At 65.3% G+C, this 45,172-nt stretch carries 60 protein-coding genes, 1 tRNA gene, 1 pseudogene and 1 riboswitch; of the genes and pseudogenes, 41 read left to right on the top strand and 21 right to left on the bottom strand.

Annotated features, from left to right (window positions below):
- From RT567_RS00620 to rlmN, 3 genes and pseudogenes are all read right to left on the bottom strand, one after another.
- Positions 1-360: pseudogene (locus RT567_RS00620) on the bottom strand (serine protease); the annotation flags it as partial.
- Between the two features lie 9 nt (positions 361-369).
- Positions 370-813 carry a DUF350 domain-containing protein gene (locus tag RT567_RS00615; RefSeq protein WP_003166326.1) on the bottom strand — a complete coding sequence of 148 codons (444 nt, stop codon included), beginning with the start codon at positions 811-813 and terminating at the stop codon, positions 370-372.
- A gap of 131 nt (positions 814-944) precedes the next feature.
- Positions 945-2,120, bottom strand: coding sequence for a 23S rRNA (adenine(2503)-C(2))-methyltransferase RlmN (gene rlmN / locus RT567_RS00610; protein ID WP_313573603.1), 1,176 nt, complete (start codon positions 2,118-2,120; stop codon positions 945-947).
- A 118-nt stretch (positions 2,121-2,238) separates the two neighbouring features.
- Positions 2,239-2,404, top strand: a riboswitch (yybP-ykoY riboswitch).
- Positions 2,405-2,416: 12 nt separating this feature from the next.
- Between rlmN and RT567_RS00605 the strand changes: the two genes are divergently transcribed.
- On the top strand, positions 2,417-3,007 hold the full coding sequence (locus RT567_RS00605; protein WP_313573601.1) for a manganese efflux pump MntP family protein: 591 nt from the start codon (positions 2,417-2,419) through the stop codon (positions 3,005-3,007).
- A 129-nt stretch (positions 3,008-3,136) separates the two neighbouring features.
- Positions 3,137-3,349, top strand: coding sequence for a hypothetical protein (locus RT567_RS00600; RefSeq protein WP_313573599.1), 213 nt, complete (start codon positions 3,137-3,139; stop codon positions 3,347-3,349).
- A 44-nt stretch (positions 3,350-3,393) separates the two neighbouring features.
- Here RT567_RS00600 and RT567_RS00595 read toward each other — a convergent pair whose 3' ends face one another.
- Positions 3,394-3,546 carry a hypothetical protein gene (locus tag RT567_RS00595; protein WP_313573597.1) on the bottom strand — a complete coding sequence of 51 codons (153 nt, stop codon included), beginning with the start codon at positions 3,544-3,546 and terminating at the stop codon, positions 3,394-3,396.
- Between the two features lie 203 nt (positions 3,547-3,749).
- Here RT567_RS00595 and RT567_RS00590 point away from each other — a divergent pair, with 203 nt between their 5' ends.
- Positions 3,750-3,989 carry a hypothetical protein gene (locus tag RT567_RS00590; RefSeq protein WP_313573595.1) on the top strand — a complete coding sequence of 80 codons (240 nt, stop codon included), beginning with the start codon at positions 3,750-3,752 and terminating at the stop codon, positions 3,987-3,989.
- Positions 3,990-4,138: 149 nt separating this feature from the next.
- A complete protein-coding gene (locus RT567_RS00585; RefSeq protein WP_313573593.1) occupies positions 4,139-4,312 on the top strand; it encodes a hypothetical protein in 174 nt (57 codons plus the stop codon).
- Here the strand turns inward: RT567_RS00585 and RT567_RS00580 are convergent.
- Entirely contained in the window at positions 4,300-4,944 is a 645-nt protein-coding gene (locus RT567_RS00580; RefSeq protein ID WP_313573591.1) for an IPTL-CTERM sorting domain-containing protein, read from the bottom strand. The two genes, RT567_RS00585 and RT567_RS00580, sit on opposite strands and share 13 nt — an antisense overlap.
- 111 nt (positions 4,945-5,055) lie before the next feature.
- Between RT567_RS00580 and RT567_RS00575 the strand changes: the two genes are divergently transcribed.
- Positions 5,056-5,601 carry a hypothetical protein gene (locus tag RT567_RS00575; RefSeq protein WP_313573590.1) on the top strand — a complete coding sequence of 182 codons (546 nt, stop codon included), beginning with the start codon at positions 5,056-5,058 and terminating at the stop codon, positions 5,599-5,601.
- 50 nt (positions 5,602-5,651) lie between these two features.
- Here RT567_RS00575 and RT567_RS00570 read toward each other — a convergent pair whose 3' ends face one another.
- The 11 genes from RT567_RS00570 to RT567_RS00520 all read right to left on the bottom strand — a co-directional run bounded on the left by RT567_RS00570 (position 5,652) and on the right by RT567_RS00520 (position 12,537).
- The gene (locus tag RT567_RS00570) at positions 5,652-6,830 is read right to left on the bottom strand and encodes a tyrosine-type recombinase/integrase (RefSeq protein ID WP_313573588.1); all 1,179 of its coding nucleotides are present in this window, start codon (positions 6,828-6,830) and stop codon (positions 5,652-5,654) included.
- On the bottom strand, positions 6,827-7,351 hold the full coding sequence (locus RT567_RS00565) for a surface-adhesin E family protein (RefSeq protein ID WP_191001842.1): 525 nt from the start codon (positions 7,349-7,351) through the stop codon (positions 6,827-6,829). Before RT567_RS00565 ends, RT567_RS00570 begins: the two co-directional genes overlap by 4 nt.
- 1 nt (position 7,352) lies before the next feature.
- Positions 7,353-7,679, bottom strand: coding sequence for a helix-turn-helix domain-containing protein (locus tag RT567_RS00560; RefSeq protein ID WP_313573586.1), 327 nt, complete (start codon positions 7,677-7,679; stop codon positions 7,353-7,355).
- Positions 7,676-7,933: a hypothetical protein gene (locus tag RT567_RS00555; protein ID WP_313573584.1), complete on the bottom strand. Its 258-nt coding sequence runs from the start codon at positions 7,931-7,933 to the stop codon at positions 7,676-7,678. The genes RT567_RS00560 and RT567_RS00555 overlap by 4 nt, the downstream gene beginning before the upstream one ends.
- Positions 7,930-8,319, bottom strand: coding sequence for a hypothetical protein (locus tag RT567_RS00550; protein WP_313573582.1), 390 nt, complete (start codon positions 8,317-8,319; stop codon positions 7,930-7,932). The genes RT567_RS00555 and RT567_RS00550 overlap by 4 nt, the downstream gene beginning before the upstream one ends.
- Positions 8,320-8,431: 112 nt before the next feature.
- Positions 8,432-8,620: a hypothetical protein gene (locus tag RT567_RS00545; RefSeq protein ID WP_313573581.1), complete on the bottom strand. Its 189-nt coding sequence runs from the start codon at positions 8,618-8,620 to the stop codon at positions 8,432-8,434.
- A complete protein-coding gene (locus RT567_RS00540) occupies positions 8,620-9,771 on the bottom strand; it encodes a DUF6551 family protein (protein ID WP_313573579.1) in 1,152 nt (383 codons plus the stop codon). Before RT567_RS00540 ends, RT567_RS00545 begins: the two co-directional genes overlap by 1 nt.
- Positions 9,768-9,896, bottom strand: coding sequence for a hypothetical protein (locus RT567_RS00535; RefSeq protein WP_313573577.1), 129 nt, complete (start codon positions 9,894-9,896; stop codon positions 9,768-9,770). The genes RT567_RS00540 and RT567_RS00535 overlap by 4 nt, the downstream gene beginning before the upstream one ends.
- Positions 9,893-10,948 carry a hypothetical protein gene (locus RT567_RS00530; RefSeq protein ID WP_313573575.1) on the bottom strand — a complete coding sequence of 352 codons (1,056 nt, stop codon included), beginning with the start codon at positions 10,946-10,948 and terminating at the stop codon, positions 9,893-9,895. The genes RT567_RS00535 and RT567_RS00530 overlap by 4 nt, the downstream gene beginning before the upstream one ends.
- Positions 10,949-10,973: 25 nt before the next feature.
- Positions 10,974-11,822 carry an antA/AntB antirepressor family protein gene (locus RT567_RS00525; protein WP_313573574.1) on the bottom strand — a complete coding sequence of 283 codons (849 nt, stop codon included), beginning with the start codon at positions 11,820-11,822 and terminating at the stop codon, positions 10,974-10,976.
- A 73-nt stretch (positions 11,823-11,895) separates the two neighbouring features.
- Positions 11,896-12,537, bottom strand: coding sequence for a helix-turn-helix transcriptional regulator (locus RT567_RS00520; RefSeq protein WP_313573572.1), 642 nt, complete (start codon positions 12,535-12,537; stop codon positions 11,896-11,898).
- A gap of 114 nt (positions 12,538-12,651) precedes the next feature.
- On the opposite strand from RT567_RS00520, the gene RT567_RS17215 reads away from it, so the two are divergent.
- The 7 genes from RT567_RS17215 to RT567_RS00490 all read left to right on the top strand — a co-directional run bounded on the left by RT567_RS17215 (position 12,652) and on the right by RT567_RS00490 (position 17,696).
- On the top strand, positions 12,652-12,903 hold the full coding sequence (locus RT567_RS17215; protein ID WP_409516130.1) for a transcriptional regulator: 252 nt from the start codon (positions 12,652-12,654) through the stop codon (positions 12,901-12,903).
- Positions 12,904-13,147: 244 nt separating this feature from the next.
- Positions 13,148-13,591, top strand: coding sequence for a hypothetical protein (locus RT567_RS00515; RefSeq protein WP_313573570.1), 444 nt, complete (start codon positions 13,148-13,150; stop codon positions 13,589-13,591).
- The gene (locus RT567_RS00510; protein WP_313573568.1) at positions 13,588-14,595 is read left to right on the top strand and encodes a ParB N-terminal domain-containing protein; all 1,008 of its coding nucleotides are present in this window, start codon (positions 13,588-13,590) and stop codon (positions 14,593-14,595) included. Before RT567_RS00515 ends, RT567_RS00510 begins: the two co-directional genes overlap by 4 nt.
- Positions 14,592-14,843, top strand: coding sequence for a hypothetical protein (locus RT567_RS00505; RefSeq protein WP_313573566.1), 252 nt, complete (start codon positions 14,592-14,594; stop codon positions 14,841-14,843). Before RT567_RS00510 ends, RT567_RS00505 begins: the two co-directional genes overlap by 4 nt.
- Positions 14,837-16,405, top strand: coding sequence for a DEAD/DEAH box helicase (locus RT567_RS00500; protein ID WP_313573564.1), 1,569 nt, complete (start codon positions 14,837-14,839; stop codon positions 16,403-16,405). Before RT567_RS00505 ends, RT567_RS00500 begins: the two co-directional genes overlap by 7 nt.
- Positions 16,402-17,322, top strand: a complete 921-nt coding sequence (locus RT567_RS00495) for a toprim domain-containing protein (protein WP_313573562.1) — start codon at positions 16,402-16,404, stop codon at positions 17,320-17,322. The genes RT567_RS00500 and RT567_RS00495 overlap by 4 nt, the downstream gene beginning before the upstream one ends.
- Positions 17,319-17,696, top strand: a complete 378-nt coding sequence (locus tag RT567_RS00490) for an HNH endonuclease (RefSeq protein ID WP_112999583.1) — start codon at positions 17,319-17,321, stop codon at positions 17,694-17,696. Before RT567_RS00495 ends, RT567_RS00490 begins: the two co-directional genes overlap by 4 nt.
- 345 nt (positions 17,697-18,041) lie before the next feature.
- On the opposite strand, the gene RT567_RS00485 is transcribed toward RT567_RS00490, so the two are convergent.
- Positions 18,042-18,482 (bottom strand): hypothetical protein, encoded by a 441-nt coding sequence (locus tag RT567_RS00485; protein WP_313573560.1) that lies wholly within the window; start codon positions 18,480-18,482, stop codon positions 18,042-18,044.
- Between RT567_RS00485 and RT567_RS00480 the strand changes: the two genes are divergently transcribed.
- Both RT567_RS00480 and RT567_RS00475 read left to right on the top strand, forming a co-directional pair.
- Complete coding sequence (locus tag RT567_RS00480) at positions 18,456-19,130, top strand: hypothetical protein (protein WP_313573558.1); 675 nt, start codon at positions 18,456-18,458, stop codon at positions 19,128-19,130. The genes RT567_RS00485 and RT567_RS00480 overlap by 27 nt on opposite strands.
- A 130-nt stretch (positions 19,131-19,260) precedes the next feature.
- The gene (locus RT567_RS00475; RefSeq protein ID WP_313044849.1) at positions 19,261-19,482 is read left to right on the top strand and encodes a hypothetical protein; all 222 of its coding nucleotides are present in this window, start codon (positions 19,261-19,263) and stop codon (positions 19,480-19,482) included.
- A gap of 111 nt (positions 19,483-19,593) precedes the next feature.
- Here RT567_RS00475 and RT567_RS00470 read toward each other — a convergent pair whose 3' ends face one another.
- A complete protein-coding gene (locus RT567_RS00470) occupies positions 19,594-20,190 on the bottom strand; it encodes a hypothetical protein (RefSeq protein WP_313518610.1) in 597 nt (198 codons plus the stop codon).
- A gap of 200 nt (positions 20,191-20,390) precedes the next feature.
- On the opposite strand from RT567_RS00470, the gene RT567_RS00465 reads away from it, so the two are divergent.
- The 26 genes from RT567_RS00465 to RT567_RS00340 all read left to right on the top strand — a co-directional run bounded on the left by RT567_RS00465 (position 20,391) and on the right by RT567_RS00340 (position 42,691).
- The gene (locus RT567_RS00465; protein WP_313573557.1) at positions 20,391-20,723 is read left to right on the top strand and encodes an HNH endonuclease signature motif containing protein; all 333 of its coding nucleotides are present in this window, start codon (positions 20,391-20,393) and stop codon (positions 20,721-20,723) included.
- A 137-nt stretch (positions 20,724-20,860) separates the two neighbouring features.
- Positions 20,861-21,292, top strand: coding sequence for a P27 family phage terminase small subunit (locus tag RT567_RS00460; RefSeq protein WP_278070475.1), 432 nt, complete (start codon positions 20,861-20,863; stop codon positions 21,290-21,292).
- Entirely contained in the window at positions 21,258-23,078 is a 1,821-nt protein-coding gene (locus tag RT567_RS00455) for a terminase TerL endonuclease subunit (protein WP_313573555.1), read from the top strand. Before RT567_RS00460 ends, RT567_RS00455 begins: the two co-directional genes overlap by 35 nt.
- The gene (locus tag RT567_RS00450) at positions 23,078-24,310 is read left to right on the top strand and encodes a phage portal protein (protein WP_313573553.1); all 1,233 of its coding nucleotides are present in this window, start codon (positions 23,078-23,080) and stop codon (positions 24,308-24,310) included. Before RT567_RS00455 ends, RT567_RS00450 begins: the two co-directional genes overlap by 1 nt.
- 13 nt (positions 24,311-24,323) lie before the next feature.
- A complete protein-coding gene (locus tag RT567_RS00445) occupies positions 24,324-25,013 on the top strand; it encodes an HK97 family phage prohead protease (protein WP_313045535.1) in 690 nt (229 codons plus the stop codon).
- Positions 25,014-25,024: 11 nt separating this feature from the next.
- The gene (locus RT567_RS00440) at positions 25,025-26,245 is read left to right on the top strand and encodes a phage major capsid protein (RefSeq protein ID WP_313045534.1); all 1,221 of its coding nucleotides are present in this window, start codon (positions 25,025-25,027) and stop codon (positions 26,243-26,245) included.
- A gap of 78 nt (positions 26,246-26,323) precedes the next feature.
- Positions 26,324-26,560, top strand: a complete 237-nt coding sequence (locus RT567_RS00435) for a hypothetical protein (protein WP_313573550.1) — start codon at positions 26,324-26,326, stop codon at positions 26,558-26,560.
- Positions 26,560-26,871: a head-tail connector protein gene (locus tag RT567_RS00430; RefSeq protein ID WP_313573548.1), complete on the top strand. Its 312-nt coding sequence runs from the start codon at positions 26,560-26,562 to the stop codon at positions 26,869-26,871. Before RT567_RS00435 ends, RT567_RS00430 begins: the two co-directional genes overlap by 1 nt.
- 11 nt (positions 26,872-26,882) lie before the next feature.
- Positions 26,883-27,128, top strand: coding sequence for a hypothetical protein (locus RT567_RS00425; RefSeq protein WP_313573546.1), 246 nt, complete (start codon positions 26,883-26,885; stop codon positions 27,126-27,128).
- Positions 27,115-27,474 (top strand): head-tail adaptor protein, encoded by a 360-nt coding sequence (locus RT567_RS00420; RefSeq protein ID WP_313573545.1) that lies wholly within the window; start codon positions 27,115-27,117, stop codon positions 27,472-27,474. Before RT567_RS00425 ends, RT567_RS00420 begins: the two co-directional genes overlap by 14 nt.
- Complete coding sequence (locus RT567_RS00415; RefSeq protein WP_112999599.1) at positions 27,471-27,878, top strand: HK97 gp10 family phage protein; 408 nt, start codon at positions 27,471-27,473, stop codon at positions 27,876-27,878. Before RT567_RS00420 ends, RT567_RS00415 begins: the two co-directional genes overlap by 4 nt.
- Positions 27,875-28,300 (top strand): DUF3168 domain-containing protein, encoded by a 426-nt coding sequence (locus tag RT567_RS00410; RefSeq protein ID WP_313573543.1) that lies wholly within the window; start codon positions 27,875-27,877, stop codon positions 28,298-28,300. Before RT567_RS00415 ends, RT567_RS00410 begins: the two co-directional genes overlap by 4 nt.
- A 66-nt stretch (positions 28,301-28,366) precedes the next feature.
- Complete coding sequence (locus RT567_RS00405) at positions 28,367-28,807, top strand: phage tail tube protein (protein ID WP_278069897.1); 441 nt, start codon at positions 28,367-28,369, stop codon at positions 28,805-28,807.
- Positions 28,807-29,259: a gene transfer agent family protein gene (locus RT567_RS00400; RefSeq protein ID WP_313573541.1), complete on the top strand. Its 453-nt coding sequence runs from the start codon at positions 28,807-28,809 to the stop codon at positions 29,257-29,259. The genes RT567_RS00405 and RT567_RS00400 overlap by 1 nt, the downstream gene beginning before the upstream one ends.
- Positions 29,260-29,418: 159 nt before the next feature.
- Positions 29,419-29,775, top strand: coding sequence for a hypothetical protein (locus tag RT567_RS00395; RefSeq protein ID WP_313573540.1), 357 nt, complete (start codon positions 29,419-29,421; stop codon positions 29,773-29,775).
- 67 nt (positions 29,776-29,842) lie between these two features.
- Positions 29,843-32,803 carry a phage tail length tape measure family protein gene (locus RT567_RS00390; RefSeq protein ID WP_313573538.1) on the top strand — a complete coding sequence of 987 codons (2,961 nt, stop codon included), beginning with the start codon at positions 29,843-29,845 and terminating at the stop codon, positions 32,801-32,803.
- The gene (locus tag RT567_RS00385; RefSeq protein ID WP_313573537.1) at positions 32,803-33,408 is read left to right on the top strand and encodes a hypothetical protein; all 606 of its coding nucleotides are present in this window, start codon (positions 32,803-32,805) and stop codon (positions 33,406-33,408) included. Before RT567_RS00390 ends, RT567_RS00385 begins: the two co-directional genes overlap by 1 nt.
- A 6-nt stretch (positions 33,409-33,414) precedes the next feature.
- Entirely contained in the window at positions 33,415-34,053 is a 639-nt protein-coding gene (locus tag RT567_RS00380; protein WP_313573535.1) for a hypothetical protein, read from the top strand.
- The gene (locus RT567_RS00375) at positions 34,053-34,514 is read left to right on the top strand and encodes a DUF6950 family protein (RefSeq protein WP_313573533.1); all 462 of its coding nucleotides are present in this window, start codon (positions 34,053-34,055) and stop codon (positions 34,512-34,514) included. Before RT567_RS00380 ends, RT567_RS00375 begins: the two co-directional genes overlap by 1 nt.
- Entirely contained in the window at positions 34,507-37,692 is a 3,186-nt protein-coding gene (locus RT567_RS00370) for a hypothetical protein (protein WP_313573531.1), read from the top strand. Before RT567_RS00375 ends, RT567_RS00370 begins: the two co-directional genes overlap by 8 nt.
- Before the next feature lie 180 nt (positions 37,693-37,872).
- Positions 37,873-39,441: a hypothetical protein gene (locus RT567_RS00365; protein WP_313573529.1), complete on the top strand. Its 1,569-nt coding sequence runs from the start codon at positions 37,873-37,875 to the stop codon at positions 39,439-39,441.
- 658 nt (positions 39,442-40,099) lie between these two features.
- Entirely contained in the window at positions 40,100-40,660 is a 561-nt protein-coding gene (locus RT567_RS00360; protein WP_313573527.1) for a hypothetical protein, read from the top strand.
- A gap of 141 nt (positions 40,661-40,801) precedes the next feature.
- The gene (locus RT567_RS00355) at positions 40,802-41,179 is read left to right on the top strand and encodes a hypothetical protein (RefSeq protein ID WP_313573526.1); all 378 of its coding nucleotides are present in this window, start codon (positions 40,802-40,804) and stop codon (positions 41,177-41,179) included.
- Positions 41,176-41,463, top strand: a complete 288-nt coding sequence (locus RT567_RS00350; protein ID WP_313573525.1) for a hypothetical protein — start codon at positions 41,176-41,178, stop codon at positions 41,461-41,463. Before RT567_RS00355 ends, RT567_RS00350 begins: the two co-directional genes overlap by 4 nt.
- Before the next feature lie 323 nt (positions 41,464-41,786).
- Entirely contained in the window at positions 41,787-42,326 is a 540-nt protein-coding gene (locus RT567_RS00345) for a glycoside hydrolase family protein (RefSeq protein WP_313573523.1), read from the top strand.
- Positions 42,323-42,691, top strand: coding sequence for a hypothetical protein (locus RT567_RS00340; protein WP_313573521.1), 369 nt, complete (start codon positions 42,323-42,325; stop codon positions 42,689-42,691). The genes RT567_RS00345 and RT567_RS00340 overlap by 4 nt, the downstream gene beginning before the upstream one ends.
- A 480-nt stretch (positions 42,692-43,171) precedes the next feature.
- On the opposite strand, the gene RT567_RS00335 is transcribed toward RT567_RS00340, so the two are convergent.
- Positions 43,172-43,474 (bottom strand): hypothetical protein, encoded by a 303-nt coding sequence (locus tag RT567_RS00335; RefSeq protein WP_313573520.1) that lies wholly within the window; start codon positions 43,472-43,474, stop codon positions 43,172-43,174.
- A 164-nt stretch (positions 43,475-43,638) separates the two neighbouring features.
- On the bottom strand, positions 43,639-44,058 hold the full coding sequence (locus RT567_RS00330; protein ID WP_313573518.1) for a hypothetical protein: 420 nt from the start codon (positions 44,056-44,058) through the stop codon (positions 43,639-43,641).
- Between RT567_RS00330 and RT567_RS00325 the strand changes: the two genes are divergently transcribed.
- Positions 44,048-44,611, top strand: coding sequence for a hypothetical protein (locus RT567_RS00325; protein ID WP_313573516.1), 564 nt, complete (start codon positions 44,048-44,050; stop codon positions 44,609-44,611). The genes RT567_RS00330 and RT567_RS00325 overlap by 11 nt on opposite strands.
- Positions 44,612-44,741: 130 nt before the next feature.
- Here the strand turns inward: RT567_RS00325 and RT567_RS00320 are convergent.
- A tRNA-Met gene (locus RT567_RS00320) sits at positions 44,742-44,818 on the bottom strand.
- Positions 44,819-45,172: the final 354 nt, after the last annotated feature.

Genomic DNA, 45,172 nt, shown 5'->3' with positions numbered 1-45,172 from the left:
GGTCAGCAGCACGGCCACGTCCGCCCGCGCGGCCAGGCGCACGTCGGCGGCCAGGGCGCGGGTCTTGTCGATCACCAGCGCCGGCTTGCGGCAGCCCTCGACCACATGGCGCGCCGTGATCCAGCGACCGTCCCCGGCGATGGAGAAGGCCGTGCCTGACACCGGCTCATACTCGTCCGAGGTGTCGACCGTGACGGACGGATCAAAAGGAGTGATCGGCCCCAGCAAAGGCCCCGTCGTCTCGTCGTAGTGGAAGTCGTGCGGCGCATCGGCGCGCTCGCCCCGGTTCAGGGACGCAATCAGGATCACGCCGATGACGGCGGCGTAGATGGTCCAGTCAGGAAGGTGGGGAAAGCGCAAGGCCGCCCCTCAACCCGTCAGGGCGGCCGCCAGGATCAAGGCGGTCGACAGCTTGGCCCCGGCCAGGACCACGGCGGCGGAGGTTTCGCCCTTCTCTATCCGTTGCGGCAAACCGTGCAGCAGGAAGTCGACGACGCGGAAGGCCAGCAGTTGCAGCACCACCGTCGCCACGCCCCAGATGGCGATATCGCGGATCGAGGTCGACACCGACAGGGACACCGCCAGCGGAATGGCGAGGCCGACCAGAACTCCGGAAAAGGCCACGGCGGCGGCCGGATTGCCTTGCCGGATCAGGGCGATCTCGCGCCACGGCGTCAACAGGGCATAGACCGCAGCCCCCGCCGCCAGCAGGCCGAACGTCACCGCCAGGTGCAGCATCAGAATCGGAAAGCCCGTCGCGAACGCCTGGAGTTCAGGAGTCGACAGAACGCCCGGCAACGACGAGGTCTCCATGACGACGAACCCTAGCCTCCCAGCCTAAAGGGGAACGAAACCAAAACACCCTTGCCCGAAAGCTTGGCGCTTCCGCTAGGGCGCCCGCGCCACAGTCCGCGCAAAAGCGTCCAGCCGGACGGTCGGCGGCCTCAGGCCGCGTCGGCCTCTTCGCGTTCGGCCTTGATCCGCGCCGAGGCCCTCAGCTTCTCGCTTTCGGACTTCAGCTGGCCGCAGGCGGCCAGGATGTCGCGGCCGCGCGGAGTGCGGATGGGGCTGGCGTAACCGGCCTTGTTCAGAATGGCGGCGAAGGTCTCGATCGTCTTCCAGTCCGAGCACTGATAGTCGGTGCCGGGCCAGGGGTTGAACGGGATCAGGTTGACCTTGGACGGAATGCCCTCGATCAGCTTGATCAGGGCGCGCGCCTCGGCCGGGCTGTCGTTGACGCCCTTCAGCATGACGTATTCGAAGGTCACCCGGCGCGCGTTGGACAGGCCGGGATAGGCGCGGATGGCGGCCATCAGCTGGTCCAGCGGATATTTCTTGTTCAACGGCACCAGTTGGTCGCGCAAGGGGTCGTTGGTGGCGTGCAGGCTGATCGCCAGCATGGCCGCCGTGCGCTCGCCCAGAGCGTTCAACTGCGGCACGACGCCCGAGGTCGACACGGTGATCCGACGCCGCGACAGGGCGATGCCCTCATTGTCGGAGATGATGTCGATGGCGTTGGCGACGTGGTCCAGATTGTAGAGCGGCTCGCCCATGCCCATGAAGACGATGTTCGACAGGCGACGGTCTTCCTTGGGCGAGGGCCACTCGTCCAGATCGTCGCGGGCCACCTGGACCTGGGCCACGATCTCGGCCGTGGTCAGGTTGCGGACCAGCTTCTGCGTGCCGGTGTGGCAGAAGGTGCAGTTCAGGGTGCAGCCGACCTGGGACGAGACGCACAGGGCGCCGGCCCGGCCCACGTCGGGGATGTAGACGGTCTCGATCTCGATGCCCGGCGCCGTGCGGATCAGCCATTTGCGGGTGCCGTCCTTGGACACCTGACGCTCGACGATCTCGGGGCGGGCCAAGGTGAAGGCCTCCGCCAGCTTGGCGCGCGTATCCTTGCCCACGTCGCTCATCAGATCGAAGTCGGTCACGCCGTAATGGTGGATCCACCGCCACGCCTGCGAGGCGCGCATCTTGGCCTTTTCGGGCGGGCAGATTTCAGCGTCGATCAGGGCCTGGCGCAGTTCGTCGCGCGTCAGACCGCTGAGGTTGACGGGCGTCTTGACCATGCCCTGAACGGGGGCGCTGGCGCGCGTGAGATCGAGCGAAATGCTCAAGGGCGGATGTCCTGCGGCGAAGAGTGAAGCGGCGGCGTCTAGCACAGATAGGGCGTCTTGTCGCCTTTGGCCATCTGCGGGTTGATAGACTCGGAACGAGGCGTTAGAGGGGCGGCCGTTGGGGAGTAGCTTCCGGCATATCCCAGCCGGGGTCGCGTCAACACACTTGTTCCTGTCGTCAGGAGCATGGCGCGATCAGCGGATCACCTCCGCCTAGCGAGACCAGCATGCTGCACCTGCGGGGCCGGCCCGCGCGTGGAGCGTGCTGTCATGCGTCCGGCCGAGTGTGTTTCCCCATGATGTCCCCCGTCGCCATCGCCGTCCTGTCCGTCAGCATGTCCGCCGACGCCTTCGCCGCCGCCATCGGGCGCGGCGCCCAGCACCGGCCGACCGTGTCCCAGGCCCTGCGCTCGGGCCTGGTGTTCGGCGTGATCGAGGCGATCACCCCCCTGATCGGCTTCGTCCTGGGCGTAGCGGCTGCCGGCTTCGTCGCCGCCATCGACCACTGGATCGCCTTCGGCCTGCTGGGCGCGGTCGGCGCCAAGATGATCTGGGAAGCGCTGAAGCGCGACGAAGAAGAGGTCGAGGCGGACACGGCGGGCGGGAAGGCCGCGTCACGCGGCATGCTGGCCCTGGTCGCCACCGCCGTGGGCACCTCGATCGACGCCGGCGCGGTGGGGGTCGGCCTGGCGCTGCTGGACGCCAACATCTGGCTGATCGCCGCCTGCATCGGCTTCACCACCTTCGCCTTGGCGACCTTGGGTCTGCTGGTCGGCAAGGCGGCGGGCACGCGCCTGGGCAAGATCGTCGAACTGATCGGCGGCGTCGCCCTGATCGCGCTGGGCCTGAAGATCCTGCTGGAGCATCTGGGCGTTCTGGCGGGTTGAGGTGCCGCGCGCCCTTTCCGCTTGCCCCGCGCGGCCCTCTATCGGAACGTCAGGCGGAATCGGCCGTTTCGCCGTCGCCCGGCAGTCGCCGTCCATCGCCGAAGGAGACCTCTCACGCGCTCGTCCCTCATGCTCGTCGCCGTCATCGCCGCGCCTCTGGCCCTGGCGGCCTGCGCCACCGGCCGTGACATGCCGACCTATCAGGAAGAGCTGTCCAAATTGGACGCCGACTGCGTTGCGCGCGGCGGGATTCTCACCCCCAGCGGAACGCAGACCGGTCGCCCACAGGCCGACTACCTCTGCAAGATCACCGGCGGCGCCTCGCGCATTCCGCAGACCTGACGGCTTTATGCCGCCGGGCTGAATTCAGGCGACCGTCCTCGCCGCTACAGACCTCTCGCCGGGCCATGAGGCTCGTCCGGCTCCCCGTCCTGATCACGATCCGGCGGGCGTCGCCGTTCGCTGGTGATCGCACGATCGACCCCGGTGAGAACCACGGCCAGAATGATGGCGCCAAAGGCGAAAAGAGCGAGAGGCATGCCCAGTACAATGGGTCAAAGCGCCTGAGGTTCAAACGCACATCAACGGCGCTTCTTCGACCCCCCGCCGCCGCCGCCCGCCCCATCTCGTCGGCGAACGCCAAGGACTTGAAACTGACGTCAAATTCTCGCTGGACAGCGTTCAACGATCTGGGCCATAGCACGAGGCAAGGGATGCCGATGGGCAGGTTCGAGGGGCGCAAATGCAGACGGCGGTTATCCTTCGCATATCGCGCGCGGCGTCGATGGGCGAACCTCACGTCTGGTATGAATACGCCCTGCTCGTGAACAATCAGATCGAGCGGCAATCGCCGCACATGATGGCCACCGTCGAAAGCGCTACGCGCTTCGCACGCGAGCAAGGATACGTCCCGACCGGCGACGTCATCGACATGCAGCTGGAGCCAGGCGCCACGCCCCGAACTGCACGAGCCACCGCCTGATCACGCCACTGCACGACCTGCTCAGCCGTGGCTAATCTATGATTGCCGTCCAGGCGGGCAGGCGACGTTGACCGACCGAGCGAGCGAGCGAGCAAGGCGATGAAGCTGCCTGCCGCCCCCTCCCGTCAACGTCGCAGGAGTCCAGGCGCATGAGCCGTAAACCGCCCCGCTGGCGGCCGCAGGTGATCGCCTGGCTGGGCGATATGGTGGCCGAGCCCTATGCCGACGCCGTCATGCTGGTGGCGTCCATGTTCAAGGACGGGATGCTGTTGATCCTCGGCTTTTACTTCGGGCGGAACCAGAGCGGCGATCAGGCCGCCTGACGCCGCCGATGCAACGTCAGGGCCGCGCCGCCAGCCAGCATCACGCCCAGCAGGATCATCGCCCATTCCGAGAGGGTGGGGACAGAGGCAGGGGTCGGCACGAAGGTGGCGGAGAAGGCGAGGTCATTTGGGAGGGCGGCAATCGATAAATCGCTAAGCAAAATAATCGCGTTGCCCGCCGGATAGTTGTCGCTTGCAGTATAAACGTCGCCCATTTCACCACCTATCGCCCGACGCACCGTAATCGCATAGACCTTGGCCGGTTCCAGTGCGATCGGCGTGGGGGGTGTGAAGGTGTAATCACTCGGCAATGCCGAATTGGTGATCGGTGTTGCCGGTCCTGTCCAGATCGGCGCAGGCGAAAGCGTGATGCCGGTAAGACCGTTGGCTCCGCCTGAGGTCACTTCGAATATGGCAGGGATAACGCTGAGGGATGATGTATTGAGTACGACGAAGCGGAATGACTCCAGACTCAGGTTCGCGCCGGGGGCAACTATCCGCTGACCAAAGAGCGGCTGGCTCTCCCGCACAGGGTAGGTGACGCTCGGGTTCGTCGTCGTTCCGATGGTCTGTGCGACGGCTGAGCCCCCGCCCATGATCGCTGCCAGCGCCATTGCGATACAGGCAGTCATGGCCACTGCTGAGCTTCTGAACATCATCCCATCCTTATTTGGCAATGTCGGGTAACGACATTTTGTCAATTTAGCAACCCAACCCCCGCAATCTGAACTGGAGACCCCGCCATGAGCATCATGAGCGACGACGACTTCGTGCGCCTGTTCCAGCGCACCTTTGGCCTCGATGAAGACGGCTGGTCCGGGCGAGATACAGAGGCCAAAGTCCGAGAGCTGGCGGAACTGGCCGGCGTCATCATCCCGACCATCCCTGACGCCGAGATCCCCGACGACTACTGGCCCATGCTGTCGCCATCCAGAGCGCTGATCAACCTATGTGCAGGCAGCTTCGTCCAGCGCATCGAGGCTCTGGAAGCCGAGCAAACGGAAATCGCGGCCGCCCTTGCCGAACTCGACTCAACCACCCCCGCGCCCGTCCAGTTGCACCCCAAGGCGGCCGAGAACTATGCCCGCCGGATTGAACTGCTTCAGCAAAGACTGGCGGATGCCGGCGACAGCTCCGACCCGGCCGAACGAGAAGTGATCGACAGCGTTCGCGATCTGATCCAGCGAGTGGACATCGAGCCGGTGAACAACAAGCGCGGCGCCCCCGCCAGGGTGATCTTGCACGGCGATCTGGCGCGCTTCGTGCGCCCAGAACAACACCCAACCTAAGTGGGTGTAAGGTGGTGGTTGGAGGCGGGATCGAACCGCCGACCTGTGGGTTATGAAGCCGCCGCGCGTGACCCCTTAGGCGATTGTTTCGACTTGCCCTTTTTCCCATCTCCCTTGGGGGCTCCGGGACTATTCCGGGACAGCGCCGCAAGGCCGGCTTTCACGTCGTCCTCGATCGCATGGGCGTAGACCATCGTCGACTTGATGTCGGCATGGCCCAGAAGGCGCTGCGCCAGTCGCAGGTTGCCGGTCTCCCGCAGGATCTGCATGCCGCTGTGGTGGCGCAGGTCGTGGATGCCCCGCAGGCCCTTGGCGTCCTTCAGGCCTGATCGCTTCATCGCACGGCGCATGGCGATGGCGGCGCCCGCGGGCTTGAGCGCCTTCAGTATGACTTTGCCAGCCGGGCCTCGTAGGCGACGTTCGCGATACCAGACCGTCTCCAGCTTTGCGGCCCGTGCCCGGCCGAGGCGAGCCGACAGCATGGCTGCGTCCTCGGGCAGCAGGGGGATGACGTGGTCATCATCGCCCTTCCGGTCCCGGAGACGAAGGCGGGCGCGGTTGACGTCCGCTACGTCCAAGTCGTCGAGCGAGAAGAACAGCTCAGACAGGCGGCAGCCATAGCGCGCTGCAAGCCGGATCAGATCATGCCAGTGCGGCAGCACCTCGGCCTCGATCTTCTCCAGCTCTCCCCCAACAAGCTCCTTGGGTTTCGGCTTCGGCTCCTTGAGCCTGAGTGCCTCCCAGTCGACCTCGGGCAACCGGGCGCCCCATACCTTGCGGGCACGGTTCAGGATCGGCCGAAGCGTGTCGATCATGTCCCGGTTCACCGTCGAGTTCGACGGCAGGTATTCCTTGGCGCCCTTGGCCTTCGACTTCACAATCCCCTGCCCTCGACGCTTCTCGATGGCGATGGCGAGGTGGTTCGTGGTGATGTCGCAGAGGCGCGTTCCCGCCCCGACCACGGCCATCATGCGTTCGATCCGGGCCTCTAGGCGCGCACCTCCCTTCAGCGTCGTGCCGCGCTCGGACCACCAACGGCCGGCGGCCTCGTCCAGCGTCATCTGCGATGCGTCGTCCAGTTCGCCTGTCGCGGCCTTGGTGCGGATACGTCGCTCGACCTCCTCGGCCTTGCGCTTGGTCTCCACGCCCGTCGAGCCGTGGTAGCGCCTGCCCTTGTACTGGAAGTCGTAGGCCCAGTACCGGCTGTTCTTCGGCAGATAGACGCTCACCGCCCTGACATTTCCTTGATCCAGCGGCGGACGTCGGCGTCGTTGAACAGGAACACACCTTCGCAAGCCGCCGCAGTTTGCGCCTCCCCCAACTGGCCTGGTCGATCGTAGATCCACTCAGCATGAGGGTTCTCTGCGCTCTGACTGCTTCCGGTGAGGTTATTGCCCGCGTACACAGTCATTGCCAGCGGGCGGGCCCTCCCCCCTTCGCAGTCCATTTCCCGCAGCACTAGCAGGGAGCGGCCGCTGATTTCCTCGGCTGTTTCAGCGTTGAGGGCATCCCATCTGAACCACGCTCGAACGATATTCCCCGAGCGCTTTAGGGTTTCACGTTCCATCGCCGCGACAATCCGACCGTCCGACCACACGAGCGCCGCTGGAATCGCGTCGATATGCTCGACTTGCCATTCCATGGCGTCGTCCGCAGAGGCCGGCCAAGGTGGCTGATAGCCGTTCTGAGCTGATGCAGCCGTGCCAAAAGCCAACAGTGCTGCGCCCGCAAAACCTCCAACCAACCGCATTCTAACCTCGCGCTTTCGTTCGCCGCTGGGAGAACGGCACGACCTTTGATTGGACGTGGACCGTCGGCCTCGGCTTCTCCTCGCGGACCGGGGCGTCAGCCTGCGTCAGATAACAGCGTATGTCACCCTCGGTGTAGGCGCGACGCGCGCCACGGCGGACAGCACGGATCACGCCTTCCTCGGTCAGCTCTCGCAGCGTTCCCGCGTCCATGCCCAGCAGTTTGGCAGCGGCCTGGGCGGTGATGATGCAGGCGTCGGCGAAGGCCATCTGGATGCGGCGCTCGGTAGCCGGGCCGATGGTGGCGACGGTGTCGTTGGCTACAGTCATGGCGCCCTCCCCGTTGAAAGAAAGAGACGAGCCGACGAGGGGCCGTCCCAGGTGGCGTCCTCAGCTATGCGCGTGATCAGTCTCTCAGCCAGAGAGAGTCGGTTCAGAACAATCGCGATGGCCTCGGCATCCTCAAGGCGGGCGCGGACTTCAGCTTCCGTCCTGGACTTGGTGGAGAGGGCGTCGAACCAGATCTGGATCCGCTCCAGCCGCTGGATCGCCAGGGCGAGCTTGTCGTTTGCGACGGTGGTCATTTCAGCACCTGATCGATCCAGGCGGTGACGTGAGCGGTGACGATCACTGCATCCCCGCCCGCCTCGACGCTGTTGCTGACCAGCAGGGCAATGTCTTCGTCGAAGCTCGGCTCTTCGGGTCGCAGGGCTGCGATGGCCGCGCGCGCCGCATTGATCGTCTGCTGCATCTGCAAGAGCATCCGGGGATTGGTCTCGGCGTTCTCGTAGGCGCCGTCGACGAACTCCTGCCAAGTCGGAAAGCCGGGCGCGTCTTCGGCAGCGACATCATGGATCGCTGCGCAGACCCGGTCGATCACCTCGAAGCTGGCGCGCTCTTCCAGCGTCATGAAGTCTTTGCGGTGCTCAGGCGCTTCGGGCTTTCCGCCCTTGATGACGCGAAAAGTCATGGCTTCCATCCTTGGCGGGTGTTGTGAAACTGGCCGCAGCGGCGGCAGGAGCCCCACAGCGCGCCGGGGGCGAGCGGCGGGTGGCCGAACAAGCGGCAGAGGAGGCGACGGATCATGTCGACCGCTCCACGAAGGCGAGGATCAACCGGTCGGCAAGGTGGCGCTCGCTTGTGGTGTCGTAGCCGCTGCCGACTCTGTCGGCACTGGCAAACCGGTCCAAGTCTGCGGCGAGATCATGCAAGCCATTCTCGCGGTCACCGTCGGCGAGGTCCTGGATGAGAGCTGTGAGGCGACGGCCCATTAAACAGCCCTCCTTTTCTTCCGGCACTTCCTGAACCAGACGATGCCGAGCGCCCTCCAGACCGGGATGCGGTGCGCCAGGGCATGCGTCGCAGCCTCGCGTTCGGCGGCGGACCCGAGCGACCGGATGGTGTCGGCCAGGTTGTCGTGGTCGGCATCGGCATAGTCGGCGTCGAACAGGATCATCTCTGCCGCCCGGATGGCGTTGGCCGTGACCGGTGCGGCCTCGGCCTGGACCAGCACGTCGAGAACCCGGCGCGCGCCTGCGGCGTGGCGGCGACTGATCAGGGCGCCGACGGCTGCGACGGCCATGCTGTCCCCGACCTTCCAGCGATGCGGCCGGCTGGCGTGAAGCGTCACCCCTGCCCTGCCGCAGACCTGTTCGATGGTCAGGGCGTCTTCATCGCCAGCGGCGACGGCAGCCTTGTGCAGCTGCATCTTCGTGACGCCCAGCCGGTCCATGTTCTGACCGATGAAGGCGGCGGCGCGGTCGTGGACCGTCTCTGTCTCCACGATCATGACGGGGATCTTGTCGATGTGCGGGTGCGTGGCCGCAGCGATAGCCGTGTGCTGGCCGTCGATCACCTCCATGCCGTCGTCGCCGAGGCTGCAGACGGGCGGCTTGAACTTGGTCCAGTCCCAGCCCTGCACGATGCGGCGGATGAGCTTGGTGGACCGCTCGGCCAGGTCTCGCTGATAGGCCTCGTTCACCAGTAGGTCAGTCGGGTTCACCCACTCGAAGATCGGGCCTGACGACGACGGCGTCGACGGCGTGAGACCGGCACCGTTGATGGCCGTGATCGGACGAAGGGCGTCCCCTTTCCCCCGATCTGGGGGACAGTCGGCGCCACCCTCAAACCCAGTGGCTTCGGGCTTTTCGGGCTCGAAAGCACCGTTTCCGGTGGACTTGGGCGCCAACGCTGGAGCATCCGGCAAAGGGCCTTCCGGTCCTTTGTCAGGCTCTCCCGGCCTGATCTGATCGACCGATAGGAAATCAGGGCGGTAGTCCTGGGTGGCCGTCACGGCGCTCAGGCCCGTGCGGGGGACTTCGTTCGGATCGTGGGGCGCAGCCCACGGGGTACGGCCCGGCGGCGGATCGCCGAGAAGGGCGCCGGTGGCTATGGCGCGAGCGCGGGGGCCCTGCTGTGTCATGCCGCGACCCTCAGCAGAAGTTCGCAGAAGCCCATGCTGCCGACGCCGAGGGCGCCGCCGAGGACGATAAGCTTCCAGATCGGGGCGTCGTGGTGGGCCGGGTTCGACCAGGAGCGGCGGATCACTGGCCGCCCTCCGGCTGAGTCCCGCCGTCGCCCAGGGCATCGCCCATGAAGAACTTGGCGACCAAAGGCGTGATCGGCAGGTCGAGAACCCGGATGGCGTTAGCGACAGCGGAGACGATCAGGTTCGCCGCGTCGTCGGCATCGTCGGAGGCCGCATGCTGGACGGCATGCAACTGCCCCATCGCCGCGACCAGCTGGAAGGCGACGCCGCCCTTGCTCGCTGGCGTCATGCGCAGGGCGGCGCTGGGGATGGCCAACAGGTCGTTCTCAGCCCGTGAATACGCCAGGATATCCTTGGGAGACAGAGCAGTAGGGCTGGTGTCCTTCGCGTCGAGCTCTTCAAACGTGCAGAGAGCGTCAAACATCTCGCCCGATAGGCTGCTGACCTCGCAGTCGAGGTGCTCGGGCCAGAACCAGACCGTGTTGGTCGCCTCGCCCGAAACAAGGCGGTGGTCCATGTTGAATTTCGACAGCGCGCGGGTGTCCTCGACGATGCTTTCGATCGCACTCGCATGGTCCGCTAAGGCCCGAATGTTACAGCCCCAGGCGCTATATCCACCCGGCTCATTGGCCGCCCGATAAGCCATGCTTTCGGCGTGCCGGCGCGCCTTGAGGACCAGACCCGTTGGCGCATCGCCGGGGGCGCCGTCCCCGATTTCCAGCAGTACACGACGCAGTTCGCGGGCGGATTGGCACCATGGCGCGTCCGATTCATCACCAGACCCGAACCGGGTCAGCGTCGGCCCGATCTTGGCGGCGACGCCAGCCCAGTGAGCGGCCCTGGTATCGAACAGTTCGGCGTGGGCCGCCCTGTATCGCTCGTAGATCTGCTTATTGGCGGCCTGCCGACGTTCGTACTCAGGCTCGTCGCTCTCAGCCTCGTATTCGTACTCGAATGCCCGGTCGCTCGCAGCCTCGGCTTCTTCGAACTCGGCCTGGATTGCAGCCCATGTTCTGTGCGCGACGGCCTCAGCGGCGTCCAAGGCGTTTCGGGCAGCAGTCATCGCTCCGACGGAAGACCCGCCGGTGGTTCTTTCGGTCACGGCCTGCATGGCGCGCTCCTGGATTATCGGTGGATCAGGCGGCGGCGATCAGCGGCCGGAGTTCGTCAATGATGGTGCTGGACCATCGGAGCTGTCGGCTGTTTCCAGTCCCATTGCCCCGAGCCACATCGACCATGACGCCACCGGCGGCGACGCCCTTGTCGGTCGGCTCCCAAGCGCCAGGACTGCCGGACTGGAAGCCGTGTTCGAGAAGTTTGGCGTTGATGAAGCGGGCCGACACCTCGCCCAGCCGTTCGCCGATCTCAGTAGGCGTCAAGAGGACTGTCTGCTGCGGCGCGACCAGATGCTTCAGGCCCATGACGCCCAGCACATCGACGCCGGTGAGGCGTTCGGTCAGGGCGTTGGCGCCCAAGGCCTTCTGATTGGCATCGCGGATGCCCAGCTGATCGCTCAGCGACTCGGCCCATGCCCAGGTTGACGTCAGGGTGCGGCTGCTCGGGGGACGCTTCAGCGCGGCCGCGCGGCGCGGAGCCTTGGCCTTGCGCTCGCAGTCGATGAAGTAGCGGCGGACCATTCGGCCCCGTTCGTTGTTCTCGACCATGCCCAGCTCTTTGGCCATGTCGATGGTCAGGACGTATTCGACCTGGCGCTGAGCCCGAGATTTTGCGCTCCCCGGATTTGGGGAGCTCAAACTTTCGAAGGTCTCGAAGTCAGCGCCCTTTTCGAACCCGTAAGTCCGAATGCGGTCCTTCATCCAGGTGGAGAAGTCGCGGCCGACCTCCAGGAAGGCATGGAGCGCCCGGCCATCCACGGTCTGGATGGCGACGCTGCCGACGGTCCCGGCGGTGACGGCCGGAAAGGCGGGGGTGTCAGCTACGGCAAGGGCGCGGCTGGCGGTTAAAACTGTGTCTGGGTGCGGCACGGCGCGGCTCCATCACGTGGGGTGATGAGCAACACGGTAACTCGACATCGCGTTAAGTCAACACGTATCTGTGTTAAAGTGCATGCACTGCCACAACCCGGTGGATGTCCACGGCATCATTATGGATGTCTACGTAGTGAGGGTCGTCGTGAGCTATGACGCTATTCGTCGGCGTCAGAGCGGGATCAATCGCAATCTTTATGGCCACAACGCCTTCAGCGGCCAAACTTTTCTGCCGAACAAGGCACGCATCGAAATGCCGGAGCGGCGAGTGCGGGCTTAAAAACAAAACATCGCCAAACCGAAATATCACATCCCCCATCGGACCGGTGATGTTTTTGGACAGCACGACGGCGTAGGTATCAGCCAGGGCCGCAACAAACGAGGGTGCCTCCACCATTTCGGTTAGGGCAAGTTCTTGGTTCGCCGCTAGCCGATAGGTGGAAATGAGCCTGCTATGTGTGGACGCGACACTTGCTTGAGCGCTGTGAATCAAAGCCGCCTCTTGCCGTAGGCTTACAGATCTCAGCGAGAGGAGCGATATGATCGGCGTCGTGTAGCGAGAGTGCTTAACCTCCCCCTTCTCGATCCGATCAATGGTTTGCTGGGTCGTCCCGACGGCCTCGGCTAGAGCCGCCTGCGAAAGCCGCGCGCGCTCGCGCATCGTGCGAATTTTCTGACCGATTTCTTCGGCACTTTGTTGCGTCGCATCCATTGCCTGCCTCCGAAGCCGTCCACTGCCGGCCTTAGGTGGACAGGACAAACCTGTCCAACACACCCTTGTGTGAAAGGTGTTGGTATTAACACTTGCGCGTGTTAGCGTAACCGCATGACGGTTCGCCCAAGCCCAGACATCACGAGAGGCCTCCTAAGCGAGGCGATTCAAATTTTCGGCTCTCAGTCGAAGCTGGCGGCGGCCACCGGCCGCTCTCAAAATGCTGTCTGGCATGCGCTGAAAAACGGCAGGGTATCTGCCGAGTTCGCGATGGCGATCGATGCCGCAACAGACGGTCAGGTTTCACGATCTGCGCTTCGTCCAGATGTGTACCGACCTGTTGCGAGAAAAGCGGGCGCCGCCTGATGCAGCGCGCCCCTCGCCTTCTCCCGCTGCTCCTGCGCCAGACGCCACCACTTCGGGTCGCGCGTCTCCCGCGCCGCGACGCTGCAGGCTCCGGCCGCAACTCCATGGCGGATCGCCCGCAAGATTTCTGCGGACGGCTCCGGTCCGCTGTTCGCCCTGTCCAACATTTCAACCTCCAATCCTGTGAGGCGACATTCGGCCAACGCCGGTCGCCCGTCACCTTGCATGCACAAGGCTCTTGGCAATGAACGACTTCTCCCCCGCTCTTCTGAAGGCGCACTTCGGCCAGCTGGTCGACGCTGTCGGCACGCAGGAGGCCGCTGCCGCCTTTCTCGGCGTCAGCCGTCAGCGCGTCGGCCAGTTGATCAGCACGGCGAACAACGACCTGCCGACCTGGGCGCAGGTGTGGAAGCTGGAAAAGGTGACCGGACAATCGCTGGTCTTCGGCGCGTTCGGTCGCATGACGGCGGGCGAAGAGGCCCACACCGGCGCCCTAACCGCTGCAGTCGAAAGCACCGCCACGGCGACCCGCGCCCTTCAGGCCGTCCATGCGGCCAAGGCCGATGGCGTCATCGAGCAACACGAGGTCGAGGCCGTGCGCGACGCGGCGCGAGACAACCTGGTCGCCGCCCAGCGCCAATACGACGAGAGCATGCGCTTGCGCTCGACATCGGGAGCCGATGCATGATCCAGATCGACCGCATCACGACCTTCGACCGCGTCCGTCAGGCGGATCGCAAGCAGGTTGAAGCCCTGGCGGAAAGCATCCGCGAGGTCGGGCTGCTCAACCCCATCGCGGTGGCGCCGGATGGCGAGGGCTATGCCCTGATCGCCGGGATGCACCGGCTGGAAGCTGCGCGCCTGCTCGGCTGGACCGAAATCCCGGCCACCGTGCTGGCGCTGGATCAGCATCGCAGGATCATCGCCGAGTGCGACGAAAACCTGTGCGCGCCGTCCCTGACGCCCGCCGAGCGCGCCGAGTTCACCCGTCGTCGGAAGGCGGCGTATGAGGCGCTGCACCCGGAGACGCGGGCTGATGCGCCAAAGGGCAATCAATATGCTTCTCGCCAAGTTGGCGACAAGCAACCGGCGCCCCGCTTCACCGCCGATACCGCCGCCGCCACGGGCCAATCTGAGCGGGCCGTTCAGCGCGACGCCGAGCGCGGCGAGAAGGTGTCTGACGAAGCGCTGGCGCTGATCAAGGGCACCCGCCTCGACACCGGCCGCTACCTCGACAGCATCAAGAACCTGTCGGCAGAGGATCAGGTGGCGAAGGTGGAAGCGGACCTGGCGCCGCCCTCTGAAACCGTTGAGAAACGGGGCACGACACCCCCGGCTGAGCCTGCAGAGCCCATCGACCCCGCCGAGGCCAAGGCCCGTCGAGAGATCGCCCAAATGACGGACGAGGCCAAGGCCGACGAGATCATCGCCCTACGCGCTGAAGTCGTGGACCTGCGCAAAGCGGTCAAGGAACATAAAGCCAACACCGCCAAGCTGAAGGCGCAGCTGAAGGGCCACCAGGGCGACAAGGACGACACGATCCGGTCGCAGGCGAAAGAGCTCAAGCACGCCAGCAGCGAGATGTTCCGCGCCAAGGAGGAGGCTGCGCGCGTCCTTCGCCACAACCACGTCCTGAAGAAGGAAAACGAGAAGCTCAAGGCTGAGATCGAGAACCAGGTGTTCCAGCTTTGAGCATCGTCGAACGCATCAGAGCCCTTGGCGGCGAGGTCGGAAGGGACCGCTGGAACATCAGCCTCCGCAAGGGACGGCTGGATGCGACGGCGCTCGCCTGGATCGCGAAGCACCGGGGCCAGCTGATGCGCGAGATCTGGCCTGAATACGACGCCTTCGAAGAGCGCGCCGCCATCATCGAGTACGACGGCGGGCTGCCCCGACAGGAGGCTGAGCGCGCCGCATACCGGGAGGTGTGCGGATGCTGACGTTCGTCGACGCCAGGGAGATTGCCCTGCGGCCCTATCAGGGGGCGGTGGTTGAGCGGCTGCGCGAGAAAATCCGGCAGCGCATCAAGCGTCTGATCCTGTGCGCCACGACGGGCGCGGGGAAGACGCTGATCTCGGCTTACCTGATCAAGGAGGCGGCGAAGAAGGGCAGCTATGTGCTGTTCATCGTCGACCGCGTCGCCCTGGTGGAGCAGACCAGCGCCGTCTTCGACGAATACGGCATCCCTCACGGCATCGTGCAGGGCATCCACCAACGGTGGGCGCCGCGCGAAAACGTGCAGGTCTGTTCGGCTCAGACGCTCGCCCGACGCAGCCTGCCGCGCGACCCTGACCTGATCATCGTCGATGAGGCGCACTGTCAGTTCAAGGCCACCATCGAGTTCATGAACCGCTATCCGAACGCGGTGAAGATCGGCCTGACGGCCACCCCGTTCACCAAGGGCATGGGCCAGCACTGGGACGGCATGGTCAACGCGGTTTCGACCCGTCAGTTGATCAACGACGGCTTCCTGGTCGAGCCCAAGATTTTCGTCGCCAAGAGCCCTGACGACAGCGAGCTGGGCCGCAACAGCTTCGGCGAGTTCAGTGACCAGAGCGCCGCCGACGCCGGGATCAAGATCGTCGGAGACGTGGTTCAGGAATGGATCGCCAAGACGCGCGAGCACTTCGGCGGGCCGGTGAAGACCATCGTATTTAGCCCGACAGTCGAGCATGGGCGCGAGCTGTGCGCCGCCTTCGCCGCCGCCGGGTTCAATTTCCAGCAGATCAGCTATCTCGACGACGAGGACGAGCGCATGGCGCGGATCGCCGAGTTCCGCCGCCCCGACAGCCTGATCCACGGCCTGATTTCCTGCGGCGTCCTGACCAAGGGTTTCGACGTGCCCGACGTGCGCGTCGGCATCTCGTGCAAGCCTTATCGCAAGAGCCTGTCCAGCCACATGCAGGAGATCGGCCGGGTCATGCGCTCGCATCCCGGCAAGGATGTGGCGCTCTGGCTCGATCACTCCGGCAACTTCGAGCGATTCCACCTGGACATGTACGACGTCTGGGAGAACGGCGCCGGCGAACTGGACAAGGCCGAGAAGCGGGACAGCGTCGCTCGCGAGCGCAATGAGAAGGCCCGCGAGAAGGTTGTCTGTCCGGAATGCTCGGGCGCTCTTCGCGGCACGACCTGCACGGCTTGCGGCTGGGAGAAGCCCGCGCGCTCAGGCATCCAGGCTGTCGAGGGCGAACTGCGCGAGTTCGATGCGGGCGCAATGGGCATGGAAGCACGCCCCGGCCTACGCGCCGAGTGCCTGAAGAACCCCAAGGCGGTCTACAATGCCGCCATCTGCTACAGCATCGACCAGAGCCGCCATGGCGACTGTGAGGCCGCCCGGAAGCGCGCCTGGGCGATTTGGAAGGGGATCTATCCCGGCAGCAAGCCGCCCTATCATTGGTTCAGCATGGCGCCAGTCGCGCCCGACGCTGGGGCGTATGCGCTGGCGGACCGCGAAGTTCTGCGCTTCCGCAAGCTGAACAAAACGCGGAGGGTGAAATGACCCTGTCGCTGACTGAAGCCCTACATCAGGCCTGTGCGGTGGTGGGCATCGAGCCCCCCAAACGCCGCCTCTCCCCCGGCCAGTGGGTGCGCACGGATACCAAGGGCAAGAACGGCCGGGACGACGCCGCCGTCCTGATCTTCGACGATGAGAATGGCGGCATGGTGTGGAATCACCAGACCGGCGCCAATCACCGCTTCAGCCTGGCCGGCTCTGGCCAGGTACGCCGCGATCCCGAAGCTGAACGCCGCGCGCGCCGTCGCGAGGCTGCCCGGCTGGCTGAGCAGAAGGAGGTCGAGCAGATCTGCGCGGCCATCGTGCATAGCTGCCGCCAAGACAAGCATCCGTATCTGGAGAAGAAGGGCTTCCCTGACGAATTGGGTCTGGTCTGCGACGTGCCCAGCAAGTTCTTCCCGGAGACGCCCTTCGGCGAAGCGCTGGCCAAGGCCCTCCCCGGCATCGGCCCCTTCCTGATCGTGCCTGGTCGCATCGGCGGCAAAGTGACGACCGTGCAGTTCATCACCGCCGATGGGGCGAAGAAGAACATCCTGAGGGGCGCGCAGGGCGGCGCCAGCCACCGGATAGCCTCTGGGCGCGATACGTGGGTTTGCGAGGGCATCGCCACAGCGTTGAGCGTCAGAGCGGCCCTGCGGCTCCTGGGCGTCTCAGCGACCGTTCTGAGCGCCTTCTCGGCATCCAACGTCGAGAAGGTGGCTGCGGCCATCCCTGGCGCTCGCATCGCGGCCGATCACGACGCCCCGAACGCGCATCTGGAAGGCAAGGGCGCCGGAGAGTTCTACGCACGACGCTCGGGCTGCGCCTGGGTGATGCCGCCTGCCATCGGTGACTGGAATGATCACCACCAAGAGCATGGCTTGCGGTCGGTGGCGATCCTGTTGCGGGAGGCGATAGGATGAAGAGACTGTCGTCCCGGGCCGAGCGCATTCGCATCTTCCACGAGCGCCTTAGGTCTCTCGGGTTTGCCAGCTATCGCGAATACCTCTCCAGCCCCCACTGGCAGGATGTTCGACGCCGCTTCTGGGCCAGCAAACTGGCCAAGAACAAGTGCTGCGCTGGATGCGGAGCGGGGGACGCACTGTCGCTTCACCATCGGACCTACAAGCGTATCGGTCAGGAGCGCCTGATGGATCTCGTTCTGGTCTGTCGGGACTGTCATTCGGGCATTCACGACTTTGAGGATCGCGTTGGAGCTCACCCTTGGCGCGCGACCAACAAAACGCTGCGCAAGAAGCGCAAGGCGCTCGGACTTCGTGGGAGGGACGTCATCTGATGATGCGAGCATCCCTCTCACGCTCAAAGAGAGAGGGGCCATTCCGACCGGTCGGTTTCGATGAGAGACGGCGGCGGCGGACATGGGAAGGCCCACCGTGGGGCAGGAACCTGGGCAAGCGCAGTCCTAAAGAGAGAAGCGCGGTTCCCGGCGCGTCGCAATGGCGCCGACATAGTAGCTCTCAACGAGGCGGGGGATGCGACCCCACCGCTTCGGCCCAAGGCGGCGGCCCGGCTCCGGCCAGCAAGACCACCACGGGCATGGGGACTAGCCGTCGGGGAGTAAAATCCTCGGGGGCTAGTCGTCCCATGCCCGGACAACAACCCTCTCCATCCAGCAACTACCTTACAGAAAGAGGAACAGTAGGGATGACGAACAACGCAAAAGACGATCCGCCAAATCGGAGCTTGTGACCTGATGGTCGAACGCATCTCCCTCGCTCAACAGCACGCCGTCAACGAGCAGCGGCGCATGGGGCGGACCGACCGTCAGGCTGAGAAGATCGTCGGTCTGCCGAGCGGCATCCTCTCCCGCCCTTTCATCGTAGTCGATGACCGCGACCCGCGCCCGCAGCGGGGCCCAGGCATCAGCCCCCGCACCCTTTACCGATACACCCTGTTCTGAAAGGCCCCTCCCCTCATGGGCAAAGCCACCAAACCCCGCCTGAACCCCCGTTCCAAGGGTGGCCGTCCCCGTCAGCAGGGCGAGCGCACCAAGGGCGGACGCCTGAAGCACGCTCCGAACGAACGCGTCCTGCAGATGCGGGCGATCTTCGGCGTCGACCATATCGGCCAGGCCTTCTCCCCCATCCAGATCGCGCTGAGGAACGGCTGGCTGAGCGAAGCCGACTGCCGGACCGCCGCCGAGTTCGCATCGCTTCACGCCGCCGCCGGCATGGGTCGCAGCAGCATCAGCCTGTCGGCTGGCATGGAGGTGAAGCCGGGAGCCGACACGTCGGGCGATGTGACTGCCGCGTCGTTCTTCGCCACCCTGCCGGATCGTGAGGTCGCGCAGATCTGGGACGCGGTGTTCACCGACGACGGCGGCCCCGCTCTAGGCCGAGAGGAGGCCGCAGCGCGCGCCATGAAGCGCTGGAAGGCAGCCTGCGCCGCCATGACGCCCGATCAGCGCGAGGAGGTGCACAACGTCTGCATCCTCGACAGCTTCCCGCAGTGGGTCATCCAGCGGGCGCACGGGCACATGGAGACGAGCTGGGAGCGGAAGCGTGACCTGCTGATCGCCGGTCTCCGCGCCATCCGGGCAGAGCTTCATCCGCCCAAGGCCAGGGAGCCGATCAACACCGGGGCGCGCGGCGCGCCATCCAGCGCCCCATCCCCTGTTCCGCCCCGCGTCATCGAGCACACGGTTTATGTCGATGAAGACGGCGAACCGCTTCTGGAGGTCGAGCGCGTTGTCCGTCGCCCTGCGGCTTGACAGGCGGATCAAATAGGAAGATAAGCCTAGATGCAGTTATGTCAGGGTGGCACGAAATCCTGACCGAGAGACCCCGGAGCATCAAGCGGCCGGGGTTTTTTGTATCGCGGCAATCTCGACAAAATCCGGTTTGCTGGTAGCTTTCTTTTCGATGAAAGAGGCAGTGCTGCTGCAAAGAGAGATTGACGCTCTCCGGGAAACGATCCAGCGCGACTGGGAACAGGTCGCGGAATCTGGCACGCCCGAGCAGCGTGACAACCTGCGCCGCCACCTGCGTGTCTGTATTGACGACCTCTCAGGCCTGCTGGTTCGTATGGAGAGGGAACCTGGCGCCAAGATGCGTCAGACATAGAAGAATAAGTCTTCAGCAGTTAGGCCCACCTCAGGGCTCCAATCTCCCTTTAGGGCGAGAGGACGACAGGCTTAGGGTTGGGAGTTCCCGGCCGGGCCTGCCGTCTGCTTCCTAAAACCGGGCAGCGAACGAGGAGAACGGCTCGCACAGCATTCGGAGTTCGGCTGTCGAATACAGGCCGGGAGCCGCGCGCTCGATCAGGTCAGGTGTCCACAGCCTGAAGCTTGGCTCCGTCGCCCGGATGCTCATCACCGCATCGGCCCGGAACGCCAGCAGCCTGACAGCGAGCTTTTTGGCGGCGAGGTAGTGGGGTGAGCCGCTGAACCAGTTGAGCCCTTGCGCCTCGGCTTGCTCGTCCGCGAATGCGGTAGCGAGGCCCTCTTCAAAAACTGGGGCATGCATACCGCCTGACGGAGCGAGTAGGTGGATGACCTCGTGAGCTAACTGGAAGAAGGCCTGTGATGGGTCGTCAGCTGCTGAGCGGCCAAGACGGATCGACACATTGCCCCTATTTCCCGGATACCAGAGGCTGGGCCCATCGCCGCCGAACTCGACCCCGAGAGGCGTATACGACTTGTCACGCGGGCCGTACCGCTCTTCAGCGATCGCCAACAAGTGGCCAAGCCGACTTGTCAGAGTCCAGGTCCAACCGTCCGGTAGTTCGGAGCATACGAAACCAATGGCTGAATCGTTGACCGTGACCGGCATGGGTGCCTCTTTGGGAGAGAGTGGCGCGAATGGAGGCATCGGACCACGCGGTGCCCGCAAGCCGTTGTGGCCTACCTCCGAGAACGTGATGGACGTTGTTCGCCATGCCCTCGAGAACGGTCAAGCCGTTTCGCTTGAGCAGAGTGTGAGCGGCATGGGCGACGCCGATCTCAACATCAAGATTACGGTTCGGCATCACCGTGGCCCGTCGTCCTGACCACATCGCCGCCCAGGGCACCCAACGCCTAAGGGGCCGCAGAGGCGTAGAGCAACGCAAGCGCCGCCTCGCCGCCGAGCCCCTGTGCAGGGACTGCATGGCCAAGGGGATCATCACCGCCTCGACGGTGCCCGACCACATCGAGCCCCTGAGCCAAGGCGGCCCAGACACCGACGACAACATCCGCTGCCTCTGCGCGGACTGTCACACCATCAGGACCAGAGAGCAGTTCGGCCAGCGCCAGGTCAGCCCTGTGGGCATGGACGGCCGACCCCTCGACCCGAACCACCCGTGGAACCGGCCCGATCGCGCCTGATGCGACCCGCTCGCAGGAGGGGGGGGGCACCAGAAACTCTGGAACCCGACGCTCGGACACCGGCGGCCAAGGTCCGTTCGCACCGAAATGGATTTTCAAACATAAAAGTTGGAGGCACCCCGTAGGGGTGATGCTGCATGAACGTAGTGCCGGGGACGGGCGACATCGTGCCGGAGCCGCACTGGCGCATGCTCCTGACGGATGACCTGGAGGTCGAGGCCGCTGGTGAACACTGGCGCCGGATCACCGCGGAGATGCGCGAGAGGGGCATCCTGTCGCCGTCGAACGGCCACGCGATCCAGCGGCTGGTTCTGGCCTACGTGATCTTCGATCGTTGCTCGCGTGAAGTCGCCGAGCATGGGGCTGTGTCGAAGCCGAAGCGGGGCAACCCCAAGGCCATCGCGCGGATCAGCCCACACTTCACAGCCATGCGGGAGGCCGGGTCGGACGCCGAGCGTCTGGAAGCAGAGCTGGGCCTGTCGCCGCGCCGCCGGGCCGCTGCCGCGAAGGTCGAGAAGAAGGCGAGGACCGCTCGTGCCTCCGACGCGTATCTCACAGTCGCCAAGTGACCCGACGAGCCGGTGGGCTGCTGATGTCGTCGCCGGCCGGATCGTTTCAGGGGAACTGGCCCAACAAGCCGCCGAGCGTCACCTTCGCGACCTGAAGGACGGGGCGAAGCGCGGTCTCTACTTCGACGAGGCCGCAGCGGCCCGAGCCCTGGGCTTCTTCCCGGCGGTGCTGTCGATCACAGCGGGCGCGATGGAGGGCAAGCCCTTCACGCTGCTGCCTTGGCACCAGTTCACGGTCGGGTCGCTGTTCGGCTGGAAGATGCAGAGCGGCCGGCTTCGGTTCCGGCAAGCTTGGCTGGAGACGGGAAAGGGTCAGGCCAAGTCGCCACTGATGGCCGGCATCGGCCTCTACCTGATGGGCTGGCACGGGGTGAAGCGCTCCGAGGTCTATGCGATCGGGCAGGATCGGGCGACGGCCAACGTGCTGTTCAAGGACGGCGTGGCCATGTGCCGGGCCAACATCCCGGACACGCCGGAGGATGAAACCGACAGTCTCGTCAGCCGGGGCGAGGCGATCATCCGAGGCGAAGGCGACAACGCCTGGAAGATCGAGCACCCGGATACCGGATCAAAGTTTCAGTCGCTGGCGAACGGCGAGGCGATCTCGGGCCCCAGGCCGACGGCGGTGCTGGCCGACGAGATCCACGAGTTCAAGTCGGGCGCTTCGATCGAGACCTGGCAGCGCGCCATCGCGAAAATGCCGGGCGACGCCATGATGCTGTTGGGGACCAACACCCCGGCGACGACGCAGATTGTGGGCACGGCCTACAGCGACTTCTTCCAGAAGGTGCTCAAGGGCGACGTGAAGGATGACGAGGCATTCGCCTTCATCGCTCGCGTCGACAAGGCGGATCGGGAGACGATCTTCGACAACGAGGCGGCGTGGGTGAAGTCGCTGCCCGCTCTCGGCATCACCTTCCCGGTCGAGAACATCCGCGGCGAGGTGAACACGGCGAAGGTGCGGCTTTCGACGGCTATGTCGGTGCGGCGCCTCTACTTCGGCATCCCGACCGGCGCCGTCGACTTCTGGATCGATGAGGCGGCCTGGGCGGCGGTCCAGGGCGAGGTGAACCCGGACGACTTCAGGGGCTGCCCCTGCTGGCTATCGCTGGACCTGTCGAAGAAGAACGACCTGACCGCCCTGACGGCGATCTGGCTGAAGGACGGGAAGCTCTACGCCAAGACCTGGTACTGGACGACACGGGACGGACTGGCGGATCGGGCCAAGGAAGACGGCGCGCCCTACGAAGAGTGGGTTGAGGCTGGCCATCTGACAGCCGTGCCGGGCGCGGTGATCGACAAGACCTTCGCGGCCGCCGAAGTCGCCCAGCTCGTCGCCGAGCACGACGTACAGTTCCTGGCCTTCGACCCGGCCGGCATCGCGGACTTCATCGACGCCTGCGACGACATCGGCTTGCCGGTGTGGCGCTGGAAGGGGCCGGACGAGCCGGAGGGCGAGGGCCTGAAACTGATCGCGCACGGCCAGGGCAAGAGGGTCGTGTTTGAGGATCGACAGCTCTGCATGCCTCGGTCGGTCGAGCGTCTTGAGGACGCGATCCTGACCAAGGCCATCACGGTGGACGCGTCCCCTGTGACCTACATGTGCGCGGCGAACGCGGCGCTGGACCACGACGGACAGAACAACCGGGCCTTCGACAAGAAGCGCTCACGCGGCCGGATCGACGGCCTTGTCACCTTGGCGATGGCGACCGGCGCCGCGCTCTATGCCGAGAAGAAGGAGGCGGGATGGAACGACTACCTCGCCAGCCTGGGGGTGCCGGCTTGATGCTTCGGGCGCTCTGGCCGTTCAGCGCCAAGGGCGACACGCGTGAAAGGTTGTCGCTGACTGAGCAACGCAGCCGCGTCGGCGACATCGACGCGGGCGTGCCGGTCAACGAGACGACGGTGCTGAACCTCTCGGCGGCGTGGGCCTGCGTCAACCTGCTGGCAGGTACGATCGCCTCGCTGCCGTTGATGGTCTACCGCACCGACGCCAAGGGCGACCGGACCGTGGCCAAGGACCATCCGCTGTATCGGGTTCTTCACGACAGTCCGAACCTGGATCAGACCGCCATGGACTTCTTCGAGGGCGGGGTGGCCGCTCTCGAACTGCGGGGCAACATGCATGCCCGGATCGGCAGGCTGGGCGACCGGATCGTCAGCCTGTCACCCATCGCTAGGCCGTCGGTCCGTCGGACATCATCTGGCACGCTGCGTTACACCTGGAGCGAGGACGGCAAGCATTACGACGAGCCCGCCGAGAATATCCTGCACGTGCGGGGCTTCGGCGGATCTCCGCTCGGTGGGCTGTCGACCATCGCCTTTGGCCGGCAGGTCTTCGGGGTCTCTTCAGCTGCGAACCTGAGCGCGGCCCGGACCTTCAGAAACGGAGCCCGCCCCGGCATCATCCTATCCTTCAAGGAGTGGCTGAAGAAGGAACAGCGCGACCCGCTCGAGCAGGCGCTGGAGGACAAGTTCACCGGCGCCATCAACGACGGGCGGCCCTTCATCGCGGAAGGCGGCACGACGGTTCAGACGCTCGGCTTCTCGCCGGAAGACACACAGCTGCTGGCGTCGCGAGGCTTCGGCGTTGAAGAGGTCTGCCGCTTCTTTGGCGTGCCGCCGCACATGGTCGGCCACACCGAGAAATCCACCTCCTGGGGGACGGGCCTGAAGGATCAGACCGAAGGCTTCGTGAAGTTCGCCCTGCGCAAGCGCCTGAAGCGCATCGAGCAGGCCATTATGAAGCAGCTGCTCACCCCGGCGGACCGCGCGGCGGGTATCGTGGTCGAGTTCAACCTAGAGGGTCTTCTCCGGGGCGACAGCGAGGGTCGCGCGGCCTTCTATGAGTCTGGCTTGCGCAACGGCTGGACCACCATCAACGAGGTGCGCCGTCGCGAGGGGCTGCCGCCGGTGGAAGGCGGCGATGTCCCGCGCATGCAGATGCAGAACGTCCCCATCACCATGCAGATGCCCGGCAAGCCGATTGGCGACATGCCGGCGCTGACGGCCGAGTAGGAGGCCTCCCTAGATGCAGACCAAGGACTTCGAGCTCGACCTCAAGGAGGTCGGGGATGACGGCACGTTCGCCGGATACGGCTCGATCTTCGGCAACGCCGACAGCTACGGCGAGATCGTCGAGCCCGGCGCGTTCGCCGCCAGCCTGCGCGCGCACGCCAAGGCCAAGACCATGCCGATGATGCTGTGGCAGCACGACACCTGGCAGCCCATTGGCGTCTGGACGCTGATGGAAGAAGACCAGCGCGGCCTCCGTTGCGAAGGGCGTCTGCTCCTTGGCGTGAAGCAAGCCGACGAAGCCCACATCATGCTGAAGGCGGGCGCCATTCGCGGCCTGTCGATCGGTTACCGCGAACTGGCCGCCGAGCCTGACGGCAACAACCGGCGCCTGAAAAAGCTGGACCTGCGCGAGGTCAGCATCGTGTCGTTCCCGGCGAACGACAAGGCGACGGTCACGTCTGTGAAGGCAGAGCGCGCCGCCGATTTCGTGCGGCGACTGCGCGACGGCGAGCCGCCCAGCACCAAAGAGTTCGAGGACATCCTGGGTGATCTAGGGGTCCCGAAAGCCCTGCGGGCAGGCATCGCCTCCCACGGGTACGCCAAGGCCATCCGGAGTGAGTCCGGGGGCATCGATCCAGCCGTCAAATCAGCCATGACCGACCTGCGGGCGGCGCTGGACGGCTTCCTCAACCCCCGGACCTGATGGAGACCCCAATGTCCGAAGCTCAAGAAATGGAAACCCTCGTCAAGGACCTGAAGCAGGCCGCCGACGACGTGAAGAAGGTCGCGGAGACCACCCAAACCGAGGTCAAGAACCTGGGCAAGGTGACCGACGAGACCAAGCAGAAGGCCGACGAGGCGCTGGTCAAGCACAACGAGATCAGCGAGCGCCTGTCGGTCATCGAACAGAAGATGACCCAGCCGGACGGCCGCGACGACGAACGCCAGAAGTCGGCCGGTCAGATGGTCGCCGAGAGTGACGAGCTGAAGAGCTTCATCGCCGGCGGCGGCAAGGGCCGGGTCAGCATCGCGGTCAAGGCGATCATCTCGTCCCTGACGACCGACGCCAACGGTTCGGCCGGCGACCTGATCGTGCCCCAGCGCGTGGACGGCATCATCACGCCCGCCCAGCGCCGCATGACCATCCGCGACCTGCTGACGCCGGGTAACACCGCGTCGAACGCCATCCAGTACGTGAAGGAAACCGGCTTCACGAACAACGCGGCGACCGTCTCGGAAACCTCGGGCGCGACCAAGCCTCAGTCCGAGATCAAGTTCGACATCGTCACCACGCCGGTCACGACCATCGCCCACTGGGTGCTGGCGACAAAGCAGATCCTCGACGACGTGCCGCAGCTGCGCTCCTACATCGATGGGCGCCTGCGCTACGGCCTGGAGTACGTCGAGGAAGGCCAGATGCTGAACGGCGGCGGCACCGGCACCGATCTGAACGGCATCTACACCCAGGCGACGGCGTACTCCGCTCCGACGACCCTCCCCGGCCCGGTGACCAGCATCGACGTGCTGCGCCTGGCGATGCTGCAGGCCTTCCTGGCCGAGTTGCCCCCGACCGGTCACGTCCTGCACCCGACCAACTGGGCCGAGATCGAGTTGGTCAAGGACACGACCGGCCGGCACATCATCGGCAATCCGGTCAACGGCGGTCCGTCCACCCTGTGGCGCCTGCCTGTGGTCGAGACCCCGGCCATGACCGTCGGCAAGTTCCTGACCGGCGCCTTCAAGCTGGGCGCGCAGATCTTCGACCGCGAAGAAGCCAACGTCGAAATCTCGACCGAGGACAGCGACAACTTCCGCAAGAACCTGGTCACGATCCGCGCCGAGGAACGTCTGGCCATGGCCGTCTACCGCCCGGAAGCCTTCATCAAGGGCGACCTGGCTGCAGCCATCACCGCTTCGACCGCCACCGGCGGCTGATGCTGAGCGCCCCGGCTCCGGCCGGGGCCTCTTTTCCCGAGCGGCCGATCAGCGACCGTTCCGGCAAGGAGAACACCGATGAAACTCTATGCTCTCGATACCGTGCAGATCACGTCCGTGAAGACGCCCGATCCCCTGTTGGCCGGCGAGGCGTTCGAAGTCGACGACGAGGCCCTGGCCGAACAGTTGATCGACCGCGGCCTGGCCAGCAAGAAAGCGCCCGGCGAGAAAGCCGCGCCGTCGCCGAAAAACAAGGCTGAGCCGGCGCCCTCCAACAAGGCCGAACCGAAGCCGGCCAACAAGGCGGGCGCCTGATGCTGAATGTCGTCGTCCTGACGGCCGGCCCTCTCTTCAGCATTGACGAGGCCAAGCAGCACCTAGGCGTCGAGCACAACGACCACAACAGCCTCATCGAGAGCTACGCCGACGCTGCCGTTCTGTCCTGCCTCGACTTCTGCGACCACAAGCTGGTGCCGCAGGGTGCGGAGCCCGCGTTCAAGGCGGCGGCGCTGCTGACGCTGGGCGGGCTCTACAACTCGCGGGAGTCGGTCATTACCGGGACCATCGTGGCGCTGAACCCGGCGGTCGAGAACCTGCTGCGCCCCTACCGCATCATTCGCGTCTGAGGAGACCCGCCATGCGCGTTCGCTTCACCGAACCCTACGACTACACGCCGAGCGAAGAGCCCCGCGTGCTGATCGCTTTCTCCCCGAATGGCGGGGCCGAGAAGGACGGCGCCTATACCGTCCGCCGGGAATGCGGCGAGGCGGCCGTGAAAGCGGGCAAGGCGGTCGATATCGCCCCGGACCCGCTCGACCACGACGGCGGCGCCCGCAAGGGCGGATCGCTGCCGAAGGTGAAGAACACCAGTGCCGAAGCCTAAGGGCGCGGGCGACCTTCGCCATCGGGTGAAGTTCCAGCGCCGGCCGATCGACGGCGACGACGGCTACGGCAACCCCGAAGGCGACTTCGCTGACCTCGGTATCGAGCGCTCGGCCAGCCTGACCCCGACGCGCGGCGGCGAGGATGTTCAGGCCGGCCGCGTGGCAGGCAAGGCCATTTGGGACTGCTGGGTCAGGAACGACAGCGGGACGCGTCAGATCACGACCGGCGACCGTGTGGTGGACGCCAGAGATCCAAGCTGCGTCTTCAACATCCGCTTCATCGGCGACATGGACGGCGACCGGACGTGGCTGCTGATGCAGCTGGAGAGCGGGGTCGCGACGTGAGCGAGGACATCGAGGGCCTCAACCGTCTGATGGCGCGGTTCGCCGCGATGCCCGCCAATGTGCGCAAGCGCGCTGGCCAGCAGGCGTTCATGGGCGCGGAGGACATGGTGGCGACGATGAAATCCATCGCCCCGCGTGATGACGGGGAAGACGGCGACCAGAAGCTGGTGGATCACATCTACCAGGAGGAAGGGCGGCTGGGGGATATCTCCTACGTCGTCATCAGCGACGCCAAGGACAGCAAGGGGCGGCCGAAAGCTCCGCGTGTCGAGCTGGGGCACGTCGCGGAGGATGGAACGCAGGTGCCGGCCGTGCCCCACTTCTACCCGGTCGTCCGGACCTTGGGCCCGAAGATCAAGCGGCGGATCGCCAGCGCCGTGACGCGGGAGCTTCGCAAGAAATGATCGACGGACAACTGGAGCTGCAGGGCGCCATCAACTCCACGGTGCGCGGATCGGCAGTCATGGACGGCCTGATCGGCAAGCGCATCTATGACCAGGTCCCGGCGGACGAGACCGGGCGGGTTTCGGACGACCTCTTCCCATATGTGTCGTTCGGCCCGATGACGTCTGGCGACGACGGCGACCAATGCCACGACCTGGTGGCGATCTCCGTCCAGTTGGACTGCTGGTCGCGCGCTGTGGGCTGGCCCGAAGTAAAGCGGATCGCAGCGGCCTTGGTGAAGCTGCTGAACGACAAGATCGCGGTGCCCGGCTTCACCGTCGTCATTCACGAAGTGGAGCGGGTGCTTTCGACCCGCGAGGCAGACCGGCGGACCAGCCGCGTCGCCATCCACTTTCGCTACCGGCTGGCGCCTCGCGCCTGATCCCCGAGCAACCGCTCAACCCTGAACCGCCCCTGACCGGGCGGCGCTTTCACATGGAGAACCGCTATGGCGGAACCTGAATACGTTGAGGTCGTCTCGGGCGAGTCGATCCTTGTCCAAATCGGCGATGGCGCTGACCCCGAGGTCTTCGCGCACGACTGCATGATCAACGGCTCGCGCTCCTTCGAGCGCACTGCGTCGGTGACCGAGCAGAGCATTCCCCGCTGCGACGACCCTTCCCAGCCCGACAAGATCGTGCGGCGTGTCGACAGCACCGACAGCAGCATTGGCGGTGGCTTTAAGGTCCACGCCTCTTCGATGCTGCCGTGGATGCAGCGTGTCGGTCAGACGGTGAACGTGCGCGTGCGTCAGGCTGGCATGTGGCGCGTGGCCGGGGCCTACATCCTGCAATCGTTCAGCGTCGAGGCTGAAGCTCGCGGCTACGCCACCGGCTCGATGAACATGGTGCAGGCCGACGAGCCGACCATCGGCGCGGACGCTCCTTAATGAGCCGTTCGGCCAAGGCCCGCGCCCCGTTCGGCGACAGCGTCTATGACTTCCAGCTGACCATCGGTCAGTTGGAGGAGCTTCAGGAACTGACCGATGCAGGGCCGGAGGAGATCTATCAACGGATCTCGGAAGGTCGCTGGCGGCTGGCGGACCTGCGGCAGACGCTGCGCCTGGCGCTCATCGGCGGCGGCGTCGATCAGTTCAAGGCGCTGGGCCTGGTCGAGCGATACGCTGGGCCGGGCGACTTCTTGGCCCTGAAGCCGTTGTGTCTGTCCATCATCGCCGCCGCGCTGGTCGGCGCTCCTGACGAGGACAAGCCGAAGGGGGAGATGGAGGGGGAGACGAACCGCTCCCCCGACGAAAGCTCCGGTTCGGCAACTTTTACGCCATTGGCGGCGCCATCGGCCTCTCGCCCGAAGCGGTCGCGCAAACCTCGATCTGGCGACTGATGCGAGCCTATGACGGCTGGCTGAAGGCCCAGGGCGCGGAGAGTAAGGAAGGCCCGCCGTCCGATGCCGAGTTTGAGGCGGCGGTGAAGGCGGCGCGGAGTTAGGCCTTCCCCGAGGGCTGCCGCCAAAATATGCTCCTGCGAATGAGCGGAGGGTTCTTTGAAAAAGATCGCGATCTTGTCGTTGGCTTTTCTCGCAGGTTGCGGCTCGGCGCTGGACATCCGGGACGCGAAAGAGGCCGTGAAAGACACGCTTCGAAACCCGGGTTCTGCAGAGTTTAGACACGTAAGAGTGGTTCGGCAGGACGGGCAGCCACGAGTGGTGTGCGGAGAGTTCAACGGCAAGAACGCTTTCGGCGGGTACGTTGGCTTTCGCGACTTCTATTATCGAGACGGTTATCTGCGCGTGGGTAGTGAGGTCGGCGACGCCTCGCGCTCACTAGCGGAGATCGAGGACAGCACGAGATTCATTCGTGAGCACGCGCGGCTGTGTTTGGGGCTGGATGTGCAGCCGTAACCGGCAGGCAGTCTGAAGGTGTAACGGGCGGTTCTTTCAGAGCCGCCCTTTTTCATGGGCGGTGTGCATGGCCGAAGAGATTGATCGGCTGCTGGTTCGCATTGAGGCGAACGCGACGCAGTTCGAAGCGACCATCAAGAAGATGAACCGCTCGCTGCATGGCGCCCAGGCGGAGACCCGGCGGTCCATGGCGGAAATCCAGAAGAGCGTCGATGGCGCATCGATGGGCATCCGTCGCTCGGCGCTGATGGCCACTTCAGCCTTGGCTGCCCTCGGCGTCAGCTTTGGCGCCGCCCAGCTGGTGAAGGATTTCCGGGAGGGCGAAGAGGCCGCCAAGCGGCTGGAAGCCGTTTTGAAGACGACCGGCCACGCGGCGGGCTTGTCGTACGGGCAGATCGCTTCCTGGGCGCGAGAGCTGGAAGAAGAGACAGGACGAAGCGCCACCGAAATTCAGAACGCAGCGGCGCAGCTGGCGACCTTCACGTCGATCGGTCGGCGCGAGTTCACCGAGGCCATTGAGGTCGCCACCGACATGGCGGCGGTGTTCGGCGGGGACCTGAAGTCCAATCTGGACGCTGTGGCGCGGGCGCTGGACGATCCGATTGAGGGCTTTGCCAATCTTCGCAAGCGGGGCTTCGCGCTGACCGAGGCCGAGCTGAAGCGGGCCGAGGCTCACATGAAGGCGGGCCGGTTCGCCGAGGCGCAGCAGGTCGTTCTCAAAAACCTCTCTTCCCAGGTCGATGGCGCGGCCAAGGCCGTGAACACGGGCCTGACCAAATCACTGAACGATCTGCAGCGGCAGGCGGGCGACACCTTTAAGCAGCTGGCCGATCAGGGCGGGACAGCTGCGGCTATCGCTGCGCTGGAGTTGGCGACCAAGGGCGTCGCTTTCCTCGGCGACAACATGGGCGTCCTGTTGGATGCCGCGCAGGCGTTGGCGATATTCATCGGGACCAACTACGTCGCGTCGTGGCTGGCAGCGGAAAAGGGCATGGTTCGCACCGCGATCTCTGCCGCGCGCGCGGAGGGGGCCGTCAAGGCTCTTCAGGCCGCGCTAAGCGCCAACGCTGTCGGCCTCGCGACGCTAGCCGTTGCTGGGTTGGTGACTGGCCTGGTCATGTTGGCCAAAGCCCAGACTACCGCAGAAATCACCGCCAAGGCCCACGCCAAGGCGCAGGCTGAAATCGCGCCTGCAACTAGCGAGTTGGAGAAGCTGGTCAGGAAGCTGGCTGCCGCCAATGATGAAGAGACGGCGAGCATTCGCCGGAAGATAGACGCCCTGCTGGCTGAGGAGCGCCTCAAGGCGCAGATGAAGCGGAACGCTTATCTGGACGCGAAGGCTGAGGTCGCGTCGAAACCAGTCACAACCTATTCCCAATCGCTTTCGATGGGCGGCATTCCGGCGGGCTTCTCACTCCTGCCCCAAGAACAGCGGCCCACCCAGATCGGCCCGAACGGCAACCCGATTGATACCGTCCAGGAGACGACGGACCTCAAACGCCTGCGCATCGAGGCAGAGGAAGCCGAGAAGGCCTATCGGGCGCTGGCCGAAACTGCGCAGGAGACGGTCGTTCAGGCGACAACGCCGCTCGAATACACCGACAAGGACGCGGGCAAGAACGCCAAAGCGGCCGAACAGCGGCGGCGCTTGCTGGAAGACCTGAAGGCGCAGACGGCGCTGGAAGTCGCGCAACTGGATGAGCATATCGCCAAGGTCCGCGAGCTGGAGCGTCAGGCCGAGATCACGGCCCGCATCCGTCAGCTGGAAGACGCCGGGTTCAAGGCTGCGCAGGCCCGCGCCATCTCGGGCGAAGTCCAGACGAAACTGGACGAAGCCCGCGCCCGCGCCATGGAGCGCGAAGAAGGGCTGCTGAAGCGCAGCTGGGACCTCGACATCGCCCGCCTGGACGAGAACTGGGCGACGGTCCGCGCGATTGAGGAAGAGGTCGAGAAGCGGGAGCTGGTGGCAGCGCTGGCCAAGGTGACGGCCGACGAGACGAGCGCCATCGCCAAGGCCGAAAGCATGCTGGCCGCCATTCAGTCCGCCCGCGTGGATGCCGCCATGCGCGGCCTCGACCTGGCCCGCGAGGAGCATCGCCTCGCGGTTGCGCAACTCAGCGGCAACCGCCAGCTGACCAAGGAGCTGCAGGACCAGGCGGCGATCCGTGAACGCACCAAGGCCTATCAGGCCGAGGGCTACGGACTGAAACCTGCCGATGCGGAGCGGCGTGCGACCGAGGAAGTCACGCGCGAGCGGGCTGCGGCGACCTATGGCGAGCATCGTGAACTGTTCGCCACGGCGTTCAGCGACGGCATCCGCGCGGCGATGGCAGGCGACCTTCAGGGCTTCCTGTCCAATCAGTTCGGCAACTTCGCCGATACGATGATGCAGAAGGCCGGGGAGCAGATCTTCGACGCCGTGTTCGGCGGCGTCGACGCTATGGCTACGGGGACTGCAGAGGGCGCCGCCCATGCGGCCGTCGTAGCACCAGCCATCGTCACAGCAGGCGCGGCTGCCGGAACGACGATGGCGGCCTCGATCGTGACCGCTGGTGCGGCGGCGGGTGCCGCCATGGCCGCGCAGATCATGGCCGCATCCGCCGCAACCTCGTTCCTGCCCGGCTTCTCATCCGGCGGCTATACCGGCCCCGGCGGCGTGAATGATCCGGCGGGCGTCGTCCACAGGGGCGAGGTGGTTTGGTCGCAGCGGGACGTCGCGCGCGCCGGCGGCGTGGCTGCTGTCGAGGCCATGCGCCGGGGCTTGCCGGGATACGCCAAGGGCGGCTCTGTGGCGTCCACGCTCCTGCCCCAGGTCGCCCGTGCCATGGAGCGCGGCGACGGCGCTGGGCGCCAGCCCATCATCGTCGAACAGCATCTGCACAACAACTTCGAGGGCGCGGTGATGACCGAAGAGCTGTTGCGGGACATGGACCGCAAGGCTGCGATGGCCCAAGCGGGCGCTGTGGCTCAGGTCGCCAGCGCCTCAGCCGAACAGCAGCGCAAGTCCATTTACAGGACGCGGCGGTAATGGCGCGGCTGACGCTGCCGCCGCTGCCCCGGCAGACGGGCTATCAGGAAGTCCAAATCGCGGCCGGAACGACGCAGCGCCCAGCCTGGGGCGGCCCGCTGCTGCCCTTGGCCCGGACCGGTGACAGGTGGGCCTTCGATGTCTCGATCCCGGCCATGGCGGCGGCGACGTGCGGAGCCAAGGTCAAGCTGATCCTCGCGAAGGGCAAGATCAACACCGTGATAATGGCCATTCGCGAACCGGGTTCGCCTGATCGCGATTACGGCGCACCGCGCGTTGCGCTGGGCGGTCAGCAGGGCACGTCGCTGAACGTCGCGGGCCTGACGCCCGGCGTCGTCATTCCCGACGGCAAGTGGATGAACCTCGTCATTGGCGGCCAGCACTTCCTCTATCTGGTCGACGGCGAGGTCGCGGCGGACGTCAACGGTGCCGCCATCCTGAAGCTGTGGCCGATGATCCGGCGCAGCGCGCCGCTGAACGCGCCTGTCCGGCTGTCCGACCCTGTGATCGAGGGCTTCGTCACCATCGAGGGCGGGGTCTCCATCAAAGACTTCGCGCACGTTGGCTCGGCCGCCGTGAGCTTCCGCATCGAAGAGCAAGAGTAGGTTTCCATGGACCCGATCCTGAAAGCCGCGCTGGGGCAACCGGCGCGGACCTTTACGGCTGTGCGCGGCGAACTGCCCGACGGGGCGGCGCCCCTGCGTCTACTGAACGGCGGGCAGGCCGTCATCGCGGGCGAGACCTATCTCGGCCGGGATGACCGCTTCGGCGCCATCGACAAGATCAGCCCCATCAGCGACGGCGTGAAGAGCGAGGCGACCACGGCCAGTCTCGTCCTGCGCACGGCCACGGCCGAGGCCATTGAGGTGCTGGCCAATCCGAAGACGCAGGGCGCGCCGATCACCATCACGCAAGGCGCCATCGACACGGACACCGGCGGCGTCTTCGGCGTCGAACTGCTGTTCCGAGGCGAGATCAACTATGCCGTTCTGGTCGCCGACGAAGAGACGCGGGCGGTTCGGGTCGAGCTGATCACAGAAGAGGCGCGTGCGCTCGAGCCGAATGATGAACGTAGGCTGAGCCATTCCTTCCATCAGTCCGTCTGGCCGGGCGAACTGGGCCTCGTCCACGTCACCGGCGTTACGCAGAAGGATTTCTGGCGCATCCGCAAGCCCTCGGTTTCGTATAGCGGCGGGGGCGGGCGCCCCGGCGGCGGCCACGTCGACGGCGGCATGGCGCACCTGTTCTGATGGCCCGCGAGACAATCCGCCGGGAGGCGGCGGTACGCGCCTGTATGGCGCGCTTCGACGGCAAGGAACTGCGCTATGGCGCGGCGGACTGCGTTCGCCTTGTCGGCCATTCGATGCACAAGCTCGGCGTGGGAACCCCTCTGCTGAAGGGGGTTCGGTATCGCTCGGAGTGGGGTGCGGCCAAGGCGCTGAAGGGCCTGGGCTTCGCCGATCTGGCTGAAGCTGTCGACGCGCTGGGCTTTGTGCGCATCGGCGCCGCCATGGCTTGGCCCGGCGACATCATCGCCGGACCCAGCCGTGAAGACGGACCGTTCCGCGTCGCCCTATCGGTCGCACACGAATACGGCGCCGTGCGCACCCTGGCATTCGGCCCCACCCCGGACGGCCGTGTCATCTGCGGTGTCGGCAAGCCCGACCTGTCGCACCCTGACGTGATCGCCTGGAGGGTCGCCCATGGCTGAGATGGCAGCGGCTGCGTGGGCCTTCGTCAAGGCGGCCTTCGTCGCCGTAGGGAGCGGAACTGCAACGGCCGGTCAGGTCGCAACCGTCGTCGCCGTCAACGTGGCCGGTTCGGTCGCTTTGTCGGCCGCAGCTTCGGTGCTGATGAAACCAGACGTGGGCGGCCGTGCGCCGGGCGAATGGCTGGCGGACCCCAACGCGGGCATTCCGTTCGCCATCGGCGACCGCATCGGCGTCGCCGGAAACATCGTTTACAAGAACACGTTCGGGAAGGATAACGAATACAAGGGGATCGTCACTGTCCTGTCGGGCGCTGGTCCTATCAGCGCCTATCTGGGCTTCACCGCTGACCGCGAACCCATCGCGTTCGCCGGAGAGGCGGCGACGGGGCGCTATGGCGGCGAGATGTGGATGCAACGGCGCCTGGGCGAACAGCCCGACACCGCCCTCACGTCCCCTGCGGCCATCACCTATCAGACGCTGCCCAACTGGGGGCCGAACCACAGGCTGTCCGGCAAGGCGGCGTTCATGTGGACGCTGCGCATGGACTCCAAGTTCAGCGTCTATCCGCAGGGCGAGCCCGCGCCGATCACCGTCCTGCGCGGGATCAAGGGCTATGATCATCGCTATGATAGCACCATGCCGGGCGGCTCCGGCCCGTGCCGTCTGAACGACCGGTCGACGTATCGGACCATCACGAACCCGGCCATCGCAGACCTGAACTGGTGCCTGGGCCTGCGGGAGAACGGCAAGGTGGTCGGCGGACTGGGCGTCTCGCCCGCCGGGATCGACTGGAGCGCCTATACCCGCGCGGCCAATGTGGCCGACGCCAACGACTGGACTATTGCTGCTTATCCACGGTCCGACGAAAGCAAGTCCGAGGTTCGGGCTGGCATGTTGCAGGCGGGCGGCGCCGTTATCAGTCGCCGCGCGGGACTGGTCAGCTGCGTCACGCGCGGCGCACCCAAGTCCCCTGTAATGACAATTTCGGCGGCGGACACCGCGGGCCCCATCGAGCTGGACACGGCGGCCAACGTCCTGAACCGTTACAGCACGATAACGCCGCGCTATTTAAGTGAAGCTCATGAATGGTTATTGACGGCGGCAGAGCCGGTAACTTCGAGCGTCTACATCGAAGAGGATCGCGGTCGCGTCCGGTCTGACCAACGCGACTATCCCTACGTCCCGAGCGCAAAGCAGGCTGCGGAACTCTGTGCCTTGGACATCGCCCATAGCCGTGAGGGCATCGCTGGCCGCTGGCCGCTGAAAGCCTATTGTCGCGAATTGGAACCCGGCGACGTCTTCACGGTAAACGAGCCGGGCCTCCTACTGGACGGCATGGATATGCTGGTCCTGGATCGTGACTATGATCCGGAGACGGATACGCCCTATGTGGTGTTCGTTTCGGAGACGCCGGGCAAGGTCGCCTGGGCTCTGGGCCAGCAAGCGAACCCTTCGCCGACGCCCGCGCTGTCTGCCCGACATGACCTGAACGCCCCCGATCCCGGTGCCTTTGATGTGGTGATCGTGCCGCCCTCGCCCGAAGGCGTTTCGGCGCCCGGCGCGGAAGTCGTGATCGACATCGACAACGCCCGCGCCGAAGACATCGTCATTGAGATAGGGCCTTCGTTTGACGGTCCGTGGCGCGTCGCGAAGACGGTGACCATCAACGACGGCCAGCTGCGCATTCCGGTCAATGAGCTGTCGCCAGGCGAAGTGTTCTGGGTCGCGTTGAGCTATCGCTCGGCCGATGACGGGGCGTCGCCAAAGACGATCAAGGGACCGTACACGGCCGGCGACCTGATCGCGGGCGGGCTGGCGCCGGATGCGGCCGAGAAGGTCGTGCAAGAGGTTCTGGATCAGGTCGGGGACATCGCTGCCGGGACGGAAGCTGCCGAACAGGTTGCTGAACTCGTCCTGGAGACCATCCTTAACGAGAACGACGCCTTGGTGAAGGAGGCCAAGGAGCGGGGCGAGGGGATCGCAATCGCTTATCAGGGTGCGGTCCAGCACGCGGACAACAAGATCGCCGAAGTCACGTACACCATGGCCACCATCGCCATGCTGAACGACGCCCAGGCTGCGACGCTGTTCCAGGCTCACTCCTACACGGACGGTAGCGTCGCGACGGCTATGAACACGGTCTACACCAAGGCCGAGGTTGATGCCGGACGCGCGACGACGCTTCAGCAGGCCAAGTCCTATTCGGACGCCAAGGCGACCGAGGCCTCGCTCCTCTACGCCACCAAGGCCGAGCGGGAGAACGGCGACGCTGCGACGTATGCGTCGATGAAGTCGTACGTCGACGCCTATAAGGCCGAAGCGAACCTGACGTTTGCGACGACCTCACAGCTCAATGGGGTCTCGGCAACGGCGGCCCTGGCGTTGTCTACGGCGCAATCCGCCGATGGGAAGCTGAACGAAGCTCGAGTGCGCCTTGTCGCTGCGGCGGGGGGCGGCAATCCTGCCTTGGTTGAACTTTTCTCGGGCGGGGCCGGCTCATTTGTTCGACTGGCGGCGGCGCAAATACTGTTTGGCGACAACACCGTCTTCGAGGATGCGACCGACACGCTGGTCACGACGACCGGCTCTGTCCGCTACATCACGGCATGGGGGGCACCCTTTGGACCTGACGCGCTGACCTATTGGGTCGGCCCCAGCAACGTCTCAACATCCAGCGCCACCAAGGCGGCGGCCGAAGCGGCGGGCGGCCAGTGGCGGGACGCGGCCGGAGACTCTTTCTTCGGAGGTAAGACGTTGAGCGGCCCTTTTGACACAGGGACAAGCGGGGCCTCTCCGGTTTTCCTAAATGAGGACTGGACTACAATCGCAAGCACCAGCCTTCACCCGATGCGGGATGGGGCCTTTTCAATCAAGGTCACAATGGAGGCCCAGGCCGATGCCCAGAACTCCCAAGGCCCCCAAATCCCTTCGATAGTATACAGGGTGGTGTCTGTGGACGCCTCGGGTGGTGATGTCGTCGTTCTTCACCAGAACTCGGTGACGGCTCCGTCCTCTTGGGGAACGATGAATATCGGGTATCTTTCGCCTGCGCTCGGCCAAAGAAGGGGAAGGAGGAGGCTACTTCTTCAGGTCCTCATTGGATCCCCGACATACTTCGCACAAGTTCGGCACGTTAGGATGAATGGGCTTTATACGGCCGATGTTACTTCCGTTTAAGGGCAACGCCGCCGACGCATCCGCACACAGCGCGCAGTTCGACGGCCTCTACGCGCAAGGCTCGTGGCCCCCCACACAGCCATCCACACATCAGGAGATTCCTATGGCCCAGGCCACCGATCCGGTCGCGGATATCCGCGCCGAAGAGCAAGCCCTCATGCGTAGTGTTGGGGGCTGAGCATGGCGCTGACCGACGCTCAATGGGCCGCCGCCCAGGTGGACATCAACGCCCGCCTGATCGCCGGTACAATCAGCGAGGCGCAGGCGATCGCTGAACTGACGGCTGCGACTGAAGACTGGCCGTCGCGCACGCTTTCCAATGCGGACCTGGCCGCGCGTGTCAGCCGGTTCCTGGCTCGTCTCAACGGCCTGATCCTGACGGAAGGGCCGCCTGACGTCGCGCTCGGGGAATTGAACACCTTCGCCTACGACACGGTGAACGGCGCGCTCTACGGCCCGAAGACACTCGCGGGTTGGGGCGTGCCGGTTTCTCTGGTCGGGCCCGATGGCCCGGCCGGGGTGATCAGCGGCGCGTCGATCAGCATGCTGGCGCCGGGCGCAGAGCCGACGGTGACGCTGGGCGGTACGGCATCGGATCGGACGTTGGCCTTCGGCATTCCCGCCGCCCGCGACGGCGAAGACGGCATGACCCCCAACGCCTCGGCCGAGGTTGCGATGATCGCGCCGGGCCAGCCCGCCGTAGTGACGCGCAGCGGGCCGGACAGCGCGCCGGTCTTCACCTTCCAGCTGCCTCGCGCGGCGGACGGAGACGACGGCCGCGAGGTCGAACTGCAGCCCGGCGTCACGCATCTGCAATGGCGGTATGTGGGGGATGCGACCTGGACGAACCTGTTCGCGCGGGCCGACTTCAAGGGCGATACGGGCGAGAAGGGCGACGCCTTCGCGTTCGACGCCAAGCCCGCCGATCTGGCCGCGAGGGCGGCCTATGACGCCGAGCCCGAGGGCTTCACGGTCCTGGTGATGGACACGGGCACCGTCTATGCCCGAGTCAGCGCCACGGCCGGGGTGTGGTCCGACGGCTTCCCGTTCGGGCAGACCCAGAACGCCATCCTGACCGCGCTATCCGAACTGAATGCAGCGCCCGGTCTGCTGTATCAGGAAGACGGGGCGACCTTCAGCAAGCGCGCAATCGGCGCGGCGGCGGATACGGATGTGCTGGACCGCCAGGCGGCGGATGCGCGTTATCGACGCCAGGGTCAGGCGGTGCCGCTGGCTGACGTGACGGGCCTGCCCGCCGCGCTGGATGAGAAGGCGGACGCGGCGGCGACGCTGGCGATGCTGGGCGACAAGGCCGCGAAGGCCGACACCTACACCAAGGGCGAGGTCGACGCGAAGATCGTCTTCGCCACGGTCGCAGAGGTTCGGGCGGGCGCCGTCGACGGCAAGGTCATCTCGCCCAAGGTGGCGGCCGACGCCCAGGCCAACGTCGCGATCACCCGTGCCGACGCGGCCATAGGGATCAACTTCGACGGCTTCATCAACGCGACGATCACTCTGGATGCGAACGGAACGCTTGGCCCGCCCTCGGGCGGCTATCCGGGGAAGAGCGGGGTTTTCAGCATCATCAACGCTTCCGGCACGGCGTCGCTGGCCTTCAACGCCGCCTATAGAATGCCCAAGGGCGGCATCACTCTTGAGAGTGGTGTGAACGCTGCGACCCGCATCCCTTACATGATCGGTGGCGCTGGGGCGGTGATCCTGTTCCCTGCTTCGAAGTGGAGCGCCTGATGTTTCTTCCTAATCCGGGGATCATGGCGGCGGGGACAGGCGTAGCGCCGCCTGGCCAACAATTGTTCACAACAAGCGGGACGTTCATCGTCCCGCCGGGCGTTACGTCGATCTGCGCGGTAGCCATCGGTGCAGGCCACTATGCGGAATGGGCCAACTGGGACATCTGGTATGGCGGCGCTGGGGGCGGCCTAGCCTATAGCAACGCCATTCCCGTGACCTCTGGCGACGCGCTGTCGGTTACTGTCAATACCTCGGATAGCCACCTTAACCGAGGCTTGACCGTCTTACTTCACGCGACCCGTGGAAGCTGGGATTACGACAAAAGCGTCATGAGAGGGGGCGCGGGTCGTGTTGGGCAAGTGCTCCGAACCGGCGGCGGGGGCAGCTATCGCTTATCTAATCCAGCCTCAGGAGGCGGCGCAGCCGGTTATACCTCGAACGGTGAATACGGTGGAGACGCAGGTGTAGCAGGGTATGCCGGGCGCGGCACGTCTCCGTATGGCGGCGGCGCAGGAGGGGCGGCCGGGGCGGCAAGCTCCGTCGCACAAGCCACCTATGGTGGAGGCGGTGGACCATCTGTCGGTCCCGGACCAGGGTGCCTACGAATTATTTGGGGCGAGGGGCGCGCCTTCCCTAACACCAACACCGGAGACCTATGATGTGGCACCTCAACAACGCCCCCGCACCCCGCGACCCCTCGTCCGGCTGGCTGATCATCAACGACGTGCAGTATCCGCCCGACTGGCCGCATGACGACCTGCTGGCGCTGGGGCTGGAATGGGTCGAGCCCGAGCCGCCCGCTCCAACCGCCGAGGACATCTGCCACCAGATCGACGCCGAGCGGGACCGCCGCACCGCGTTGGACTTCGCCTATGACTTCGGGGCGACGGTGGCCTTGGACGACAGCGGCGCGGAGATCGCAGCGGGCGAGCGTCTGTTGCAGATGCGGCCCGAGGATCAGCGCAACTGGCAGGCCCTTCAAGGTGCGGCGCTGACGGCCTTGGTTTCAGGCTCGCCCGAAACCATCCTGCCTATGCGCGCCGAGGACAACTGGAACATCCAGACCACGGCGGACCAGGTGCTGGGCGTGTTGGCGGCCATGACGGCCCACGCCTCGGCCCTGCTGTTCCACGGCGGCGCCCTGAAGTCCCAGGTGAGGGCGGCGGCCGATCCGTCGTCGGCCGACTGGATGACCGGCTGGCCCGGCGATGTTTGACCGCCTGATCATCGAGGTCGCCATCGTGGCGGGTCTGATCCTGCTGGCGGTGTTCGCCGCAGGTTTTGCGACCGGCCGGCTGACCCGGCGCTGACGAACCCGGTTCGTCTCATCCTTACAATCCATCGCTTAGGAGCCGGCATGTCCGCAGGCAACGAGATCATGACTCCGGTCACCAAGCCGGAGGCCGTCAGCATGGCCGAGATCCACGCCCTGCGCGGGCTGACCGACGCCGTGGGTACCCTGACCCGACAGGTCGAGCGGATGAACAGCAAGGTCGACGATGTGCGCGAGCGGGTCATCAAACTGGAGGCTCGTGAATACGAGCGGCAGATCGAAGCCCTGAACGACCGCCTGTCGGCAGCCTTCAAGCGCATCGACGACCTCGAGGGGACGCGAGATCAGCAGAAGGGCGCCAAGGCCTTGGTCGATTGGCTGCGTCAGACAGCACCGTGGCTGCTGGCGGGCATCGCCGCCTTCGCGGCTGGGATCGGCATCAAGAACGGAGTTGGATCATGACCGACACGCCCATCCAGCCGCCCGCGACCCGGCTTGAGCGCATCAAGAGCTTCATCGGCGATCTGGCGCGACCGTTCGCCATCATCGCCACGTCGTTCGCCGCCTCCTGGGCGACAATCGTCATCGCCTATCGGGTCGAGAACGGAAACGACGGCGCCATCTTCATCGGCGGCGTCTTCGCGGGCGTCGGCGCCCTCTACATCGGCAAGGCTTGGGAGGTGGCGAAGACGGGCAAGCAGACGGCCGAGGTCGAGATCGCCAAGGCCAAGACCGAAGCGGGTTGACCCCCTGCTAGAGCAGTCGCTCGTTCCCGGTCAGGCGTTTGAAGAGTTCGTCGAGCGCTGCGAGCAGATATCCACCAAGTCCGGTCATGCTAGGCCAACAAGCCGGGCTGGATTTGGTTTCCGCTCAGCCCGTCGCAAGCCAGTAGAGTACGCCGAAGATCGCCAGACACAGGACGATCAGCGTCCATTCCAATATCCGTCCAGACGGTCGTCGTCCCGGCATCTCGCTCCCCCTCTCGGTGAACGGCGATACTGTCTAGCCGAGCAGTCCGGTTGTCCAGCCGGGCAGCCGCAACCCCTCACAATCTGAACTGGAGACCGACATGGACCGCAAGGCCCTGTTCGACGCCGTGCGCTCGTTCGCGCCCGGTGGAAAGCTGCTGCCCGCCCATGTGCCGATGATCGACGCCCTGGCCGACGCCTTTGGGCTTAGCGACCTCGACACCATCGACCCCATCCTGATCGCAGACCTGAAGCGCGACGAAGGCCTGAGGCTCAAGGCCTACAAAGACACGGTTGGGGTTTGGACCATTGGTTACGGCCGCGCCCATGTCGCGCCGGGAACCGTGTGGACGCAGGCGCAGGCCGAAGCTGCGCTGATCGAGGACGTGCGCAAGCACAACGCTGAACTGGCCGCCGCGCTGCCATGGATCGGCAACCTCGACCCGGTGCGTCGTCGCGTCCTTCAGAACATGGCTTATAACTTGGGCGTGGCTGGCCTTCTCGGTTTCAAGAACACGCTCGGCATGGTGAAGGATGGCGACTACGAGGGCGCCGCTCGGGGGATGCTGAACTCGCTCTGGGCCAAGCAGGTAAAGGGCCGCGCTGTTCGTCTGGCCGAGCAGATGAGGACGGGGCGATGATCCGCGCCCTCTCCGTCACCGGCTGGCTCACCGTCGCCTGTTTGGCGCTCGCCCTGATCCTTCTGACCATGTGCGCCGTCGATGGCCGTCAGAAGGCCGCTGACCGCACCCGACAGGCCGAGGCAGGTAAGACCCTGGCCGATGGCCGCACGGCCGCTGCGCAGGACGCCAGCGCCATTCGCGACCGGGCCGACGCTCGCGACCAATCCACCACCTCCATCGTCACCCAGGCTGAAAAGGAAATCCGCCATGCGCCTGATCGCAATGCTGCCGCTGATGCTGCTCGCCGCAGGGTGTGCCAGCTCTCCGATTACCGTGACCCACAGTGCGCCGTGTTCCGCACTGATCCCGGCCGGGTGGACTGAGCCTGTCCCGTCCGCCGCCCTTCCGCAGGAGCCCTCCGACGAGCGGGGCTGGATGGCGTTCGGCGTGGCGCAGACCGGCGCCCTCAGGACGGCCAACGGGCGGACGGCCGACGTGATCGGGATCTGGCGGGCGTGTGAAGCGAGGGACGCGGAGGCCGTCGAGCGAATAGGGCGTCCGTGGTGGGCTCGCCTGAGGCCTGACTGACGGGCATAAGAAAACCCGTCTGCCACATTGGGACTCAGACGGGCCTAATGAGCCGAGGCTCGTAACCTAGATGGGGATGCGAGCCCGGATTGCAAGGCGTCGAGCTTCGGGCTCCGCTATCGAGGCCCGCTCTCTTCGGAGGGCGGGCCTTTCTTCGTTTGGAACCGTGCGTCTCCCTGCCGGTTGGATCATCGCAGCCCTCCCCATCCTCTGGGGCTGCCCTCTGTGGAACCGCCTAGCCCCTCGCTGGATGCCCCAAGCTCCGGCGAGGGGTTTCAATTTGGCGTAGCGCTGCCAGTGACGTTGGCGGTTAGTTCCATCTTCACATTGGCAGCCATGGTTCGCACAGCTTCTTCTACGACTGTGCGATCAAGCTGGGGGTAGGCGTCTGGTGCGGCCTCCAGGAAGGCGGCGAGGAAGAGGTCGGCAACCTGATTGTCATCAAGATCTGCCCACTTTAAGCCGCGCTCTCGCATTCTTCGCTCGAGGATGACGCCGGTCGAGCGCAGCGCCGTGCCGAGCGGTCCTTGGAGCCGTTCTGCAAAATCCTCGAGATCTTCTAAAGTTTTGTGGGCCATGCGCTTGACCGTCCCACATCATATAGAACTGGGCAATCGGACGCAGCCTCCTGCCCTGGGAACCCTTCTCAATCGATTCTATTGATGTACTACGCTGCGCCTCGCTGGCCCGCAGCGTACGGGGAGACGAGCGCCCTCCGCTGTCGTCCGCAGTGGAGCGGCGCTCACCTCCCAGGCAATACGTCTCGATAAGGCGCGCCGCGTTCGCGCGCCTCGGCTCTGGTCAGCACCCTGGTTTCAAACGCTGAGGAGATGACGACCTTTATCCCTCTGTGCCTGACGCCTTCGTCCAGAGACCGAGCTGTCTTCTCGATCGCGTAGAGGGTTTCGCACCATTCGGTGTTGTTGACCTCGATGAGGCCGGGGAGAAGGTCGGCATTGTCGCCCGCCGCAGCGGCCATGGCGTCAAGGGTGTCGTTCAGTTGTTCGGGCGTCATGGCGCGGCGGTGTAGCTGAGTCGGGCGCTGGAGCCTCATTAAACGGCGCGTCGTTTCGCGATCGCGGCGAACTGGACCTTGCTCCACAAACGGGCAATCTTCCGCGACCGCACCTGCGGTGCGAGGGGGGAAGAGAATGAACTTCATATTTGGGGATACGGTCGACTTTACCCAGCTCACCTGGGAGGCCGTCGTCGCATTCGTCGCCGTTATCGCGGCCTTCTTCGTTGGCCTACGCCAAGCTGACATCCAAAAGCGACAAGCCCAGATCGCGGATGTCCAGGCTCGAGCAACGCTGTGGCAAGCTCGCCTCGACGTCTACGACGCCACACGCGCCTATCTCTCATACATCGCGCTGAAAGGTGCAGTGCCAGGGCGCCAAACAGCGGCGGCCTCCATGACCCACGGCGCTCTCACCGCCCCCGAAATCGGGGAGGCCTTCAACACTGCTCTCGACAGGTCTCAGTTCCTATTTCAGCGGAATGTCCACGCCGAACTCAGGACGATCGCCGAAGAAGCAGATCAGCTCGCGACACTCCGAGCGTCACCAGATATCTTTTATGAACCGACCAAAGGCCCGATGGAGTCTAAGGCGGCCGCCCTCAGGCAATTGCTCGTCGAGCGTCATAAAAACGTGGCTGCGATCTTCGGTGATGAACTGAAATTGAGCGCAAGCCAACTCGAACAGCGAGAACGTTAGCGGAACATCCTCCGGGACTATTCCGGGACTTCACCCCCGGAGCGGTCGGTTTGATCCCTTAATGTTCTCATTGTGCGGGAGCCCCCAGATTTGGGGCGTCCGCCTAAGCGTTTGATTTAGAAGAAATCCGTGGTGGTTGGAGGCGGGATCGAACCGCCGACCTGTGGGTTATGAATCCACCGCTCTAACCATCTGAGCTACCCAACCCCTTACGGAGCATCGCGCCGGATCGAGAACGACCCCTGAGCGCGAGAGGGGTGCGTATATCGCCGCCTTCTCTCCGGTTCAAGCCGCTTCGATGCGGATTTCGTACGGGACCATTCGTCGCGACGCCTTTCGGCTCGCGTAAAGCCCTGCAAGGCTGCATCCTGACCATCCAAAGCCACGCTGTTCAGGAGCCGCCATGCGCCCCGCCCTCTTCGCCGCTTCCGCCGCCGCCCTGGTTCTCGCCGCCTGCGGGGCCAATGGACAGGATGAGGCGCCGTCCTCCGCCGCGACCGGCGCGCCGGTCGAGACCCGCCCGCCCAACAACCCGGATCAGAAGCCCGCCGTCGAGGGCCA

The sequence above is a fragment of the Brevundimonas sp. genome (assembly GCF_032107865.1).
Classification (GTDB): domain Bacteria; phylum Pseudomonadota; class Alphaproteobacteria; order Caulobacterales; family Caulobacteraceae; genus Brevundimonas.
This window is presented reverse-complemented; position numbering and strand designations above follow the sequence as displayed.

Excerpts from the sequence above, each read along its gene's own strand:
- RT567_RS00565 (WP_191001842.1), bottom strand. The coding sequence starts at position 7,351 with ATGCGGTTGGTTGGAGGTTTTGCGGGCGCAGCACTGTTGGCTTTTGGC.
- RT567_RS00485 (WP_313573560.1), bottom strand. The coding sequence starts at position 18,482 with ATGGTCGACGCCGAAGATCGCCCGCATCTGCAGGACGCGTTCGTTCGG.
- RT567_RS00445 (WP_313045535.1), top strand. The coding sequence starts at position 24,324 with ATGCAGACCAAGGACTTCGAGCTCGACCTCAAGGAGGTCGGGGATGAC.
- RT567_RS00495 (WP_313573562.1), top strand. The coding sequence starts at position 16,402 with ATGACCCTGTCGCTGACTGAAGCCCTACATCAGGCCTGTGCGGTGGTG.
- RT567_RS00375 (WP_313573533.1), top strand. The coding sequence starts at position 34,053 with ATGGCCCGCGAGACAATCCGCCGGGAGGCGGCGGTACGCGCCTGTATG.
- RT567_RS00330 (WP_313573518.1), bottom strand. The coding sequence starts at position 44,058 with ATGAAGTTCATTCTCTTCCCCCCTCGCACCGCAGGTGCGGTCGCGGAA.
- RT567_RS00340 (WP_313573521.1), top strand. The coding sequence starts at position 42,323 with ATGATCCGCGCCCTCTCCGTCACCGGCTGGCTCACCGTCGCCTGTTTG.
- RT567_RS00400 (WP_313573541.1), top strand. The coding sequence starts at position 28,807 with ATGAGCCGTTCGGCCAAGGCCCGCGCCCCGTTCGGCGACAGCGTCTAT.
- RT567_RS00335 (WP_313573520.1), bottom strand. The coding sequence starts at position 43,474 with ATGGCCCACAAAACTTTAGAAGATCTCGAGGATTTTGCAGAACGGCTC.
- RT567_RS17215 (WP_409516130.1), top strand. The coding sequence starts at position 12,652 with ATGACGGTTCGCCCAAGCCCAGACATCACGAGAGGCCTCCTAAGCGAG.
- RT567_RS00515 (WP_313573570.1), top strand. The coding sequence starts at position 13,148 with ATGAACGACTTCTCCCCCGCTCTTCTGAAGGCGCACTTCGGCCAGCTG.
- RT567_RS00430 (WP_313573548.1), top strand. The coding sequence starts at position 26,560 with ATGCTGAATGTCGTCGTCCTGACGGCCGGCCCTCTCTTCAGCATTGAC.
- RT567_RS00350 (WP_313573525.1), top strand. The coding sequence starts at position 41,176 with ATGACCGACACGCCCATCCAGCCGCCCGCGACCCGGCTTGAGCGCATC.
- RT567_RS00360 (WP_313573527.1), top strand. The coding sequence starts at position 40,100 with ATGATGTGGCACCTCAACAACGCCCCCGCACCCCGCGACCCCTCGTCC.
- RT567_RS00435 (WP_313573550.1), top strand. The coding sequence starts at position 26,324 with ATGAAACTCTATGCTCTCGATACCGTGCAGATCACGTCCGTGAAGACG.
- RT567_RS00345 (WP_313573523.1), top strand. The coding sequence starts at position 41,787 with ATGGACCGCAAGGCCCTGTTCGACGCCGTGCGCTCGTTCGCGCCCGGT.
- RT567_RS00385 (WP_313573537.1), top strand. The coding sequence starts at position 32,803 with ATGGCGCGGCTGACGCTGCCGCCGCTGCCCCGGCAGACGGGCTATCAG.
- RT567_RS00615 (WP_003166326.1), bottom strand. The coding sequence starts at position 813 with ATGGAGACCTCGTCGTTGCCGGGCGTTCTGTCGACTCCTGAACTCCAG.
- RT567_RS00380 (WP_313573535.1), top strand. The coding sequence starts at position 33,415 with ATGGACCCGATCCTGAAAGCCGCGCTGGGGCAACCGGCGCGGACCTTT.
- RT567_RS00585 (WP_313573593.1), top strand. The coding sequence starts at position 4,139 with ATGAGCCGTAAACCGCCCCGCTGGCGGCCGCAGGTGATCGCCTGGCTG.
- RT567_RS00530 (WP_313573575.1), bottom strand. The coding sequence starts at position 10,948 with ATGCAGGCCGTGACCGAAAGAACCACCGGCGGGTCTTCCGTCGGAGCG.
- RT567_RS00560 (WP_313573586.1), bottom strand. The coding sequence starts at position 7,679 with ATGACTGTAGCCAACGACACCGTCGCCACCATCGGCCCGGCTACCGAG.
- RT567_RS00470 (WP_313518610.1), bottom strand. The coding sequence starts at position 20,190 with ATGCCGGTCACGGTCAACGATTCAGCCATTGGTTTCGTATGCTCCGAA.
- RT567_RS00440 (WP_313045534.1), top strand. The coding sequence starts at position 25,025 with ATGTCCGAAGCTCAAGAAATGGAAACCCTCGTCAAGGACCTGAAGCAG.
- RT567_RS00325 (WP_313573516.1), top strand. The coding sequence starts at position 44,048 with ATGAACTTCATATTTGGGGATACGGTCGACTTTACCCAGCTCACCTGG.
- RT567_RS00540 (WP_313573579.1), bottom strand. The coding sequence starts at position 9,771 with ATGACACAGCAGGGCCCCCGCGCTCGCGCCATAGCCACCGGCGCCCTT.
- RT567_RS00405 (WP_278069897.1), top strand. The coding sequence starts at position 28,367 with ATGGCGGAACCTGAATACGTTGAGGTCGTCTCGGGCGAGTCGATCCTT.
- RT567_RS00410 (WP_313573543.1), top strand. The coding sequence starts at position 27,875 with ATGATCGACGGACAACTGGAGCTGCAGGGCGCCATCAACTCCACGGTG.
- RT567_RS00425 (WP_313573546.1), top strand. The coding sequence starts at position 26,883 with ATGCGCGTTCGCTTCACCGAACCCTACGACTACACGCCGAGCGAAGAG.
- RT567_RS00365 (WP_313573529.1), top strand. The coding sequence starts at position 37,873 with ATGGCGCTGACCGACGCTCAATGGGCCGCCGCCCAGGTGGACATCAAC.
- RT567_RS00580 (WP_313573591.1), bottom strand. The coding sequence starts at position 4,944 with ATGACTGCCTGTATCGCAATGGCGCTGGCAGCGATCATGGGCGGGGGC.
- RT567_RS00600 (WP_313573599.1), top strand. The coding sequence starts at position 3,137 with ATGCTCGTCGCCGTCATCGCCGCGCCTCTGGCCCTGGCGGCCTGCGCC.
- RT567_RS00390 (WP_313573538.1), top strand. The coding sequence starts at position 29,843 with ATGGCCGAAGAGATTGATCGGCTGCTGGTTCGCATTGAGGCGAACGCG.
- RT567_RS00370 (WP_313573531.1), top strand. The coding sequence starts at position 34,507 with ATGGCTGAGATGGCAGCGGCTGCGTGGGCCTTCGTCAAGGCGGCCTTC.
- RT567_RS00555 (WP_313573584.1), bottom strand. The coding sequence starts at position 7,933 with ATGACCACCGTCGCAAACGACAAGCTCGCCCTGGCGATCCAGCGGCTG.
- RT567_RS00575 (WP_313573590.1), top strand. The coding sequence starts at position 5,056 with ATGAGCATCATGAGCGACGACGACTTCGTGCGCCTGTTCCAGCGCACC.
- RT567_RS00355 (WP_313573526.1), top strand. The coding sequence starts at position 40,802 with ATGTCCGCAGGCAACGAGATCATGACTCCGGTCACCAAGCCGGAGGCC.
- RT567_RS00605 (WP_313573601.1), top strand. The coding sequence starts at position 2,417 with ATGATGTCCCCCGTCGCCATCGCCGTCCTGTCCGTCAGCATGTCCGCC.
- RT567_RS00520 (WP_313573572.1), bottom strand. The coding sequence starts at position 12,537 with ATGGATGCGACGCAACAAAGTGCCGAAGAAATCGGTCAGAAAATTCGC.
- RT567_RS00550 (WP_313573582.1), bottom strand. The coding sequence starts at position 8,319 with ATGACTTTTCGCGTCATCAAGGGCGGAAAGCCCGAAGCGCCTGAGCAC.
- RT567_RS00480 (WP_313573558.1), top strand. The coding sequence starts at position 18,456 with ATGCGGGCGATCTTCGGCGTCGACCATATCGGCCAGGCCTTCTCCCCC.
- RT567_RS00590 (WP_313573595.1), top strand. The coding sequence starts at position 3,750 with ATGCAGACGGCGGTTATCCTTCGCATATCGCGCGCGGCGTCGATGGGC.
- RT567_RS00510 (WP_313573568.1), top strand. The coding sequence starts at position 13,588 with ATGATCCAGATCGACCGCATCACGACCTTCGACCGCGTCCGTCAGGCG.
- RT567_RS00545 (WP_313573581.1), bottom strand. The coding sequence starts at position 8,620 with ATGGGCCGTCGCCTCACAGCTCTCATCCAGGACCTCGCCGACGGTGAC.
- RT567_RS00490 (WP_112999583.1), top strand. The coding sequence starts at position 17,319 with ATGAAGAGACTGTCGTCCCGGGCCGAGCGCATTCGCATCTTCCACGAG.
- RT567_RS00450 (WP_313573553.1), top strand. The coding sequence starts at position 23,078 with ATGCTTCGGGCGCTCTGGCCGTTCAGCGCCAAGGGCGACACGCGTGAA.
- RT567_RS00595 (WP_313573597.1), bottom strand. The coding sequence starts at position 3,546 with ATGCCTCTCGCTCTTTTCGCCTTTGGCGCCATCATTCTGGCCGTGGTT.
- RT567_RS00460 (WP_278070475.1), top strand. The coding sequence starts at position 20,861 with ATGAACGTAGTGCCGGGGACGGGCGACATCGTGCCGGAGCCGCACTGG.
- RT567_RS00500 (WP_313573564.1), top strand. The coding sequence starts at position 14,837 with ATGCTGACGTTCGTCGACGCCAGGGAGATTGCCCTGCGGCCCTATCAG.